The organism is Rhodococcus sp. NPDC127593 (assembly GCF_042671975.1).
Taxonomy (GTDB): domain Bacteria; phylum Actinomycetota; class Actinomycetes; order Mycobacteriales; family Mycobacteriaceae; genus Rhodococcus_F.
On the sequence record NZ_JBHXWI010000003.1, the window covers coordinates 1 to 57,124 of the forward strand.

The 57,124-nt window shown below is 67.7% G+C and carries 53 protein-coding genes and 2 pseudogenes (1 of these 55 cut by a window edge); 30 read left to right on the forward strand and 25 right to left on the reverse strand.

Going from position 1 to position 57,124, the window contains the following annotated elements; all coding sequences use genetic code 11:
* Positions 1-121 precede the first annotated feature (121 nt).
* Together ACFVJ3_RS02950 and ACFVJ3_RS02955 are read right to left on the reverse strand one after the other, a co-directional pair.
* Positions 122-1,592: pseudogene (locus tag ACFVJ3_RS02950) on the reverse strand (catalase).
* A gap of 53 nt (positions 1,593-1,645) precedes the next feature.
* The gene (locus ACFVJ3_RS02955) at positions 1,646-2,104 is read right to left on the reverse strand and encodes a Fur family transcriptional regulator (RefSeq protein WP_378450641.1); all 459 of its coding nucleotides are present in this window, start codon (positions 2,102-2,104) and stop codon (positions 1,646-1,648) included.
* A gap of 93 nt (positions 2,105-2,197) precedes the next feature.
* On the opposite strand from ACFVJ3_RS02955, the gene ACFVJ3_RS02960 reads away from it, so the two are divergent.
* Positions 2,198-2,509, forward strand: a complete 312-nt coding sequence (locus tag ACFVJ3_RS02960; RefSeq protein ID WP_378450642.1) for an ArsR/SmtB family transcription factor — start codon at positions 2,198-2,200, stop codon at positions 2,507-2,509.
* Positions 2,506-2,916 (forward strand): SRPBCC domain-containing protein, encoded by a 411-nt coding sequence (locus tag ACFVJ3_RS02965; protein WP_378450643.1) that lies wholly within the window; start codon positions 2,506-2,508, stop codon positions 2,914-2,916. Before ACFVJ3_RS02960 ends, ACFVJ3_RS02965 begins: the two co-directional genes overlap by 4 nt.
* Positions 2,917-2,933: 17 nt before the next feature.
* On the opposite strand, the gene ACFVJ3_RS02970 is transcribed toward ACFVJ3_RS02965, so the two are convergent.
* The 5 genes from ACFVJ3_RS02970 to ACFVJ3_RS02990 all read right to left on the reverse strand — a co-directional run bounded on the left by ACFVJ3_RS02970 (position 2,934) and on the right by ACFVJ3_RS02990 (position 9,275).
* Complete coding sequence (locus tag ACFVJ3_RS02970) at positions 2,934-3,584, reverse strand: hypothetical protein (protein WP_378450644.1); 651 nt, start codon at positions 3,582-3,584, stop codon at positions 2,934-2,936.
* Positions 3,568-5,280 (reverse strand): FAD-dependent oxidoreductase, encoded by a 1,713-nt coding sequence (locus ACFVJ3_RS02975; RefSeq protein WP_378450645.1) that lies wholly within the window; start codon positions 5,278-5,280, stop codon positions 3,568-3,570. The genes ACFVJ3_RS02970 and ACFVJ3_RS02975 overlap by 17 nt, the downstream gene beginning before the upstream one ends.
* Positions 5,277-6,767 (reverse strand): flavin-containing monooxygenase, encoded by a 1,491-nt coding sequence (locus tag ACFVJ3_RS02980; RefSeq protein WP_378450646.1) that lies wholly within the window; start codon positions 6,765-6,767, stop codon positions 5,277-5,279. The genes ACFVJ3_RS02975 and ACFVJ3_RS02980 overlap by 4 nt, the downstream gene beginning before the upstream one ends.
* The gene (locus ACFVJ3_RS02985) at positions 6,764-7,357 is read right to left on the reverse strand and encodes a TetR/AcrR family transcriptional regulator (protein ID WP_378450647.1); all 594 of its coding nucleotides are present in this window, start codon (positions 7,355-7,357) and stop codon (positions 6,764-6,766) included. Before ACFVJ3_RS02985 ends, ACFVJ3_RS02980 begins: the two co-directional genes overlap by 4 nt.
* Positions 7,358-7,457: 100 nt before the next feature.
* Positions 7,458-9,275 (reverse strand): multicopper oxidase family protein, encoded by a 1,818-nt coding sequence (locus tag ACFVJ3_RS02990; RefSeq protein ID WP_378450648.1) that lies wholly within the window; start codon positions 9,273-9,275, stop codon positions 7,458-7,460.
* A 100-nt stretch (positions 9,276-9,375) separates the two neighbouring features.
* Between ACFVJ3_RS02990 and ACFVJ3_RS02995 the strand changes: the two genes are divergently transcribed.
* Together ACFVJ3_RS02995 and ACFVJ3_RS03000 are read left to right on the forward strand one after the other, a co-directional pair.
* Complete coding sequence (locus ACFVJ3_RS02995; protein ID WP_378450649.1) at positions 9,376-10,314, forward strand: formylglycine-generating enzyme family protein; 939 nt, start codon at positions 9,376-9,378, stop codon at positions 10,312-10,314.
* An 81-nt stretch (positions 10,315-10,395) separates the two neighbouring features.
* On the forward strand, positions 10,396-11,301 hold the full coding sequence (locus ACFVJ3_RS03000; protein WP_378450864.1) for a hypothetical protein: 906 nt from the start codon (positions 10,396-10,398) through the stop codon (positions 11,299-11,301).
* Here the strand turns inward: ACFVJ3_RS03000 and ACFVJ3_RS03005 are convergent.
* From ACFVJ3_RS03005 to ACFVJ3_RS03045, 9 genes are all read right to left on the reverse strand, one after another.
* Positions 11,248-11,913: a GAP family protein gene (locus ACFVJ3_RS03005; protein WP_378450650.1), complete on the reverse strand. Its 666-nt coding sequence runs from the start codon at positions 11,911-11,913 to the stop codon at positions 11,248-11,250. The genes ACFVJ3_RS03000 and ACFVJ3_RS03005 overlap by 54 nt on opposite strands.
* Positions 11,914-12,006: 93 nt before the next feature.
* The gene (locus tag ACFVJ3_RS03010; RefSeq protein ID WP_378450651.1) at positions 12,007-13,125 is read right to left on the reverse strand and encodes an alpha/beta hydrolase family protein; all 1,119 of its coding nucleotides are present in this window, start codon (positions 13,123-13,125) and stop codon (positions 12,007-12,009) included.
* Positions 13,126-13,207: 82 nt separating this feature from the next.
* Positions 13,208-14,239 carry an aspartate-semialdehyde dehydrogenase gene (locus tag ACFVJ3_RS03015; RefSeq protein WP_378450652.1) on the reverse strand — a complete coding sequence of 344 codons (1,032 nt, stop codon included), beginning with the start codon at positions 14,237-14,239 and terminating at the stop codon, positions 13,208-13,210.
* A 2-nt stretch (positions 14,240-14,241) separates the two neighbouring features.
* Entirely contained in the window at positions 14,242-15,507 is a 1,266-nt protein-coding gene (locus ACFVJ3_RS03020) for an aspartate kinase (protein WP_378450653.1), read from the reverse strand.
* A gap of 95 nt (positions 15,508-15,602) precedes the next feature.
* The gene (locus ACFVJ3_RS03025) at positions 15,603-16,574 is read right to left on the reverse strand and encodes a hypothetical protein (protein ID WP_378450654.1); all 972 of its coding nucleotides are present in this window, start codon (positions 16,572-16,574) and stop codon (positions 15,603-15,605) included.
* Between the two features lie 505 nt (positions 16,575-17,079).
* The gene (locus tag ACFVJ3_RS03030; protein WP_378450655.1) at positions 17,080-17,736 is read right to left on the reverse strand and encodes a GAP family protein; all 657 of its coding nucleotides are present in this window, start codon (positions 17,734-17,736) and stop codon (positions 17,080-17,082) included.
* A 13-nt stretch (positions 17,737-17,749) separates the two neighbouring features.
* The gene (locus ACFVJ3_RS03035) at positions 17,750-19,105 is read right to left on the reverse strand and encodes a DUF1254 domain-containing protein (protein WP_378450656.1); all 1,356 of its coding nucleotides are present in this window, start codon (positions 19,103-19,105) and stop codon (positions 17,750-17,752) included.
* Positions 19,106-19,238: 133 nt separating this feature from the next.
* Complete coding sequence (locus ACFVJ3_RS03040) at positions 19,239-20,936, reverse strand: SulP family inorganic anion transporter (protein WP_378450657.1); 1,698 nt, start codon at positions 20,934-20,936, stop codon at positions 19,239-19,241.
* 12 nt (positions 20,937-20,948) lie between these two features.
* Positions 20,949-21,371, reverse strand: coding sequence for a hypothetical protein (locus ACFVJ3_RS03045; protein WP_378450865.1), 423 nt, complete (start codon positions 21,369-21,371; stop codon positions 20,949-20,951).
* A gap of 173 nt (positions 21,372-21,544) precedes the next feature.
* Between ACFVJ3_RS03045 and ACFVJ3_RS03050 the strand changes: the two genes are divergently transcribed.
* From ACFVJ3_RS03050 to ACFVJ3_RS03070, 5 genes are all read left to right on the forward strand, one after another.
* Positions 21,545-22,669, forward strand: coding sequence for an AI-2E family transporter (locus tag ACFVJ3_RS03050; RefSeq protein WP_378450658.1), 1,125 nt, complete (start codon positions 21,545-21,547; stop codon positions 22,667-22,669).
* Complete coding sequence (locus tag ACFVJ3_RS03055; RefSeq protein ID WP_378450659.1) at positions 22,666-24,474, forward strand: alkyl/aryl-sulfatase; 1,809 nt, start codon at positions 22,666-22,668, stop codon at positions 24,472-24,474. Before ACFVJ3_RS03050 ends, ACFVJ3_RS03055 begins: the two co-directional genes overlap by 4 nt.
* Before the next feature lie 282 nt (positions 24,475-24,756).
* On the forward strand, positions 24,757-27,309 hold the full coding sequence (locus ACFVJ3_RS03060) for a LuxR C-terminal-related transcriptional regulator (protein ID WP_378450660.1): 2,553 nt from the start codon (positions 24,757-24,759) through the stop codon (positions 27,307-27,309).
* A 90-nt stretch (positions 27,310-27,399) separates the two neighbouring features.
* Entirely contained in the window at positions 27,400-27,648 is a 249-nt protein-coding gene (locus ACFVJ3_RS03065) for a hypothetical protein (protein ID WP_005253439.1), read from the forward strand.
* A 52-nt stretch (positions 27,649-27,700) separates the two neighbouring features.
* A complete protein-coding gene (locus ACFVJ3_RS03070) occupies positions 27,701-29,503 on the forward strand; it encodes a protein kinase (RefSeq protein ID WP_378450661.1) in 1,803 nt (600 codons plus the stop codon).
* A 10-nt stretch (positions 29,504-29,513) separates the two neighbouring features.
* On the opposite strand, the gene ACFVJ3_RS03075 is transcribed toward ACFVJ3_RS03070, so the two are convergent.
* Together ACFVJ3_RS03075 and ACFVJ3_RS03080 are read right to left on the reverse strand one after the other, a co-directional pair.
* A complete protein-coding gene (locus ACFVJ3_RS03075) occupies positions 29,514-29,849 on the reverse strand; it encodes a WhiB family transcriptional regulator (RefSeq protein WP_005253437.1) in 336 nt (111 codons plus the stop codon).
* Positions 29,834-30,838, reverse strand: a complete 1,005-nt coding sequence (locus ACFVJ3_RS03080; protein WP_378450662.1) for an ROK family glucokinase — start codon at positions 30,836-30,838, stop codon at positions 29,834-29,836. Before ACFVJ3_RS03080 ends, ACFVJ3_RS03075 begins: the two co-directional genes overlap by 16 nt.
* A gap of 365 nt (positions 30,839-31,203) precedes the next feature.
* Between ACFVJ3_RS03080 and ACFVJ3_RS03085 the strand changes: the two genes are divergently transcribed.
* Positions 31,204-32,286 (forward strand): ABC transporter ATP-binding protein, encoded by a 1,083-nt coding sequence (locus ACFVJ3_RS03085; RefSeq protein ID WP_378450663.1) that lies wholly within the window; start codon positions 31,204-31,206, stop codon positions 32,284-32,286.
* A 2-nt stretch (positions 32,287-32,288) separates the two neighbouring features.
* Here ACFVJ3_RS03085 and ACFVJ3_RS03090 read toward each other — a convergent pair whose 3' ends face one another.
* Positions 32,289-33,305, reverse strand: a complete 1,017-nt coding sequence (locus ACFVJ3_RS03090) for a LacI family DNA-binding transcriptional regulator (RefSeq protein ID WP_378450664.1) — start codon at positions 33,303-33,305, stop codon at positions 32,289-32,291.
* Positions 33,306-33,493: 188 nt separating this feature from the next.
* Here ACFVJ3_RS03090 and ACFVJ3_RS03095 point away from each other — a divergent pair, with 188 nt between their 5' ends.
* From ACFVJ3_RS03095 to ACFVJ3_RS03110, 4 genes are read left to right on the forward strand one after another with little or no spacing between them, the layout of a single operon-like run.
* A complete protein-coding gene (locus ACFVJ3_RS03095) occupies positions 33,494-35,179 on the forward strand; it encodes a glycoside hydrolase family 13 protein (RefSeq protein WP_378450665.1) in 1,686 nt (561 codons plus the stop codon).
* Positions 35,176-36,441 (forward strand): ABC transporter substrate-binding protein, encoded by a 1,266-nt coding sequence (locus tag ACFVJ3_RS03100; protein WP_378450666.1) that lies wholly within the window; start codon positions 35,176-35,178, stop codon positions 36,439-36,441. The genes ACFVJ3_RS03095 and ACFVJ3_RS03100 overlap by 4 nt, the downstream gene beginning before the upstream one ends.
* 12 nt (positions 36,442-36,453) lie before the next feature.
* The gene (locus ACFVJ3_RS03105; protein WP_378450667.1) at positions 36,454-37,491 is read left to right on the forward strand and encodes a carbohydrate ABC transporter permease; all 1,038 of its coding nucleotides are present in this window, start codon (positions 36,454-36,456) and stop codon (positions 37,489-37,491) included.
* A 3-nt stretch (positions 37,492-37,494) separates the two neighbouring features.
* Positions 37,495-38,382: a carbohydrate ABC transporter permease gene (locus ACFVJ3_RS03110; protein WP_378450668.1), complete on the forward strand. Its 888-nt coding sequence runs from the start codon at positions 37,495-37,497 to the stop codon at positions 38,380-38,382.
* Positions 38,383-38,434: 52 nt separating this feature from the next.
* Here ACFVJ3_RS03110 and ACFVJ3_RS03115 read toward each other — a convergent pair whose 3' ends face one another.
* Positions 38,435-39,394, reverse strand: coding sequence for an AraC family transcriptional regulator (locus ACFVJ3_RS03115; protein WP_378450866.1), 960 nt, complete (start codon positions 39,392-39,394; stop codon positions 38,435-38,437).
* Positions 39,395-39,586: 192 nt separating this feature from the next.
* Here ACFVJ3_RS03115 and ACFVJ3_RS03120 point away from each other — a divergent pair, with 192 nt between their 5' ends.
* From ACFVJ3_RS03120 to ACFVJ3_RS03130, 3 genes are read left to right on the forward strand one after another with little or no spacing between them, the layout of a single operon-like run.
* The gene (locus ACFVJ3_RS03120) at positions 39,587-41,047 is read left to right on the forward strand and encodes a flavin-containing monooxygenase (protein WP_378450669.1); all 1,461 of its coding nucleotides are present in this window, start codon (positions 39,587-39,589) and stop codon (positions 41,045-41,047) included.
* The gene (locus ACFVJ3_RS03125) at positions 41,044-41,973 is read left to right on the forward strand and encodes an alpha/beta hydrolase fold domain-containing protein (protein WP_378450670.1); all 930 of its coding nucleotides are present in this window, start codon (positions 41,044-41,046) and stop codon (positions 41,971-41,973) included. The genes ACFVJ3_RS03120 and ACFVJ3_RS03125 overlap by 4 nt, the downstream gene beginning before the upstream one ends.
* Positions 41,970-42,800: an SDR family NAD(P)-dependent oxidoreductase gene (locus ACFVJ3_RS03130; protein WP_378450671.1), complete on the forward strand. Its 831-nt coding sequence runs from the start codon at positions 41,970-41,972 to the stop codon at positions 42,798-42,800. The genes ACFVJ3_RS03125 and ACFVJ3_RS03130 overlap by 4 nt, the downstream gene beginning before the upstream one ends.
* Before the next feature lie 18 nt (positions 42,801-42,818).
* Here ACFVJ3_RS03130 and ACFVJ3_RS03135 read toward each other — a convergent pair whose 3' ends face one another.
* Together ACFVJ3_RS03135 and ACFVJ3_RS03140 are read right to left on the reverse strand one after the other, a co-directional pair.
* A complete protein-coding gene (locus ACFVJ3_RS03135) occupies positions 42,819-43,148 on the reverse strand; it encodes an SHOCT domain-containing protein (RefSeq protein WP_378450672.1) in 330 nt (109 codons plus the stop codon).
* Between the two features lie 16 nt (positions 43,149-43,164).
* Positions 43,165-43,614 (reverse strand): DUF6325 family protein, encoded by a 450-nt coding sequence (locus ACFVJ3_RS03140; RefSeq protein WP_378450673.1) that lies wholly within the window; start codon positions 43,612-43,614, stop codon positions 43,165-43,167.
* 164 nt (positions 43,615-43,778) lie between these two features.
* Here ACFVJ3_RS03140 and ACFVJ3_RS03145 point away from each other — a divergent pair, with 164 nt between their 5' ends.
* The 7 genes and pseudogenes from ACFVJ3_RS03145 (at position 43,779) to ACFVJ3_RS03175 (ending at position 48,889) form a co-directional block, all read left to right on the forward strand.
* Entirely contained in the window at positions 43,779-43,991 is a 213-nt protein-coding gene (locus ACFVJ3_RS03145) for a hypothetical protein (RefSeq protein WP_378450878.1), read from the forward strand.
* Positions 43,979-44,349: pseudogene (locus ACFVJ3_RS03150) on the forward strand (MFS transporter); the annotation flags it as partial. The gene ACFVJ3_RS03145 and the pseudogene ACFVJ3_RS03150, both read left to right, overlap by 13 nt.
* A gap of 39 nt (positions 44,350-44,388) precedes the next feature.
* Positions 44,389-45,597: a low temperature requirement protein A gene (locus tag ACFVJ3_RS03155; RefSeq protein ID WP_378450674.1), complete on the forward strand. Its 1,209-nt coding sequence runs from the start codon at positions 44,389-44,391 to the stop codon at positions 45,595-45,597.
* Between the two features lie 116 nt (positions 45,598-45,713).
* Positions 45,714-46,964 (forward strand): molybdopterin-dependent oxidoreductase, encoded by a 1,251-nt coding sequence (locus ACFVJ3_RS03160; RefSeq protein WP_378450675.1) that lies wholly within the window; start codon positions 45,714-45,716, stop codon positions 46,962-46,964.
* Between the two features lies 1 nt (position 46,965).
* Positions 46,966-47,478, forward strand: a complete 513-nt coding sequence (locus ACFVJ3_RS03165) for a hypothetical protein (RefSeq protein ID WP_378450676.1) — start codon at positions 46,966-46,968, stop codon at positions 47,476-47,478.
* Positions 47,475-48,131 (forward strand): methyltransferase domain-containing protein, encoded by a 657-nt coding sequence (locus ACFVJ3_RS03170; RefSeq protein WP_378450677.1) that lies wholly within the window; start codon positions 47,475-47,477, stop codon positions 48,129-48,131. The genes ACFVJ3_RS03165 and ACFVJ3_RS03170 overlap by 4 nt, the downstream gene beginning before the upstream one ends.
* Before the next feature lie 86 nt (positions 48,132-48,217).
* Complete coding sequence (locus ACFVJ3_RS03175; RefSeq protein WP_378450678.1) at positions 48,218-48,889, forward strand: hypothetical protein; 672 nt, start codon at positions 48,218-48,220, stop codon at positions 48,887-48,889.
* 38 nt (positions 48,890-48,927) lie between these two features.
* Here the strand turns inward: ACFVJ3_RS03175 and ACFVJ3_RS03180 are convergent, their stop codons facing one another.
* The gene (locus ACFVJ3_RS03180; RefSeq protein WP_378450679.1) at positions 48,928-50,340 is read right to left on the reverse strand and encodes a hypothetical protein; all 1,413 of its coding nucleotides are present in this window, start codon (positions 50,338-50,340) and stop codon (positions 48,928-48,930) included.
* 20 nt (positions 50,341-50,360) lie between these two features.
* Here ACFVJ3_RS03180 and ACFVJ3_RS03185 point away from each other — a divergent pair, with 20 nt between their 5' ends.
* Genes ACFVJ3_RS03185 through ACFVJ3_RS03205 form a run of 5 tightly spaced genes read left to right on the forward strand, consistent with a single transcriptional unit; the run spans position 50,361 to position 54,785 of the window.
* On the forward strand, positions 50,361-51,167 hold the full coding sequence (locus ACFVJ3_RS03185) for an S-methyl-5'-thioadenosine phosphorylase (RefSeq protein WP_378450680.1): 807 nt from the start codon (positions 50,361-50,363) through the stop codon (positions 51,165-51,167).
* Positions 51,164-52,231 (forward strand): NAD-dependent epimerase/dehydratase family protein, encoded by a 1,068-nt coding sequence (locus ACFVJ3_RS03190; protein ID WP_378450681.1) that lies wholly within the window; start codon positions 51,164-51,166, stop codon positions 52,229-52,231. The genes ACFVJ3_RS03185 and ACFVJ3_RS03190 overlap by 4 nt, the downstream gene beginning before the upstream one ends.
* Positions 52,224-52,898 (forward strand): glycosyltransferase family 2 protein, encoded by a 675-nt coding sequence (locus ACFVJ3_RS03195; RefSeq protein ID WP_378450682.1) that lies wholly within the window; start codon positions 52,224-52,226, stop codon positions 52,896-52,898. The genes ACFVJ3_RS03190 and ACFVJ3_RS03195 overlap by 8 nt, the downstream gene beginning before the upstream one ends.
* Positions 52,895-53,569, forward strand: a complete 675-nt coding sequence (locus ACFVJ3_RS03200; RefSeq protein WP_378450683.1) for a DUF2064 domain-containing protein — start codon at positions 52,895-52,897, stop codon at positions 53,567-53,569. The genes ACFVJ3_RS03195 and ACFVJ3_RS03200 overlap by 4 nt, the downstream gene beginning before the upstream one ends.
* Positions 53,570-53,627: 58 nt before the next feature.
* A complete protein-coding gene (locus tag ACFVJ3_RS03205) occupies positions 53,628-54,785 on the forward strand; it encodes an alpha/beta fold hydrolase (RefSeq protein ID WP_378450684.1) in 1,158 nt (385 codons plus the stop codon).
* On the opposite strand, the gene ACFVJ3_RS03210 is transcribed toward ACFVJ3_RS03205, so the two are convergent.
* The gene (locus ACFVJ3_RS03210) at positions 54,754-55,692 is read right to left on the reverse strand and encodes a phosphatase PAP2 family protein (RefSeq protein WP_378450867.1); all 939 of its coding nucleotides are present in this window, start codon (positions 55,690-55,692) and stop codon (positions 54,754-54,756) included. The genes ACFVJ3_RS03205 and ACFVJ3_RS03210 overlap by 32 nt on opposite strands.
* A gap of 13 nt (positions 55,693-55,705) precedes the next feature.
* Positions 55,706-56,491, reverse strand: coding sequence for a crotonase/enoyl-CoA hydratase family protein (locus ACFVJ3_RS03215; protein WP_378450685.1), 786 nt, complete (start codon positions 56,489-56,491; stop codon positions 55,706-55,708).
* 79 nt (positions 56,492-56,570) lie between these two features.
* Between ACFVJ3_RS03215 and ACFVJ3_RS03220 the strand changes: the two genes are divergently transcribed.
* Positions 56,571-57,124: the 5' portion of a TetR/AcrR family transcriptional regulator gene (locus tag ACFVJ3_RS03220; protein ID WP_378450868.1), read on the forward strand. Its footprint extends 58 nt past the window's final position; the window shows 554 of its 612 coding nt (coding positions 1-554); the start codon lies at positions 56,571-56,573; its stop codon lies beyond the right edge, outside the window.

Consider the following 57,124-nt stretch of genomic DNA (forward strand, 5'->3'; position numbering starts at 1 on the left):
CCACATCCGACAACCGCCGATCCGAGACCGGTTTCACCCATCCGCTCCGAGGCACACCTCATCGTAACGCAACCCGCACTAACTGAACGGTATTGGCTCTAAGCCTGCCCCACCGACGACATCAGTTCTGGCTCTGCCCTTCCCGGACACCGATTTCCACTCGCTTGCCCAGGTCGGGGTCGACGCTCTTCCAGTAGTCGAAGACCCGCAGCAGAACCGGTTCGCTGACGCCGCCGAGCGCGTGGCCGACGATGTTGTTCACCAGGCGGTCGCGTTCGTCGTCGCCCAGAACCTCGCGGACGAGCGTGCCCGCCTGCGTGAAGTCGCCGTCTTCGGCGTGCTCGATGTAGCCGGCTCGCACCGACTCACCGTCGAACGCCCACAGGCCCTCGTCGCCCGCGAGCGACGCGTCGGCATGGGGGCCGCCGTACGAGTTCGGCGCGTACACCGGGGTCTCGGGCGAATTGGTGGCGTACCGCATCGCACCGTCCTGCGAGTACGAGTTCACCTGGTTCTTCGGCGCGTTGACCGGCAGCTGCGCGTAGTTGGCGCCGATGCGGTACCGGTGAGCGTCGGCGTAGGAGAAGACCCCGTCCCAGCAGCATCTTGTCGGGCGAGAAGCCGATTCCCGGAACGACATTCGACGGCTCGAACGAGGCCTGCTCGATCTGCGCGAAGAAGTTGTCGGGGTTCCGGTTGAGGGTCCACTTGCCGACCTCGATCAGCGGGTAGTCCTTCTGCGACCACACCTTGGTGAGGTCGAACGGGTTGAACCGGTAGCCCTCGGCCTCGTCGACGGGCATGACCTGGACCTTCAGCGTCCAGCTGGGGAACTCGCCGTGGGCGATCGTGTCGTACAGGTCGGCGCGGTGATGATCGGGGTCGTTGCCGGCGAGGGTGTCGGCCTCGTCCTGCGTGAGGAACTCGATGCCCTGATCGGTCTTGAAGTGGTACTTGACCCAGAACCGGTCGCCGTCGGCGTTGACCCACTGGTACGTGTGCGAGCCGAAACCGTCCATGTGACGCCACGTCTTCGGGATTCCACGGTCGCCCATCAGCCAGGTCACCTGGTGCGCGGACTCGGGCCGCAGCGTCCAGAAGTCCCACTGCATGTTGTGGTCGCGCAGACCGGATCCCGGCAGTCGCTTCTGCGAGTGGATGAAGTCGGGGAACTTGATCGGGTCCTTGATGAAGAAGACGGGCGTGTTGTTGCCGACGAGGTCGTAGTTGCCGTCCTCGGTGTAGAACTTCACGGCGAATCCGCGCGGGTCACGCCAGGTGTCGGGGCTGCCCTGCTCGCCGGCGACGGTGGAGAAGCGCACCAGCGACTCGGTCTTCGCGCCGGGCTGGAACAGCGTGGCCTTCGTGTAGCGGCTCACGTCGTGGGTGACGACCAGTTCGCCGAATGCACCGCCGCCCTTCGCGTGGACGACACGCTCCGGGACGCGCTCGCGGTTGAAGTGGGCGAGCTTCTCGATCAGGTAGTGGTCGTGCAGCAGGATGGGGCCCTGCGTGCCCGCAGTGAGGGATTCGTTGTCGCTGGCGACGGGAATTCCGAAGTTGTTGGTGGTGGCGCGCTGTGTTTCAGGCATGGCAAAGCCTCCAGGTTGCATCGGGTGAGGGTGTAGCGGTGGGGACGGACGGGTCAGGACAGGGCTGCTGCCGACCCGGTTCCGGTCTGCGCGCCGGTCTGGCACTGCGAGCAGAGCCCCCAGAAGACGACCTCGGCCTCGTCGATCTCGAAACCGTGGGCCTGCGAAGGGTCGAGGCACGGAGCCTCACCGACGGCGCAGTCCACATCCACGACGGTCCCGCAGCTGCGGCACACGAGGTGGTGGTGGTTGTCTCCGGTACGGGTTTCGAACCGTGCGGGCGATCCCGCGGGCTCGATACGTCTGAGCAGGCCGGCGGCGGTGCACGCCTTGAGAACGTCGTATACCGCCTGGGTGGAGACCGATCCCAGCTCTTCACGAACTACGGCCGCAATGTCGTCGACGTCGGAATGCGGCCGTACGGCAACCGCATTCAACACTGCAACGCGTGGTGCAGTGACACGCAGGCCTACCCCGCGCAGCTGCGCTTTGGGGTCCGTGTCGTGTCGCATGTGTTCAAGTATCGCGCTTTTTTGGAATTAGTCAAGAAAAGGATGTGTCGGAAAATCTTGACATGTCGGAGATCTCCGACATAAAGTCGCGGTGTGCCCGACGACGACGTCTTCCTCGCCCTCGCGAACCCCGTGCGACGGCGCCTGCTGGAAATCCTGATGGACGGACCACTCACCGCCGGGGACCTCGCCGGCCGGTTCGACCTCAGCCGACCCGCGGTGGCAGAGCACCTGCAGGTGCTGCGCCGGGCCGGGCTCGTCCGCGACGAACCGTCGGGACGGCAACGGCACTACCACCTGACCGCCGACCCGCTCGCCGACGTCGGCGACTGGCTGCACCCGTTCGAGCGGTTCTGGCGTGGCCGCTTGCGCACACTCGCCGACTTCCTCGAGGAGGACTCGTGACCGACCGCACCACCACCAAGATCTCCGTCGACCAGTTCATCGCCGCGCCGCCCGCCAAGGTGTGGCGCGCCCTCACCGAGCCGGAACTGCTCGCCCACTGGTGGGCCGCGGGCGATATCGCCGCCACGGTCGGGCATCGGTTCCACCTCGACATGCCCGGCTGGGGTGCCGTTCCCTGCGAAGTGATCGAGGTCGAACCCGAACGACGCTTCGTCTACACGTTCACCGAGAACTGGACGCTGGTCTGGCGCCTCGCCCCCGAGGGTGCGGGCACTCGCCTGTTCCTCGATCATTCGGGCTTCGACCTCGACGACAAACGCAGCCGCGACGCGTTCGAGCGGATGGGCCCGGGCTGGCGCGACACCGTGATGCCACGTCTCGCCGGCGTAGTCGCGGACATCGAATAGCGACCCGCCTGAGCGGGTCAGCGTAGCTGCGCGGGTCCGGTGGTCATCCGGCCGTCCGTGATCACGATGCCGTGGTGCGTGCCGGGCGTCAGCCAGTCACCGAGAGTGGGACCTTCGGCCGCCACGTCCACGCGGGCATATCGGAAATGGCCCCGAAGTCGGGCGGATGCCGTCACGAGGCCGTGGCCGCCCTCGCCCGGTTGCGCGAACCCCAGCGCTCCGGCGATGGGCAGTCGCGGTCCACGCGGCCGAGTGCTCGTGGTGACGCGCCACGCGTCGGACGACGCCTCGAAGTCGCCGTGCACGTCGCCGTCGAACTCGGCCGGCACCTTCGGCAGACTCCAGTGCACGCGTCCGCCGTGTACGGAGGGTTCCGAATCCACGGCGATGAACGGGACCGCCATGCGCGGCAGGACGCCGATCCGACGGCCGGGCGCGCGGAGCACCGGACTGGCGAGAATTTCCCGATAGGCGCCGACCGGCGAGTCGAGGTAGTCGACCATCATCGCGAGGGTCAATGGCACGGTGGCGCCGTCGGGTCCGAGCGCGCGAGCGGCCGTGGTGCTGCGATGCCACCACAGTGTCGCGCGCACCCCCGCCGGCCACGGGGGCGGCGAGCTCTCGGGCCAGTCGGTGCGCTGGGTGGTCGATTCAGGCACGCTCCACATCGACTGTCTCCCTTCGGGTCGCGACCGTCAGTGGAAGCCGCAACGCACCCGGCGCGTCCGCGGGTACCACCGGATTCCGGGGCGGCGACGGTTCGATACGTACGTATGGCTTGCCCGGTTCGGGCCGGGCATCGACCTCACCCTTGTTGGGCCACAGCGCGAACGCACGCTCGGCCTGGGCGGCGATGGTGAGCGACGGGTTGACGCCGAGATTCGCGCTCACCACGGAACCGTCGGCCACGTGCAGACCGTCGTGTCCGTACGCCCGCAGGTAGGGGTCGACGACACCCGTGTCCGGCGAGTCCCCGATGGTGCAACCCCCGAGGAAATGCGCGGTCATCGGAATGTTCACGACGTCGGCGAACGAGCCGCCGGGATCTCCCCCGATCCGTTCGGCCACCTTGCGGATGGCCGCGTGACCCTGCGGGATCCATTCGGGCGGTGGATCTCCGGGTCCGCGACGGCTGGTCACCGCGCGACCGAGGCGGCCCTTTCCCTTGGCCAGTTCGAGCGAATTGTCGCCGGTCTGCATGACGAGCGCGATCACGGTACGTTCCGACCAGTGCCGCACCGACAGGCTGCGCACGAACGCCCCGGGGCGACGCAACGCCACGCCGACCGTTTTCAGCAGCCGCGGCGTCCTGCCGCCGCCGTCGCTGAGGACGGTCTGCAACAGTCCGATCGCGTTGCTGCCCTTGCCGTACCGCACGGGTTCGATGTGGGTGTGATCGTCCGGGTGAAACGAAGACGTGATGGCCACGCCCTTCGTGAAGTCGGTGCCGCGGTTCTTCGCCGTGGCCGCGAGGACCGCCTCCGAGTTGGTGCGCACCACCGATCCCAGCCGCGGCGACAACCGCGGCAGGGCACCGGATTCCTTCATCGCCAGCAGCAGCCGGGCGGTGCCGTACGTGCCTGCGGCGACGACCACCTGGTCGGCGGTGAACGTGCGCTCCCGCTTGCGGATCCCGTCGGTGCGGCGGGTCCGCAACTCGTAGCCGCCGCCCGCCCGGGGCCGTAACTCCTTCACCGTCGTCAGCGGATGTACCCAGGCGCCCGCCTTCTCGGCGAGGTGGAGGTAATTCTTGACGAGCGTGTTCTTCGCGCCCACACGGCAACCCGTCATGCAACTGCCGCACTCGGTGCACCCCGTGCGCTCGGGCCCCTCACCTCCGAAAAACGGATCGGCCACCCGCGATCCCGGTTCGCCGAAGAAGACGCCCACCGGCGTGGACGTGAACGTCTCACCGGCGCCCATCTCCTCGGCCACCTCGCGCATGACGGCGTCTGCGGGAGTGAACGACGGATTGGTCGTCACGCCCAGCATCCGTTTCGCCTGGTCGTAGTACGGGGACAGCTCCGACTGCCAGTCGGTGATATGCGACCACTGCTTGTCCTCGAAGAATCGGCGCGGCGGCTGATACAGGGTGTTCGCGTAGTTCAGCGACCCGCCCCCGACGCCCGCCCCGGCCATGACCAGGACGTCGGGGAGGAGGTGGATCCGTTGCACGCCGTAGCAGCCCAGCCAGGGTGCCCACAGGTAGCGCCGCAGCCGCCAGCTCGTCTCGGGCAGCTCGTCGTCGGCGAAGCGCCTGCCCGCTTCGAGAACGCCGACCCGGTACCCCTTCTCGGTGAGCCTGAGCGCCGCGACGCTGCCGCCGAAACCGGAGCCGACCACGATCACGTCGTAGTGCGTCACGCGACGGTCTCCTTCGCGGCCCTGCGTCGTGAGACGTAGTTCTCCTGGTCGAAACGCTGCAGCTGGGAGCGGAACTTCCAGGTGAAGGTCGGCCACTGGACGGAGTTCCGCCCCTCGGAGTCGTAGTACCAGCTCGAGCAGCCGCCCTTGTTCCAGACGGTGGTCTGCAGTTCGGACTGGATGCGGGTGTTGTACCGACGCAGCGCCTCCTCGGTGACATCGAAGGCGGCGATCCCGCTGTGGTGCATCACCTTCAACGCGTCGGCGATGTACGCGGACTGCGATTCGAGCATGTAGACGATGGAGCTGTGCCCGAGGTTGGTGTTGGGACCGTACATCAGGAACAGGTTGGGGAAACCGGCCACGGTGGTCCCCTTGTACGCACTCGGGCTCCCGTCCCAGTGCTCGGCGAGGGTCCGGCCGTTCGCCCCGCGCAACGCGTGCGCCACAGGCGGTTCCGTCGGCGTGAAGCCCGTCGCGAAGATGATGGTGTCGACCTTGTGCACGCCCCCCACCGCGTCGACGACGCCGTCCGGCGTGACCCCGGCGAGTCCCGCGTCGACGAGCGTGACGTCGGGACGGTCGAGGGTCCGGAGCCAATCGTTCGACAGCAGCATCCGCTTGCAGCCGATCGTGAAGTTCGGCGTGAGCTTCCGGCGCAGTTCGGGATCCCGCACCTGCCGGCGCAGGTGCACCTTGGCCACCATTTCGAATATCGGCAGCAGCCCGGTGGCGTGCGCGAGCACACCACCCAGGGCTTCGCGGAAGCTGTACACGGACCCACGGACGGCCTTCTGCACCAACGGCAGTCGCCGGTAGAGGCCCTTCTCGGAGCCGGACAGTTCGCGGTCGAGGCGCGGGATCACCCAGGCGGGCGTGCGCTGGAACACGGTGAGATGCTCGGCCACGGGGGCGATCTCCGGCACGAACTGCACCGCGGACGCACCCGTGCCGATGACGGCCACACGCTCACCGGTGAGGTCGTGGTCGTGGTTCCACGTGGCCGAATGGAACGTGGTGCCGCCGAACGTCTCCAACCCGGGCATGTCCGGGACGCTGGGCGTCGACAGCGCACCGGTCGCGGCCACCACGACGTCCGCCGTCAACGCTCCGCGACTCGTCCGGACGGTCCACACGGCCGCGTCGTCGTCCCAGTGCGCTTCCTGCAGTTCGCAATCGGTCACCACCCGGGACTGCACCCCGGTGTCGGCCGCGACCTTCTTCAGGTAACGGTGGATCTCGGGTTGGCGGGCGAACGTGTGACTCCAGTCGGCGCTCGGCGCGAACGAATACGAGTACAGCGACGTCGGGACGTCGCACGCACACCCCGGGTACGTGTTGTCTCGCCACGTGCCGCCGACGTCGTCGCCGCGCTCGATGATCAGGACGTCGGCCTGCGGCTGCGACTGCAGGATGCGCGCCGCCAGTCCCATCCCCGCGAAACCTGCCCCCACGATGAGGGTGTGTACGTGCTGCGGAAGATTCACGACTTCTCCACCTTCGATTCCCACACGGGCAACAGCCGCGCGCGTAGTGACTGTTCGGCCTCGGGGGTGCGGAACAGTGCCGACACCGCCAGACCGCGAACCAATTCGATACTGAGCTCGATGGCGTCGGCGTCGAACCGATCGCCGAACACCTCCACCGACCCGCGGCGCAGAGCGTCGTTGACCTTCCGCTCGAGGGGAACCGTCGCCTCGTACAGCGCCGGGTCGGTACGGGCGGCCACCCACAACTCGAGGGCCGCGTAGAACAGCGGGCCGGAGAAGGCGTCGGCGAGCACCTCGACGCCGCGGCCGGCATCCACTTCGGCGGCGAGGATCTCCTCCATCCGCTTGTCCACGAGATGTTCCACGGCAGCCACCACCAGCGACTCCTTGGTCGGGAAATGGTGCAGCTGCGCGCCGCGCGACACCCCCGCCCGCCGCGCGATTCCCTGTGTGGTGGTGCGGGCGTATCCGAGCTCGACCAGGGAGTCGACGGCCGCGTCGAGCAGCTTCGTGCGCATCGCCGCGGTCCGCTCGGCCTGCGTGCGGGTCGGTTTGACCACTTCTGTGTCAGGTGTCACACCCAGCACTGTAGGCGGAAAAAAGAAAACAGTCCAGACTGCTTTTAAGTTTGCGCTCCGCGCCTGTGAGTACTTATTAACCGCCGGACGTTAATAAGTACTCACGGGCCTAGGGCACCAGGCGGTACCGCAGCATCATGTCGTGGTCCTCGTGGTCGAGCATGTGGCAGTGCCACACGTAACCCTGCAGGGGATGCGACCCCTGCTCCATGTGTCCGCCGGAGTGATCCATCGTGTGCGCGGACATCCCGAACGTGGCGTCCGGGTCGAAGCCGAGTTCGTCCGCCGTCGGGAACCGGACGATGATCCGGGTGATCGAGTTCGCGTCCGCGATCACGGTGTCCTTGAACCCAGACTCCCACACCTGCGGCGCCAGGTTCGGCCCGAGAACGAACGGGTCCGCCGACGGCGTCCACCGCACCCCGACCGCGGGCACCGGAACAGCCTGCATCAACGCGTTCGTGTCGATGGCCTGCCGTCCGATCACCCGGAACGACACGAGATGCAGGTGGATCGGATGCGGTTCGGGCGTGACGTTGACGATGTTCCACTGCTCGACGGTGCCCTGCCGGGGCATCTCGATGTCGTCGGTGGTGTAGCGCAGGTTGTTCAGCGACATCAGCGGAGACGGCTGACCCAGACCCTGCGCGAGCTGCATCACCGACACGTTGCGCACCACCGACGGCTGCGGGACGGGCGGGAGGACGGCGAGACCACGGCTTCCGCCCCGCAGAGTCTCCGGCACGCCACCGGTGAACCCGGCGGCGGTCCCGACCCGGAACCGGCAGAACCGCGGCATGATCTGCACCCCGCGCTGCGCGACCTGCGCGGGTATCGGCTCGTCGTTACGCAGTTCCACGGTCGTGCCGGGTGCGAGGGTCCCGAAGTCGACGAGGAGGTCCACCCGCTCGCCGGGTCCGAGCCGGACGTGGTCGGTGGCGACCGGCGCGTCGAGCAGCCCGCTCTCGGCGCCGATCACCCAGAACCTCATCCGGTTCTCGAAGAACAGATTCCACACGCTGAATGATGCGGCGTTCACCATCCGCAGGCGGTACAGGCCCCGCGCCACCGACATCTCCGGCCACACCTTGCCGTTCACCACCCCCACGTCACCGGGTGTGGCGGCCTCCCAGCTGCCCTGCGGATTCAGCGGGTTGGAGCGGACACTCTGCCGTCCGTCATCGGTGAAGTTCTTGTCCTGCAACACCAACGGTAGTTCGAATTCGCCCGAGGGCAGACCGAGCGGGTTGCCGCTCAGACCGGTGTCGTGCTCGTCGCGCAGCAGGTACATGCCCGCCAGCCCGGCGTAGATGTTGAGCCGAGTGACGCCCATCGCGTGGTCGTGATACCAGAGCGTGCAGGCCTCCTGCCGATTCGGGAACTCGTGCACCATCCCCTGCCCGGGCCGCATCGTGTCCTCGGGATGTCCGTCGAACTCGGGGGGCGTCCGACCGCCGTGCAGGTGCAGCGACGTCGGCACCTGGGTACGGTCCTGCTCGCTCACGCCGTGGATCCGCGTGTCGACGTCGGCGGCGAGGGGGTTGCTCGCGATGTCGTTGCGGTAGGTCAGCGAGGTCCGTTCGCCGACGTGCGCCTCGATCGTCGGGCCCAGGTAGTCCATGCCGCCATAACCGAGGGCCGGGGACGCCGGCAGATCGGGGTGGAACACGTGCGTCGTGCTGCTCGCGTGCACCTCGACGGCGCTCCCACCCACCATCGGCAACGGCGGCAACTGTTCCCGGAACGGCTGGAGCGGCGGCGACGAGAAGACGAACGGCCGCAGCGGATCGATCCCGAACGGGTAGGCGCTCGCCGACCCCACCCCGACGGCACCGAGCCCGGCCGTCAGCGCCAGTCCACGAACGAACGACCTACGCGGAATCCGTCCATCCATTCGGAGGAGCCCCCTGCACGGTGAGAACAGCATTGCGAATCGAGTAGCCGACGGTACCGCAACCGTTGCCCCTCTCACCGGGTTTACGGGGCGTCCCTTCGCGCGGCGGCCGTCGTCGTGCCAGTCTGGCCCCATGACCGGTGCAGCTCCGAAGAACATGGCGTGGATCCCCGGGGGCACCTTCTGGATGGGTTCGGAGGACTTCTACCCCGAGGAACGCCCCGTCCACCAGGTGACCGTCGACGGATTCTGGATGGACTCGCACCAGGTCACCGTGGCCGAGTTCCGGCGATTCGTGAAGGACACCGGTCACGTCACGACCGCCGAGATCGCCCCCGACCCAGCGCAGTACCCGGGCGCGGGTCCGGCTCTGCTCGTGCCCGGTTCGCTCGTGTTCACCCCGACACCGGGACCCGTCCCGCTCGACGACTACACCCGCTGGTGGTCGTTCACACCGGGAGCGGATTGGCGGCACCCGGAGGGTCAGGGCAGCAACGTCGGCGGACGCGAACGCCATCCCGTCACGCACGTGTCGTGGTTCGACGCCCGCGCATACGCGGAGTGGGCGGGCAAGGACCTGCCGACCGAGGCCGAATGGGAGTTCGCGGCCCGTGGCGGGCTGGACCGGAAGCCGTTCGTGTGGGGCGAGGAGCACGAGCCGGGCGGCAGGCCCGGCGGGAACGTCTGGCAGGGACGGTTCCCCTGGGAGAACCTCCTCGAGGACGGGTTCGCCGGGACGTCGCCGGTCGGCCATTTCCGGCCCAACGGTTACGAACTCAGCGACATGGCCGGCAACGTGTGGGAATGGACCACCGACTACTTCACGGCGGATCACTCCGAGAGCGGGAAGAATGTCGCTCCCACCAGTTCCTGCTGCATTCCCACCAACCCGCGAGTCGAGACGGCACGAGTCGAGAACCCCGACGAGCCCTACGCACGCCGCGTGATCAAGGGCGGCTCGCACCTCTGCGCGCCGAACTACTGCCTCCGCTACCGACCCTCCGCCCGGCAGGGTGACACCGAGGAGACGTCGACGTGCCACATCGGGTTCCGGTGCATCATCCGACCGTGACAGGCGTTCTCACCTGACGCGGATGATGACAAGCGGACCCGATCGGTGTTCGCTCGAGGTGTGCGGTCGACGAAACTGTCTGTGGCGCTGGCCAGGGAAGCTCTGGCCGCGCGCACCGAAACGGCCAACGGCTGGTTGCAGGGCACACCTCCCGGCCGCACGGTTCGCCGTGTCATCGACGGGCTGATCGCGATCGAACTCGTCGACCGGTCGATGACGCTCGCCGCCAGGATCTTCACGTCGGTGCTCCCCGTGATGATTGCAACTTCGACGCTGAGCAGTTGGAACGTGACCGCCCGCACCATCAAGACCCAGTTCGGCTTCGACCCCGCAGAGTTGTCGTCCACGTCCGGCGCCGTGGACACCACCACCCCATCCTTCGCTGCGTTCGGTGTGGTGGGTCTGCTGATGATCGCGATCAGCGGCACGTCGTTCGCCCGGGCCCTCGCCCGCATCTACGGAAAGATCTGGAACGTCCCGTCGATCAACCTCCGAGACGCCTGGCGGTGGCTCGTCGTCCTGTTCGCCGTTGCGCTGTCGGGGACGGCGATCGGCCTGGCCAGCGAACTCACGAACGTCCGGTTCATCGGTCCACCTCTCGCAGTCGCCGGGGAGTTCGCGGTGTGGATGGCCGTGTGGACCCTCAGCCCGTACCTGTTGACGATGGGCACCCTCAAGGGTCGCGTGCTCTGGGCGACAGGGGCGCTGACGGCCGCCGCGCTCACCGCTCTCCACGTCGGCGGACGTCTCGTCCTGCCCCGGATCACCGCCGCCGCGCAACACCAGTTCGGGCCGCTCGGCCTGGTGTTCACCGCGATCAGCTGGCTGTTCGTCCTGTCCGTCGTGATCGTGGGGTCCGCGGTGATCGTCAAGGCGGTCGCGCTCGACGAGGGCTACGTCGGGCGCTACCTCCGCGGACCGGACGCGGTCGCATCAGAACAAGCCGCCGAATCCCTTGCCCAGGACGACGGCCCCCATCACGAGTAGCAGCACGCTCATCACCGCGGCGTTGTTGGCCTGGAGCCAAACCTTGAGACTGTCGAGGGTCCCGCGCATCTTGCCGGCTGCGACGGCGTAGGCGATGACCGGGACGAGCACGGTCGATCCGGCCAGCACCGTGTACACGATCAGCGCCACCACCTGCTCGCCGCCGCTGACCCCGGCCGTGCCGATCCCGACGCCCGCGGACACGCACAGCAGCAGGTTCTTGGGATTGATTGCCGCCAGCGCAAATCCGAGGCCCGTGGATTTCACGAAGTTCAGGTCGTCGATGGCCTGCATCCACTTCGGCGGCTCGGCGTTGGCATCGCGGCTTCTCCACTGCCGTCCCGCGAGCAGGAGCAGCAGCACACCGAGAACCACCTTCACCCACGATGCCGTCGCCGACGGACCCTCGGAGTCGGACGTGTCGATGCTGCCGGCGAGGAGCATGAAGATGCCCGTCGCGACGAGGATTCCCAGGATCCAGCCGACACCGAAGCCCGCGCTCGCACCGCCCGCACGCTTCGACAGCAGCATCAGGATGACGGCGATGATCGGTATCGGCGAGATCGCGACACCCACGGCGAGCGGTAACAGTTCTCCGATGACTGAGCCCATGTCCGAACCGTAGGGTCGGGGCGCCGTTTCCGCCTCGCACGTGCCGGGTGAACCCAGGTGAGTGGCAAAGCGTGCTCGGGGACGCTTTGCCACTCACCTGGGGGACAGCACGCGCGCCGCGAACGCGAGGGACTCCGGCATGGAGGCCATCAGTGATTCGCGGTGATCCTCGGCGGCAAGTTGCTGGTATTCGACGTTCACCCCGTGCTGCTGCATCTCGGCGAGCTGCGCCCACGTCAACGGAATCGGCACCGACGTGTCGGACAGACTGTGCACCACCCGCAAGGGGCGGTCGAAGCCGTCGACGGGCACCTGCTGCATCTCCCGGAACAGCGCCCGGAACTGCTCGTTCCACAGGGGCGCCGCGAACAGGTCACCGACCGAAGTGGGATGGGCGAGCAGGTACCGGCCGAGTTCCCGGCTGCACGTCACCTTCGCCAGCTCCATCAATTCGATTCCCTTCGGCGACAGATACCGCCGAATGCCGACCTCTGGGCGCTGGTCGTCGATGCCGGCCAGGGTCAGCAACGCGTAGTTCACGATTCCGGATGTCGGCAGAGCCGGAATCGCGGGACCCGCGGCCGGGAAGAGCTGTTCGAGGTGCGTCGGCGCGGCCACGGCGACGGCGCCGCGAAAGTCGAGCGCCGGTGCCCGGGTGGTGGCCTCGCGGGCGGCGAAGTAGGTCGCGTGCCCGCCCTGCGACAGTCCCGTGACGATCCACCGGTCGCTGAGCACGTCGCCGTAGATGTCGTGTGCGGCCAGGACGATGTCGACGGCGTTCGCGGCGGCCGCAGGGCCGTCGAGGTAGGCATTGACACCGGGCGTGCCGATTCCCGCGTAATCCGTTGCCGCGACGGCATATCCGGCGGCGAGCCACTGTTCGATCGCGGGCAGTTCGACGTAGTTGAACCCGGCGACGGACGGTGCGCACTGGTCGGCGACCCCGACCGTGCCGTGTGCGTAGGACACCACCGGCCAGCCGCCGTCGGGTGGATCGCCACGGGGAAGGAAGATCGATCCGGTCGACTCACCGGTCGCGGTCGCGGTGCGCAGCGTCGAATAGCGAACCCGGACGCTGTCGCCTGCCTGCGCGGGGACTGCGGCGGGTGGAAGTTCGTCCTGTGACAGCAGGATCCTCGGCTGCGCGGACGCCTCGCTCGCACCGGTGAGCAGCAACAGAACCGCCGCAACCGCAGCCCCGACCACCCACATCGGCCCAGTATTCACCCGCACAAACACACGTGAGTGGCAAAGCGTGCGGAAGCACACCTTGCCACTCACGTGGGAGGGAAGATCAGACCAGCAGTTCGGCGATCTGAATGGTGTTGAGGGCGGCACCCTTACGCAGGTTGTCGCCGGACACGAACAGCGCCAGACCGCGCCCCTCGGGGACACCCGGATCCTGACGGATGCGCCCGACCAGCGACGGGTCGCTGCCCGCTGCCTGGAGCGGGGTGGGGACGTCCACGAGCTGCACACCGGGAGCCTTCGACAGGAGCTCCTTCGCACGCTCCACCGACAGCGGACGCTCGAATTCGGCGTTGATCGACAGCGAGTGGCCCGTGATCACGGGGACGCGGACGCACGTGCCCGACACCAGCAGGTCGGGCAGGCCAAGGATCTTGCGGCTCTCGTTGCGGAGCTTCTGGTCCTCGTCCGTCTCACCGCTGCCATCGTCGACGATCGAGCCGGCCAGCGGCAGGACGTTGAACGCGATGGGTGCGACGTACTTGTTCGGGGCCGGGAAGTCGACGGCGCTGCCGTCGTGCACCAGCTTCTCCGCGTCGTCGATGACGGCGCGGGCCTGGCCCACCAGCTCCTCGACACCGGCGATGCCACTGCCCGACACCGCCTGGTAGCTCGACACGATGAGACGCTGCAGACCGGCCTCGTCGTGCAGAACCTTCAGCACCGGCATCGCGGCCATCGTGGTGCAGTTCGGGTTGGCGATGATGCCCTTCGGCGGGTTCTTCGCCTGCTCCGGGTTGACCTCACTGACGACCAGCGGGACGTCGGGGTCCTTGCGGAACGCGGACGAGTTGTCGACGACCGTGGCGCCTGCCGCCGCGAACCGCGGGGCCTGCTCACGAGAGAGCGTCGCACCGGCCGAGAACAGGGCGATGTCGATGCCCTTCAGGTCCTCGTCGGACGTCGCGGACGCGTCCTCGACGACGATCTCCTCGCCGCGGAACGGCAGCTTCTTGCCCGCCGACCGCGCGGAGGCGAAGAACCGCACCTTGTCTGCGGGGAAGTTTCGTTCCTCGAGGAGGGTGCGCATGACGATGCCGACCTGTCCGGTCGCACCAACGACAGCGATGGTGGTCATGGTTACCGTCCCGTTCCTGCGTGCACGACGGCTTCTTCGTCGCCGCCGAGCTCGAATGCATCGTGGATCGACTTCACTGCCTTGTCCAGTTCGGTGTCCTTCACGAGCACCGAGATGCGGATCTCCGACGTGGAGATGAGGTCGATGTTGACACCGGCCTTCGCGAGAGCCTCACAGAACGTGGCCGTGACGCCCGGGTGGCTCTTCATACCCGCTCCGACGAGGGACACCTTGCCGATGTGGTCGTCGAACAGGACCTGCGTGAAGCCGATCGCGCCCTGCAGCTTGGTCAACTTCTCGACGGCGTGCGGGCCGTCGGCGGTCGGCAGGGTGAACGTGATGTCGGTCTTGCCGGTCTCGATCTTGGAGACATTCTGCAACACCATGTCGATGTTGATCTCCGCATCGGCCACCGCGCGGAAGACCTGCGCGGCGTAACCCGGGGTGTCGGGCAGCCCGACGACGGTGATCTTGGACTCGCCGCGATCGTGCGCGACTCCGGTGATGATTGCCTCTTCCACGGGGATGTCCTCCATCGATCCGGACACGATGGTGCCCGGCTTGGTCGTGTATGACGAACGGACGTGCACAGGCACGTTGTATCGGCGGGCGTACTCGACGCAGCGGAGCATGAGCACCTTCGCGCCGCACGCCGCGAGCTCGAGCATCTCCTCGAACGACACGGTCTCGAGACGCTGCGCGTCGGGAACGATGCGCGGGTCGGCAGTGAAGATGCCGTCGACGTCGGTGTAGATCTCGCAGACGTCGGCGTCGAGGGCCGCTGCGAGGGCCACCGCGGTGGTGTCCGAACCGCCGCGTCCGAGGGTCGTCACGTCCTTGCTGTCCTGGCTGACGCCCTGGAACCCGGCGACGAGGACGATCGAGCCCTCGTCGAGCGCATCCCGGACGCGGCCCGGCGTGACGTCGATGATCTTGGCGTTGCCGTGAGCACCGGTGGTGATGACGCCCGCCTGCGAGCCCGTAAACGAACGGGCCTCCGCACCGAGCGAGTGAATTGCCATCGCGACGAGAGAATTGGAGATGCGCTCACCGGAGGTCAGCAGCATGTCCATTTCGCGGGCGGGTGGGGCTGGGCACACCTGCTGAGCCAGATCGAGCAGCTCATCGGTGGTGTCCCCCATCGCTGAAACCACGACGACGACATCGTTGCCGGCCTTCTTGGTCTCGACGATCCGTTCAGCCACTCGTCGGATTCTCTCGGCGGTTGCCACCGAGGATCCGCCGTACTTCTGGACGACGAGAGCCACGCGTTTCTACCTCCAGGTCGATGAATCTGTACTGGTCCAGCTGTCGAGCTTACCGGCGGAGTCCAATCTGATCCCGGGTGAGTCCGGTCGGACGCCTATCCGAACGCCGTGTTCGCGGCGTCCGCGACCCTCGCCACGGCCGCGCAGTTCGGCCCGTGAACAGTGACGACTGCACCCGCGTGACCGAGCCTGCGGGTGAACTCGTCGACGCCCGCTCCGGGCCGTGTGATGTCGATCGGCTCGCCCATCGGGCTCGTCCACCGGCATCGGTCGCCGATCGTCTCCGGCTCGGCCGGAACGGATGGTCGGTTTTCCTTGACCGGCGACAGTGTGAACGACACGGTCACCTCACTCCCGGGCACCCGATTCGGGTTCGGAAACAGGACGCAGTCGAACGGGGTGGGCGGCGATTCCGGACCGACGACGCGCCCGCCCGCCGTGGTCCCCAGCAGGTCGAGCACTTCGCACGGGTCGTGGACCGCGAGCGCCACCTGAGGCGCCGACGAGACATCGCGAGCGGGCAGTCCCGACCGCATCCTGTCGATCGCCGAGCCGAGCACCGCGTCGGCGAGCGGGCAGGCGTCCTGGCCGGCGACGGTTCCGGCGCGGACGGTCGCCAACTGCCGTTCCACCTCTTCCCGGCCGGTTCCGAGGTTCAGCCGGAAAACGCGCTCGCACGTCCCGCGGGTCAGGTCGGCGCCCGCACCGCGATAGACGGTCACCCCGTCGACCGTGTCCGGCCGGGTCAGCGCCGCGTCGGGCAGCATCGACGGCAGCAGGGACAACTCCACGTAGGTGGTCGCGCCGCCGGGCCGGGCCATCAGTGCCGAACACACCGGCAGTTGGACGGCGGACCCGTACTGCTGGACTGTCCCGGCGCCCCGCACCACAGCCTCGTCGAGAAGCCCGCACGGATCGGCGTTGCGGAGCGCGTCCTCGACGTGGATGTGCCGTTGCTGTCCTGGGCTCAGTTCCTGCAGCGGAGAAGCCCCCGCAGTCCCCGACACACTGTGCGCGCACCCGGATGTGATCACGGCGCACAGGAGCGCCGCGGCAACTTTCTTCACTCGATCCCCCTCGAATCGGCACGAACACTACCGCCGATTCGGGATCATCGGAGAGAGGAAGGGACGCCGTGAACTGAGCAGCCGAGTTCCCCCGGTCCAGATCGGATCGCGACCGATTCTGTGCGCACTGCGCCGCCGCCCGCCGTTGCGGCTGGGACTCGTCCAGGTCGGCTATCTGTTCGCCGGTTTCCTCCTCGGCCTCGCGCTCCCCACCCCCGACATCGGTCCGCGGACGAGCGGCACCAGCGTGGCCGCCCTGCTGTTCACGCTCGCCGGCGCCGTCATCACGCTGGCGAGCGTGGTGTTCTCGCGCCCTGCTCCTTCCCGACTGGGACAACTACGTGTCGGCGGCGTTCGGCGCTGGAACGACGCAGCGCCTGGATCCGCGCCCACTGCGACGTGCCGCCGACGTTCAGGTCGTGACCGGTGGTGTCTTGTCGGGCAGCGACGTTCTACGACCGTCACCAGAACTGACGCGCGCCCCGGGCCGAAGCTCATCACGCTCTCAGATCAGGGCGAGCAGTCCCCGTAGCGCGAACAGCGTGCCGAAGCCGAAGAACACCGCGACCCCGAGCGCCCGATTGTGACGGACCATCCAGGTCTTGGCGGCGCTCAGACCCTTCCGGGCACGATCACCCAGGACTGTGTAGATCCCGATCGGGACGAGGAAGTCGAGCATTGCCGCGACGAGCAGCAGAGCGGTCCCGACGAGCGCACCCCCGATCCCGACGTGCGAACTGGAGATGATGGTCATCCCGGACAGCAGGATGAACACGTTGGGGTTGATCGTGGCGAGGGCGAGTCCGGCCACGAAGCCCGTACGAGGTGTGGCCGATTCGAGTGCGGTCATCCATTTCGGTGTCTCGCCCGCCGCCTTCGGTTTCTGCGCGAGCATGACGACGCCGACGAGGAGGAACAGCACACCGACGATCAGTCCCACCCAATTGCTCACCGTCTTCGACGTCGCCGACGGATCACCCGCCCCGCCGAGAAGAGCCGCGACGGCGATCTGCGAATAGACGAGCAGGAACGCCGAGCCGAACGAGACAGCATTCCGCACCGCGTTCGCCGACTCGAGCAGCAGCACACATCCGACTACGGCGGCGGGCGTGATGACAAGACCGATCATCTCGGGAACGAGCAGCCAGATCAGATCGCTCACCTGCGCCCCCTGATCAATTAATCTTCACGAAGGGCGGGATCTCGAATGTTCCGTCGAACGCCGCCGGCTTCGGGCTGTACATCCGCAGCAGCGGCCGGAACCCGACTGCCGGTGTCGGCAACCAGTTGGCGCGGGCCACCGGATCGGTCGGTGCGGCGGCGCTGAGCGTGATGGTCAGCGAACCGTCGTCCGCGAACACCAGTCCCGGCGTGCGGTCACCGATCGAGTAGCGGCCGATGGGATTGTCGACGAGGTAGAACTCCGGAAGGTCGTACATGGTGATCGACCAGAACGCGTCGACCGGCGGGGTCGGCGCGAACGTGAGCGTGTAGTCGTGTTCTCCGGACAGGTCGTTGCCTTCGCTGTCGTGGTAGATCGGCGCGTACGCGGCCTCGTAGCCGTGGTTTCCCCACAGTCCCGCCATCGCGGCGCCGGCCCGCAGTCCCAGCGCCTTCGAGCGGTCCTCGATCCGCCACTCGGGTGAGTCGAGGGTGCCGATCTCGAAGAAGTCGTCGTTGTAGTCGAACGCGTGGTACATCAACTGCCAGCCGTTGACCACCGCTCCGCCTGCCCCCGATTTCAGTGCGGTGACGAGCGATTGATGCCCGGCCGCGGCTCCGGCCGTGAGCACGGACGCGAGGTCCGGCGGCGCCTCGAGGTCCGGCGGCGCCTCGAGGTACGGCGACGGCCCGGTCTCGAGCAACCCGAGCGGCGCGAACGCCTGCTGCGCGACGAGGTCCTGTGCGGCGGGCGGGTACGCCTGCGAGTACACCCGCAGCTTCTCCCAGAACTGCAGTTCCTCGGGGACGTTCGGGTCGGGTACCGGCGGGCCCTCTGCCGGTTCCTGGTCGCCGACAGGTTCCAACGTGAGGGCAGATTGCAATCTCTTCACCCGCTGCAGGTCGGCCTCGCCGTCGCAGGCCCAGCGTCCGACGATGGTGCCCACCGCGGTGGGGAACGCGATCTGCGTCGCGCCGTCGGGGACCTCACCGGACCACCCGGGGCCGGTCAGCAGAAAACGGCCGGCCGCCGTTCCCGTCGCGCGTTTGCCGACGTACGCGAAGTTGTCGGTCCACGCATCGACGAACTGCAGCACGTAGTACGCCCCACCGGCGTCCGGGACTCGCAGCAACTGCGGTCCGTGGCCGAGGTCGATTTGGGCGATCGAGTAGATGGTGTCGTTGTTGACCGAGACGAACGTGTCCTGCGGCCCGGCGAGCGTGCGGGCGTGGCTGAACGTGTTGAAGGGTCCCGCGTCGAGGCTCCCCATCCCCTCCGACACGAAGCGGTTCACCTGTTCGAGGTCGAACACCAGCGGGAAACCATACACCCACGCCTTCGCGGCGAGTTCCTGCAATCCTGCGCTCACGACTGTCTCCTGTCCCGCGGTCTCCGATCCATGCGACCACGGCGAGGCGGGTCACGGCTTCACCCGGCGAGTGTGAGCATCGGCGGCTCCGCCGCCCGTGCGTGGTCTGCGAGTCCAGCGACTCGTCAACCACTCACGGGCGCGCAGCGCCACCCTCGAGAGCCTCTCGCACGGTCGGGTAGAGGCCGACGGGGGTCGCGTCCGAACCCGAGTGTCGGATCGTGTCCCGGAACTGCCCGATGTCCCGCGCCACCCGTAGCTCGATTCCCCGGCGCGCGAGCACATCCCGCAACTGCGCGAGCATCTGCGCGGCACTGACGTCGACGAAGGGCGACGTCTCGGCGTCGAGAACCACCACTCGTGTGTCGTCGGCGCACAGGTCCTCGATGCGGTCCTTGACGTGATCGGCGTTCGCGAAGAACAGTCCCGCCTCGACGCGCACCACGACCACGTGCGGTGTGGTCGGGAGGTCGGGGTGACGCTCGGCGTCCACCCACAGCGACCCTTCCTTCGCGAGCGTCGCGACGTGGGGACGCGACGCCCGGTAGAGCAGCAGCAGCATGGACACGCCGATGCCGATGACGAGTCCCGGCAGGGTGTCGAACAGGAGCACGCCCACCATTGCGGCGAGGGCGGCCGCGAAATCGGCGCGCGCGGCATATCCGTAGATGCTGCCGAGCCTTTCGGTCCACACCCCGTAGAGCCGGCGCAGCGCGGAGATGTCGACGAGTTCGATGACGGCGGCGATGACCACCGCGGCAAGCGTCGCCTCGGGCAGCTTCTCGAACAGTCCGGTGAGGAACAGCAGGGTCACCACGGTGAGGACCGCGACGACGAGCCCGCTGACCTGCGATTTGGCGCCCGCCCCGCCGTTGACTGCCGTCTTGGAGAGGCTGCCGTTCACCACCATTCCCGAGCACAATCCGGAGCCGAGATTGGCGGTGCCGAGGCCGAGGAGCTCCCGGTTGGCGTCCACCTCGTAGCCCTCTTTCGCGGCATACGTCTTCGCGGCACCGAGCCCTTCCGCGAACCCGATGAGCAGCACGCCGACCGCAGGCCCGAGAAGGTCGACGTAGTCGTCGAACCCGACACCGCCCGGCAGTCCCACCGACGGCAGACCCGAGTCGATGTGCCCGACGATGTCGACACCTCGACCGTCCAAACCGAACACGGCGACCGCGGCGATACCGAGGAGGACGGCCAGCAGCGAGCCCGGTACGAGCGGCAGCCACCTCTTGAATCCGAGAACCACGACGAGACTGAGCACACCGACGACCAGTGTGCCCCAAGCGACGTCGCCGAGGTGGGTGATGACTCCCCAGGCCTGTTCGAAGAAGTTGCCGTGTTCCTTCTCCACTCCGAGGAGGGCAGGCACCTGCCCGATGATGATGGTCAGAGCCAGCCCGACGATGAAACCCTTCAGCACCGGCTCCGAGATGAACGACGCGATGAAGCCCAGTCGGAGGAGCCCCGCGAGCAGCCCGGCGACGCCGGTGGCAATCGCCAGCACGGCTGTCAGGGCCGCGTATTTGCCGCCGTCCGCCCCGGCGAGCGGCGCGACGATGGCAGCCGACAGGGCCGCCGTCGCCGACATCGGCCCGACCACCAGATGCCGGGAACTGCCGGCCGCCGCGTAGAGGACCAGGGCGGGTATCGCCGCGTACAGACCGACGACAGGGGGAACTCCCGCGATGGTCGCGTAGGCAAGGGCCTCCGGGACCAGCACGGCCCACACGGTCAGGCCCGCGATGACGTCGGGCCTGACCCATCCTTTCCGATACTCCTGCAGCGAGCCGAATACCGGCCAGGTGCCGGTCGCGGAGCTCACCACGTCGTCATCGTCCTAGTCCCTGGCGGTGTCCCAGGTGGTGACCGCCCAGATCACGACGACGTCGAGCGCGATGATCAGGATCGACCACAGCGGGTAGTAGGGCAGCCAGAGGAAGTTCGCGAGGATCGACAGCGCGGCGATGCAGACTGCCACGACACGGGCCCAGGTGGCGCCCGTCATGAGGCCGATCGCGCTGATGACCAGGATGACGCCCAGAAGGATGTGGATCCATCCCCACGCGGTGGTGTCGAACTGGTAGGTGTACTCGACGCCGATGACCAGCAGGTTGTCGGAGGCGACCGCGGCGATGCCCTGGAAGAAGGAGATCACGCCGACGGTCAGCAGCAATATCGCCGCTGCCAGCGACGTTCCTGCGGCAAAACCCTGTTTGACAGGGCTGGTGGTCCTGGACTCCGGAGTTGTCGTCATGTCCATGCCCTTCTCGAAAGGATGTACTCGAACAGTGGAATCGTGCGGCTTCTCGGGGCGTGTCGGCATCATCCGCGCCGGGTGATCCTCATCTGCAACGGATGATGTGTCGTCGTCGGCCGGGTGCGACAGTCGATTCGGGGCATCCCGGTTGGCCGATTGTTGCGAAGGGACACGCGATGACCGATCCGCAGGACGTATCCGGCGCGGCGCCGGATTCTCGGTGGTCGATGCCTCGGGGCCTGATCGTGATTCTCGGCCTGGCCGCGCTGGTCGTCACCGTCGCGGGGATCCAGGTGGCCGCGTCGATAGTCGGCCCGATCTTCCTCGCTCTCATGCTCACCGTCGCGGTTCACCCGCTGCCCGAATGGCTTCACCGGAAGGGTGTCCCGGCCTGGCTCGCGACGATCGCGGCGATCCTGGTCGTCAACAGCATCATTCTCGTCCTCGTGCTGTCGCTGGCCCTGTCGGTCGCCCAGCTCGCCACGCTTCTACCGGAGTACGCGGACGACTTCACCGCCCTCATCGACAGCGCCCAGAGTTTCCTGAACAGCAACGGTGTGAATTCCACCGACGCCCAGACCCTGCTCTCCCAGGTGGATTACAGCAAGGTGTTCGGTCTCGTGGAGGGGATCCTGCAGGCGATGCTGGGTGTCTTCTCGAATCTGCTGTTCGTCCTCGCCCTTCTGCTGTTCATGGCCGTCGACGGAAGCTCCTACGGTTCGCGGATGCGGATCGTCACTCAGATGCGCCCCGACATCGCCACCGCTCTCTCCGCCTTTTCCGTCGGCACCCGCAAGTACCTGATCGTGTCCACGGTCTTCGGACTGATCGTCGCCGTCATCGACACCGGGGCACTGTGGGCGCTGGGGATTCCGCTGCCGATCCTGTGGGGACTGCTGTCGTTCATCACCAACTACATCCCGAACGTCGGCTTCGTCCTCGGGCTCGTTCCGCCCGCCCTGCTCGCGCTGCTCCAGGGTGGTCCGGGACTGATGCTGACGGTCATCGTCGTGTACAGCGTCATCAACGTCATCATCCAGTCCGTGATCCAGCCGAAGTTCGTCGGTGACGCGGTGGGCCTGTCCGTGACGTTCACGTTCCTGTCGCTGGTGTTCTGGACGTGGATCCTCGGGCCCCTCGGCGCGATCCTGGCCATCCCGCTGACCCTGATGGCGAAGGCGCTGCTGATCGACATCGACCCGTCCACGCGGTGGGTGAACACGATCCTCAGCAGCGCTCCCCCTCCTCCTCCACCGGTCACTGCCCCTGCCCCACCGAGACACGAAAAGGAAGAATCATGACACCCGATTTCTCGGACACCACCGATTTCGAGGACGCCGACCGCGGTTTCGTCGATCGCCTCGACCCCTGCACCGTCACGGACGGGGACGGTCGCGTGGTGTGGGACATGCAGGAGTATTCGTTCCTGAACGGTGACTGTCCGGACACCGCCCACCCGAGCCTCTGGCGTCAGTCGCAACTGTGCGCGAAGGACGGTCTGTACGAGGTCACCGAGGGCATCTACCAGCTACGCGGTATCGACCTGTCCAACATGACGATCGTCGAGGGCGAGACGGGTGTCCTGGTCATCGACCCGCTGATTTCGCAGGACACCGCGGCCGCCGCGCTCGCGCTGTACCGGAAGAACCGTGGCGATCGGCCCGTCACCGGAGTGATCTACACGCACTCCCACATCGATCACTTCGGCGGTGTCGTCGGCGTACTCCCGGACGGTCGCGGCGACGTCCCGATCCTCGCCCCCGAGGGGTTCCTCGAACACGCGGTCTCCGAAAACATCTATGCCGGAACTGCAATGGGCCGGCGCGCCACCTACATGTACGGACCGCTGCTCCCCAAGGGTCCGCGCGGGCACCTCGGGGCGGGGCTCGGAACGAACACCTCGACGGGTCGGCCCGGACTGATCCCACCGACCGTCGACATCACCCACACCGGTCAGGAGGAGACCGTCGACGGTATCCGGATCATCTTCCAGGTGACGCCGGGAACCGAGGCCCCCGCCGAGATGAACTTCCTGTTCCCGGACCACCGGGCACTGTGCATGGCCGAGAACGCCACCCACAATCTGCACAATCTCCTCACGTTGCGGGGCGCGCTGGTCCGGAATCCCCGCGCCTGGTCGCGATATCTCGATCAGGCGATCGAGATGTTCGACGGCGACTACGACGTCGCGTTCGCCTCCCATCACTGGCCGACGTGGGGTCGCGACCGGGTGGTGACATTCCTGTCGCAGCAGCGCGACCTGTACCAGTACCTGCACGACCAGACGCTGCGAATGCTCAACGCGGGGATGACGGGAATCGAGATCGCCGAGGACTTCCCGCTGCCACCCGCGCTCGAAAGCGCCTGGCACGCACGCGGCTACTACGGATCCGTCAGCCACAACGTGAAGGCGATCTACCAGCGGTACATGGGCTGGTTCGACGGCAACCCGACGTCGCTGTGGCAGCATCCGCCCGAGAACGCGGCCACACGCTACGTCCAGTGCATGGGCGGCCAGGAACAGGTCCGGTCGAAGGCGACGCAATACCTCGAGCGAGGCGATCTGCGGTTCGCCGCCGAACTGCTCAAGCACGCCGTTTTCGCCGACCCCTCCGACGGTGCAGCCAAGGACCTACTGGCCCGCACGTATGAGCAACTCGGGTTCGGTGCCGAGAACGCGACGTGGCGTAACTTCTACCTCACCGGGGCCCTCGAACTGCGCGGCGGAATCACCGCACCGCCACTCAGCGACCTCGGCGCAGACATGCTGAGCGCCCTGACGATCGAGCAAATATTCGACTCCGTCGCCCTCCGAATCAACGGCCCACGAGCCTGGGACAAGTCCCTCGTCGCGGAGTGGCACTTCACCGAACCCGAAGCGCACTACCGGACCACGCTGTCCAACGGTGCGCTCATCCAGACGCTCGCGCCGAAGACCACGACGCAACCGGACGTCTCGCTGACCCTCACGAAGATGCAATTGCTCGGACTGTTCGCCGGCAAGGGACTGGAGGGCATCGACGTGACGGGCGACCCGTCGAAGCTGCTGGTCCTCACCGAACTGCTCGACGCACCGGACAACACGTTCCCGATCGTCACGCCGTAGGCACTCCGCGCCCGTGCGCCGTTTTGGTAGCTGGGACAACCAGAACGGCGCACGGGCGCCGCAGCCGGAAAATACGTTCACCCACACAAGACAACGCATTCTCGCTAAAATACTCCCACCGGCCGACGGCGTCGGGGATTGGCGTTTGTCGAAGATCGTTTCTCGGTGCAGCGAGAATTGGGGGTCGGCGTGACGGCAGCACCTCTCGGGGAATTTCATCTGAGTACTCGAATACCTTCGAGTGCAGGGGGTCGGACGGTTACCCGGACCCGCCTGCACACCATGCTCACCGAAGCACTCACCGACGACGCCCACCCATGCCCAGTGGCGCTCGTCTGCGCACCGGCCGGGTCGGGTAAGACGCGCGCCGTGGCCGACTGGGCACGGGAGGTGCTCGCCGCCGACGACGCTCCGACCATTGCCTGGCTCACGATCGAGGAGCGGCACAACGACCTCGACGTCGTCCACCGGGCGATCCTCCGCTCACTCACCGACACCGGAAATCCTCGCCTGCAGAAGACATGCGCCGGGCTCGATTCCGAGTCACCGGACCTCGGCGCGCACTTGTCGGCCGCGTTGCACGAACTCGGCGAAAACATCTGGATGGTCATCGACGACGCCCACCTCCTCCGCGACACCGACGTCCTCACCGACCTCGAGTCGTTCATGCGCTGGCAACCTCCGATGCTGCGGACAGTCATCATCGGGCGGTTCGAGCCGCCCCTCGCGCTGCAGCGACTTCGCCTGGACGGCAAGCTGTTCACGCTCACGGCAAAGGATCTCGCGTTCACGTCCGACGAGGCGGCCGAGATGCTCGACGAGCACGACGTCGTACTGAGTCCGGACGATCTCGACGCGCTGATGGATCGCACGGAGGGCTGGGCGGCCGGAATTCGCCTGGCGGGAATGTCTTTGGAAGGCCACCCGGACCCGAGCCGATTGATCGCCGAGTTCACGGGCGACCGCCGGGCCGTCGCCGACTATCTCATCGAGGAGGTCCTCGCCGGCCAGACCGACGAGATGCGCGAGTTCCTGCTGCGCACGTCCGTACCTGTCTCGTTCACAGTCGAACTCGCGGAGAAGCTCACCGGCTGCACGGATGCGCACGGCAACATCGACTGGCTCGAGCACCACAATTTCCTGATCAGCCGAATCACCGACAGCCCCACGCACTATCGCTACCACCCGCTTCTGCGGAGTTATCTGCGGGCGGAGATCAGCCGGATCGGACACGTCGAAGTCGAGCATCTCGAATTGACGGCCGCCCATTGGCACGACGAATTCGGGGACGGGCTGCTCGCACTCGAACACGCGGTGAACTCCGGTGATCACGACGAGATCGTGGCGCTGCTCGCCCGGACTTCGTTGGCCCTGATCGTCGGAGGTCATGGGGAGGCCGTCGACCGGCTTCTCACGCGAGCACCTCGCTCTTCGCAGGACCACCCGTCTGCGCGGCTCATCCGCGCCGCCGCGGCGCTCGCATCGGGCAACATCCCGGTGGCCACGTCCACCCTCGAACTTCTCGACCGCAGGCGGTCGGGGTTGCTGGTGGACGGCGCCGCCGAGTCCCGGTTACACCTGCTGCTCCGCGAATCGCTCCGGGTGCAGACCGCGATCGGCACCGGCGGCATCGAGACCGCCCTGAACCGGCTGCGCAGCGTGGGTGTCGGATCGAGCGGAGATCCCGACCTCGACGCGTTCGTCCTGCTCCAGGAAGGGCGCGCGCTGCTGTTCCTGGGGCGGAACGACGAGTCGGAGGTCGTGCTCGGGAAGTCGCTGGCTCACGCTCGACTCGGCGATGCGTCGCTGGGCGTCATGTACTGCCTCGGGACTCTCGGCGGCATCGCGATGTCGCGGGGGGACGTGGTGCGGGCATCCGCACTGGCGGACGAGGCACTCACGATCGGCCGGACGCATTCGGCAACGAGCGATCCGACATTCCAGTTGACGAAGCTCATCGACTCCTGGTGCCGCTACATCCGGATGGACCCCGATGCCGCCCGTCTCGCCGCCGAGTCCGCCGAGGCGCTCCGGCGCGCGAACACCGGGACGGCGAGTTTCGCCGACGGCGCCGCCACGCTGTTCGGTCTCGACGAGTCCGGACACCGGCACAGTTCGGTGACGACGCTGCACGCGGAGAGCCCCGTGTCGTCCTCGTTGCCGGTACCACCCGGGATCCGGGCGGTGTTGCTGCCCGCCATCCAGTACGCGTATCTGTCCGCCGGTGAGACCGGGTGGGCGCACGAGCTGGCGACCGAGACGCATGCCCTCCTCGGACCCACCGGCGACACAGCGCTCGTCGAGGCGATCGTCCATCTGCACCTTCATCGCCTCGACCTGGCCCGTAAGACACTCCAACCCGTCCTGGACGGTGAACTGGAGTGCGCGGCGGGAACCAACCTGATCGCGGTGTGGCTCGTGGACGCATCGATCGCGCTTGCCCGCAAACATGATTCACGTGCCCACAGCGCGCTCACCGAGGCGTTGCGTCTCGCGGAGCCACAGTCGGTGTTGCGCCCGTTCCACGACTGCGGACCACAGATCCGAGAACTGCTCGTGCGGAGCACCGGCCGGTTCGGTGTCCTCGAACCCTTCGCGGAGAGGCTCCGGGCGTCGTTCCCGCGGTCGGAGAGCGCCGCGTCCGACATGTTGACTCCCCGCGAACTGGAACTCCTCGTGGAGCTTCCGTCGTGGCGGACCGCCGAGCAGATCGCGGCAGATCTGTGCGTGTCGGTGAACACCGTGAAGACCCATTTGCGCGGGATCTACCGCAAACTCGGCGTCACGTCCCGCCGCGACGCCATCGCCGCCGCGCAACACAACGGCTTGCTCTGAGCCGGTTCACCACTTGCGGGTGAGGCGCGTTGCCGTTCCGTCGGTCACCCTGAAATCTACGGCTGACCGAGTTCTGGAACGACGATGCGAATGAAGGAGCCCGCCGTGGTGCGTCCTGAATCGAACTGGCCCGGCAAGGTCAGGTACGCCTTCCTGATCAGCGGCGCCCTGTCCGATCGCGTGCTGGCCGCGTTCCCCGAGTTGGACGTCTCGGACGTCACGACCGGTGACACCACGCTCTACGGCCCGGTCGACAGCCCGACGGATCTCCGGGGCATGTTGGCGCGCTTCGACGCGCTGGGACTGACGGTCATCGAGATGCGGCGGCTACCGGACTGACCTGACGGCGGGGTTCAATGGTTGGAGGGTCCCGGGAGGCGGTGAAGCCGATGTGAGCGGCGAGTTCGAACCGGGAACGGTGTTTGCCGGCTATGTGATCGAACGGGTTCTGGGACGAGGCGGCATGGGCACCGTCTACCTCGCCCAGCATCCCAACCTGCCGCGCAAGATCGCCCTCAAGCTGCTCGACACGTCGTGGACGAACGACGACTACGTCCGGTCACGATTCGAGTCGGAAGCAGACCACGCCGCACATCTCGACCATCCCAACATCGTCACTGTCCACGACCGCGGACGCGAAGGCGGCAGATTGTGGATCGCGATGCAGTACGTTCCCGGCACCGACGCCAGGAAAGCGCTCGGATCCGGTGCGCTGGATGTCGAGCGCGCCGTGCACATCGTGAACGAGACGGGGAAGGCACTCGACCACGCCCACGAGGCCGGGATTCTGCACCGTGACGTGAAGCCGGCGAACATCCTGCTCGCGCCGGGCGACCCCGAACGGGTGCTGCTCACCGATTTCGGCACCGCCAAGGCACTGGACGAAACGCATCAGCTGACCCGCACCGGGATGTTGGTGGCGACCCTGCACTACGCCGCGCCCGAGCAGATCGAGGGCGAGAAACTCGACCATCGCGTCGACATCTACGCGTTGGGCTGCACCTTCTTCCACCTGCTCACCAACGAACCACCGTATCCCGGTAACACGGCGTCCTCGGTGATGCACGGGCATCTGAACGGACCGATCCCCCGGCCGAGCGTGGTGCGCCCCGGGCTGCCCGCCGGTTTCGATGCGGTCGTCGCGCGCGCCATGGCCAAGAACCGCGAGGGGCGCTACTCGACCTGTCGTGAGTTCAGCGATGCCGTCCGCGCGATCGAGTGGACCGAGCCCGGCTACGTGACCCGGCCTGCTGCCCTGGCCGACCCCGCCTCGACCACCCGCGCGAGTAGTCCGGACGTGACCCGTCCCGACACCGAGGCGGGGGCGGCGCCCACCAAACCGACGACGGTTGCGGGGCGGCGGACGCGCTGGTTGCTCGTCGTTCTGCTGGCGGGCGTCCTCGTTGCCGCCGCCGTCGCCTATGTCGCCTGGCCGGGCGAGGAGTCGACGAGCGCGCAGGTCGTGCTCCCGCTGACCGGTCTACAGGGTCCGGCCGGGCTCGCGGTCTCGGGCACCGGGGACCTGTACATCGCGGACAGCGCGGCCAAACAGGTCCTGAAAGTGAGCGCCGGGACGTACGAGCAGACAGTTCTTCCCTTCACCGGACTCGAGGTTCCGCAGGGAGTCGCGGTCGGTGCGTCCGGCGACGTGTACGTCTCCGATCTCGTGACCGACACCGTGACGATGCTGCACGGCAGCACCCAGGTACCGATGCCGTTCGGCGGCCTCGACCAGCCGTTCGGAATCGCACTCGGACCGGACGCCACGCTGTATGTCGCCGACACGCTGAACAATCGGGTGATGGCCCTGCACGACGTCACCGCGGCGCCCGTCGCGGTGCCGCTGACGGTGATCGGCCCGTTCGCCGTCGCCGTCAGTGAACACGGGGATCTCTACGTCGGCACGCCCAACAAGGTTCTCGCGTGGAACGCCGCCACCCACGCCCAGAGCTTTCTGCCGTTCACCGACCTCCAGAGCGTCGGTGGTGTCGCGGTCGACGACGAGGGAACCGTGTACGCCATCGATCAGAACCACAATCGCATTCTGCGGCTGGCCGCCGGTTCGGACGAGCAGCAGGTTCTCCCGTTCTCCGGGCTGGACCAGCCGGAGGGGATCGCCGTGTCGAGCCGAGGCGACGTGTACGTCGCGGACACCGACAACAGCCGAGTGGTCATGCTGCCTGCCGGAAGCTGACCGCTCGCGCTCAGGCCTGGCGCGCCAGATCGAATCCGAAGGATTCCGCGACGGCCTCGTCCACCCGGCCGTGGTGATTGGCGAGCAGCTCTTCGCGCTCGTTCGCGGAGAGCCCGCCCCAGATGCCGTACGGTTCACCGACACTGAGCGCGTGCTCCCGGCACTGTACTAGCACGGGGCATCCGCGGCAGATCATCTTGGCGCGGAAGTCCCGCATCTCGCGTGCCCGGCCACGTTCGCGGTCGGGGTGGAAGAACGTGGACGACTCGTAGCCGCGGCACGCGGCGTCCCTCTGCCAGTCCCACACCTCGGCGACCGGAATGGGAAGACTCAACCGATTGGACATTGCACTCCTCCAGATACTCGTGAGCCGTTGTGTGCGAGCCCGAGAACTCGTTCCCGGGCCAGATCGGCGGCGCCGACGATGCCGACGTTCGCGCCGAGTTCAGCCAGTCGCACCTCGGCGACCGGTCGGTGTCCGCGTCCGGTGAGACGGTTCTCGAACGCGGCGGCGGCGGGACCGCGCAGCAGTTCGCCCGCCTCGCAGACTCCCCCGCCGATGATGAACAGGTCGGGGTCGAAGAACGCCGCGATGTCCGCCATGCCGTGACCCAGCCAAGAACCGATCACCCGGAAACACTCGAGCGCGGCGGGGTCACCGTCCTGCGCCGCCGCGGTGATGTGCAGACCCGTGATGGCGTCCGCCCGTCCGCCGGCGCGGGCGAGAAGGTCGGCGGCGAAACCGGGCGACACGTTCGCGAGATCCTGCGCTTCGCGGACGAGTGCCCGCCCACTGGCGTAACGCTCCCAGCAGCCGTGGTTGCCGCAACCGCAGCGGCGGCCGTGCGGTTCGACGTTGAGATGCCCGAATTCCGCGGCCACACCGAACTTGCCGCGATGGAGGACGCCGTCGATGACGATGCCGCCGCCGATCCCGGTTCCCACGGTGAGCACGACGACGGTCTGCCCTGTCCGCCCGGCCCCGAAGCGTGCCTCGCCCCACGCCGCGGCGTTGGCGTCGTTCTCCACCACCGTCGGCAGTCCGCACGCCGCTTCGACCACCGCGCCCAGAGGCTCGTTACGCCAGGCCAGATTGGGGGCGAAGAGCACGGTGCTGAGGTCCGCGGCGACGAAGCCGGCCGCGCCGATGCCGACTGCCTGCACCGCGTGGGTATCCGCCAGCTCGCGGACGAGTTCGGCGATGACATTCTCGACACGGCGCGCATCGTGGGACGGGGTGTCACGACGCACCATCCGGTGGATGACTCCGTCGGTGTCGACCACGCCGGCTGCGATCTTCGTGCCACCCACGTCGATGCCAATTGTCAGAGCCATGTCTCGTGTCCTCTTCAAATCTCCGAGTGAGCGGTGTCACGCTGACACTAGAGGACCTTTAGCTCGTTATCAATACGTACTTTGGTTTTTCTGAGAACAAAGTGGTGGGTATGTCAGCCCCCGATCGGCCGCTTCGCGATCGGACGAACGGGACGCTCGTTCGATCTGACGCAACGAGCGTCCCGTTCGTCCGGAGTGGCAGTGGGGCGACGGCGACGCGGTGACGGAAACCCGCCGGCCGCCGCACGCCCGAGTGGACAAGCCCTGTGATCTGCGCCATAGTTCTCTCCCGTCGGCACAAGCCGACTCGCCCCTGACACTCGGATCGTCCGGCACGTTCCTGCCGGTGGAGGGATTCATTTCTCATGGCAACAATCACCTTTGACCGCGCGACCAGGCTCTTCCCGGGCTCGGACGTCCCGGCGGTCGATCAACTCGACCTGCACATCGAGGACGGCGAATTCCTCGTCCTCGTCGGCCCGTCCGGCTGCGGGAAATCCACGTCCCTGCGGATGCTCGCGGGACTCGAGGACGTCGACGGCGGCCAGATCCTGATCGGCGGCCGCGACGTCACGCACGCCGAACCCAAGGACCGCGACATCGCGATGGTCTTCCAGAACTACGCGCTCTACCCGCACATGACCGTCGCCGAGAACATGGGTTTCGCCCTCAAACTCGCCGGCAACGACAAAGCCGAGATCCGCAAGCGTGTGGGGGACGCCGCCGACATGCTCGACCTCGGCGCCTATCTCGACCGCAAACCCAAGGCCCTCTCCGGCGGCCAGCGGCAACGTGTGGCGATGGGCCGCGCCATCGTCCGGCAACCACAGGTGTTCCTGATGGACGAGCCGCTGTCGAACCTCGACGCGAAACTCCGTGTGCAGACCCGCACCCAGATCGCCCAGCTCCAGCGCCGCCTCGGCACCACCACCGTCTACGTCACCCACGACCAGGTCGAGGCCATGACGATGGGCGACCGGGTCGCCGTCCTCAAGGGCGGGGTGCTGCAGCAGTGCGCGTCCCCGCGCGAGCTCTACCGCCGGCCCGCGAACGTCTTCGTCGCCGGATTCATGGGTTCGCCGTCGATGAACCTGTTCACCGTGCCCGTCACCGACGGCGGGGTGCAGATCGGTGACCAGCTGGTTCCCGTCCCCCGCGAGGCCCTCACCGCGGCGGGCGGGCGTGAAGTGATCTTCGGGATCCGTCCCGAGCACGTCGAGATCGCCGACTCCGGCGGACTGAAACTCGAGATCGACGTCGTCGAGGAACTCGGCTCCGAGGCGTTCGTGTTCGGCCGCACCACCGTCAACGGCCGGACCGAGAACCTGGTCGCACGAGTCGACTGGCGCAACCCACCCGAGAAGGGCCAGGTCGTGCACGTCCGCGTCGACGAGGCCCACTCGCACATCTTCGCCACCGACGCGGCGGGCGAGCGTCTCGTGCGCTGACGTCAGAGTTCCGCAGGGCGGGCGGTCGAGCCCCGAACCACCAGGTGGGTCGGGAGCACGACCGCCCGTTCTGCCGGTTCCCGTCCACTGAGCAGTTCCACGACCACCCGGCCGGCAGCCGCCCCCTGCTCGCCGACCGGCTGCCGCACCGTGGTCAGATCTGCCAGCTCGGCCGTCGGGTGATCATCGATCCCGATCACCGACATCCCGGCCGGAACGGGAATCCCCGCACGTCGCAGCGTGCGCAACGCTCCGACGGCGACCTCGTCGGAATGACAGAACACCGCGGTGGGCACCTCGGCACGGCTGAGCAGCAGCTCCATGCCGCGCTCGCCGCCCTCGATTCCCCAGGGAACGGTCACGGTGCAGTCGTCGCCGAGTCCGGCGTCGGCGAGCGCGGCGTGGAAACCCGCCACCCGGGCGATGTCGCCCTCCCAGGACAGACCTTCCGGGTCCACGGTGCGGATCATTCCGATCCGGCTGTGGCCGATCCTGATCAGGTGCCCGACGGCCTGTCGCGCGGCCAGTTCGTCGTCGATCCGGACGGACGGGAACCCACCGGCGTGCGCGCCGATGACGACCACGGTCACATCCATCTCCTCGAGCCGCGCCCGCTCCGGCCCGGTCAGCGGAAACGCCACGGCGATGACGGCATCGACCTTGCGGCGCAAGGGAAGCCGTTCGAAGAACGATTCGCGCTGGGACGACTCCTCGAGGCAGTACAGCATCACGTCCAGGTCGGCGGCGCGGAGTTCGTGTTCGATTCCGGCGAGAATCCGCGAATAGAACCAGGCGTCGATCCACGGCACCACGACGGCCACCCGGCCCGTCGCGCCGCCCGACAGCTTCGACGCCTCGGGTGAGATGACGTACGCCAACTCGTCGGCGACCCGCTGAATTCGCAGTCGCGTCGCTTCGGAGACGCCGCGTTCGCCGCGCAGCGCGCGCGAGACGGTGGCGATCGAGACTCCGGTGCGACGCGCGACGTCGGCCATGTTGACGGACTGCTTGGGGATCACGTTCTTACAGTAAGCGAGCAACGCAAATATTTGCGTAGATTCCTCACAGAATCCCTGGCGCTGTAGTGCGGAAAAGAAATCACCCTGTTCGAGTTGACAGCCCCCTGTGACGTGCCTCACGCTATTTACGCAAACGTTTACGCATCACATTCACCCATCCCATCCCATCCCCGCACCGAGGAGATTCGATGACCCAGTCCGTGGAGTCGACCGCAACCACCGTCGCGAGCCGGCACCCCGAAGCCTGGTGGAAGACGGCCGTCGTCTACCAGGTCTACATCCGCAGCTTCGCCGACGGGAACGGCGACGGCATCGGCGACCTCGCCGGCTTGCGTTCCAAGCTGCCCTACCTCGCCGACCTCGGCGTCGACGCCGTGTGGATCAATCCCTGGTACCCGTCGCCGATGGCGGACGCCGGCTACGACGTGGCCGACTTCCGCGACATCGAGCCGTCGTACGGCACGCTCGCGGAGGGTGAGGCGTTCATCGCCGAGGCCCATGAGCTGGGGATCCGCGTGATTCTCGACATCGTGCCCAACCACACGTCCAGCGAGCACCGCTGGTTCGAGGCCGCCCTCCGCGACGAGCCCGGGGCACGCGACCGCTACATCTTCCGCCCGGGCCGCGGCCGTGCAGGCGACGAGCCGCCCAACGACTGGCAGAGCGCGTTCGGTGGTCCCGCGTGGAGCCGCCTGGACACGGGCGAGTGGTACCTGCACCTGTTCGCTCCCGCCCAGCCCGACCTCAACTGGGAGCATCCCGAGGTCCGTGCGGAGTTCGAGGACATCCTGCGCTTCTGGTTCGACAAGGGCGTCGACGGCTTCCGGATCGACGTCGCCCACGGCCTGGCCAAGGATCCCGCACTCCCCGATGCCGGTGAGCGCCTTCCCGGTTCGCAGCACACGGACCCCCACCCCGCCTGGGATCAGGATGCCGTCCACGAGGTGTACCGGGGCTGGCGGGCCGTTGCCAACGCCTACGCCGACCGCGTCTTCGTCGCCGAGGCCTGGGTACCCGGCAACGACCGGCTGGCCCGCTACCTGCGCCCCGACGAGCTGCACACCGCGTTCCAGTTCGACTTCCTGCGCGCCCCTTGGCGTTCCACGAGCATCCGCGCCGTGATCGACGACGCACTCGAGCAGGCGGCCACCGTCGGCGCACCCGCCACGTGGGTGCTCTCCAACCACGACGTTCCCCGCACCGTCACCCGCTACTCCCGCTCACAGCCCGACCACCTGGTCGAAACCGATTGGGAGCGCGCCCGCTGGGCGCTCGAGGAACCGAACCACGAACTGGGCAGGCGTCGCGCCCGTGCGGCCGCGCTGCTGCAGCTGGCGTTGCCGGGCACCGCATACATCTACCAGGGCGAGGAACTCGGACTGGAAGAGGTCGAGGACCTTCCCGACGACGTCCGCCAGGATCCGACGTGGTTCCAGACCGGTTTCACCGACTGCGGCCGGGACGGCTGCCGGGTCCCGATCCCGTGGTCGAACGACGCAGTGCCGTACGGCTTCTCCCCGTTCGACGCGGAGGAAGACACGTGGCTTCCGCAGCCGGGGCACTGGGCCCCGCACACCGCGGAAGCGCAGGCCGGCCACCCCGAGTCCTTCCTCACGCTGTACCGCGAGGCGCTGAAACTGCGACGCGAGTTCTTCGACACCCCGCATGCCGTCGAGTGGCTCGACACTCCCCCGGATGTGCTCGCGTTCGCGCGCGGCGCAGTGCAGTGCTGGGTGAACACCGGCACCGAGCCGGTCGCACTTCCCACGGGGTCGACCGTGGTGCTCGGTTCGGTCGCCGGCATCACCGGCGGAGCGCTCCCGTCCGACGCCGCGGTGTGGCTGTCGGAACCGGGAACGGGTGAATCGCGATGAAGCGCGTCGCCGCCGCGGCGGTGGCCGTCGGTGTCCTGTTCGCGGCGACGTCCTGCGCCGATCAGGGCATCGACGCCGCCGCGCAGGCGGAGAAGCAGAACCTGGACGGCCGCGGGCCCATCACCTACGTGCAGGGCAAGGACAACTCGAACGTCGTCCGGCCGCTGATCGACGAGTGGAACGCCACCCATCCCGGTGAGGAGGTGACGTTCAAGGAGCAGTCCGACCAGGCCGACCAGCAGCACGAGGACCTGGTGCAGCACTTCCAGTCCCGCGACTCCGGGTACGACGTCGCTGTCGTCGACGTCGTGTGGACCGCCGAGTTCGCGGCCCGCGGATGGCTGCAACCGCTCGAGGGCCCGATGGCGATCGACACATCCGGCCTGCTTCCCGCGACGGTCGCGGGGGCCACGTACGGGGACGTCCTGTACGCGGCTCCGCAGACCAGCGACGGCGCCCTGCTCTACTACCGCACCGACCTGGTGGATCATCCACCCGCGACCTGGGACGAGCTCCTCGGCGCGTGCGGGACGGCGCAGCAGGCCGGAATCGGCTGCTACGCCGGGCAGTACGCCAAGTACGAGGGGCTCACCGTCAACGCGTCCGAGGCCATCAACACCGCGGGCGGGTCGATTCTCGGACCGGACGGCGTGACCCCGACGATGAACACCCCGGAAGCCAAGGCGGGGCTCCAATCGCTCGTCGACGCCTACCGTTCGGGTGCCATCCCCCGCGAGTCCGTCACGTTCCAGGAAGAGCAGGCACGGCAGGCGTTCCAGAGCGGCGACCTGCTGTTCATGCGCAACTGGCCGTATGCGTACAGCCTGATGGACGGTCAGGGCAGTTCCGCCGTGTCGGGCAAGTTCGCGGTGGCGCCGCTGCCGGGGAAGAGCGGACCCGGTCACTCGACACTCGGCGGGCACAGCGCCGCGATCAACGTGTACTCCGAGCACAAGGCGACCGCCTCGGACTTCCTGAAGTTCTTCCTGGAGAAGAAGTCACAGGCATTTTTCCTCTCGCAGGGATCGCTCGCCCCCGTTCGCGCCGACGTCTACGACGACCCGGAACTGATCGAGCAGTACCCGTACCTCCCCACGTTGAAGACGTCGATCGAGAACGCCGTGACCCGTCCGGTCACCCCGTTCTATCCCGCGGTCACCCGGGCCGTGCAGAACAACGCCTACGCCGCGATCAAAGGCGAGAAGACGGTGGACCAGGCCGCCGCCGACATCCAGTCCGCGATCGCCGCGGCCGGGTCCTAGAGGAGACAGCCGATGACCGTTCACGAACTCTCACTCGAGAAGACGCCCGCTCCCCCACGTCGGGACGGCGCGAGGTCCGGCGCACCGGAGCCCGCGCAACCGCGGAAGGGGCCCAGCAAGGCGGCGATGTTCCTGATCCTGCCGACCATGATCCTGCTGGGCATCGTCGTTCTGTACCCGGTGGTCAGCGCCATGGTGATGTCGCTGTTCAAGGACCCGACGATCGACCCCGCCACCGGCAAGTTCGTCGACCAGGGCTTCGCGGGTCTGTCGAACTACACGCACTGGCTGTTCCAGCGGTGCACCGACACGACCGGAGCGTCCGTGTCCTGCCCCGGCGGTACGCTGGGATCGCTGTTCTGGCAGTCGATGTGGGTCACCGTGTTCTTCACCGTCGCCACGGTCGCCGTCGAGGTCGCGCTGGGACTGTGGTTCGCCACCATCATGAACCGGGCGTTCCGCGGTCGGGCACTGCTGCGCACCAGCATCCTCGTCGCGTGGGCCATCCCGACCGCCGTCACCGCGAAGCTGTGGTACTTCGTCTTCGCGTACGACGGCATCGCCAACAAACTGCTCGGCACGGAGATCCTGTGGACCGGTGACACGTGGCCGGCCCGGTTCGCCGTCGTGATCGCCGACGCCTGGAAGACCACACCGTTCGTGGCGTTGCTGATCCTCGCCGGACTGCAGATGGTGCCCGCCGAGGTGTACGAGGCGGCGCGGATGGACGGCGCCAATGCGTGGCAGCGGTTCCGGTCGATCACGTTGCCGCTCATCAAGCCGGCCGTTCTGGTGGCGGTCCTCTTCCGGGTGCTCGACGTCCTGCGGATCTACGACCTCCCGGCGATCCTCACCGGCGGCGGTGGCGGTGACGGCACGGCCACCACCACACTGTCGATCCTGGTGATCGACCAGATGCGCCAGGGTTTCAACAGCGCGTCCGCCCTCTCCACGATCACGTTCCTGTTCATCTTCGCCGTCGCCTACGTACTGGTGAAGGTGATGGGAGTCAACGTGATCGACACCCAAGAGCAGCAGCGAAAGGCCTGATCCATGTCCACAGCAGTCGTCACACCGGGGATTCCCCGGGCCACGGTGGCACGCCGGCGCCGGGGACCGTCGCTCGCCTCCATCCGCACCTACCTGGGCCTGGCGGTGATCGTCGTCTGGGGTCTGGCCCCCGTCTACTGGATGGTGGTCACCGCCTTCCGCCACTCCGACTACACGTTCGACACCACCCCGTGGCCCACCCACGTCACGCTGGAGAATTTCGCGAGCGTGTTCTCGACGGAGGCGGGCAACCACTTCGCCAGGGCACTCGTCAACAGCACGATCATCGGCGCCGTCACCACCGCGATCGGTCTGGTCGTCGGTGTCGGCACCGCGTACGCGCTGGCGCGACTGCAGTTCCGGGGAAAGCACGTCGTTCTCGGAATCATCCTGGCCGCGTCGATGTTCCCGGGCGTCGCCGTCCTGACACCCCTGTTCCAGCTGTTCACGTCGATGGGCTGGTTCGGCACGTACCAGGCGCTGATCATCCCGAACATCTCGTTCGTGCTGCCCCTCACCATCTACACCCTCACCGCGTTCTTCAAGGAACTGCCGTGGGAACTCGAGGAGGCGGCCCGGATCGACGGGGCCAGCAGGCGGCAGGCGTTCCGAATGGTGTTGCTGCCCTTGGCCGCACCGGGACTGTTCACCACCGCGATCCTCGCGTTCATCGCGTCGTGGAACGAATACCTGATCTCCAGCCAGCTGTCGAACGACGTGACCCAGCCGGCCACCGTCGCGATCGCACAGTTCGCGGGAAGCAAGCCGCACGAGGAGCCGTTCACGTCCGTGATGGCAGCGGGAACGGTCGTGACCATCCCGCTCGTCATCATCGTGCTGCTGCTGCAGCGCCGCATCGTGTCCGGCCTGACCGCTGGTGGCGTCAAGTAGTGCGGCTTCGCCACCCGTGAGTACTTGTTAACCGCCCGCGGTTAACAAGTACTCACGGGTGCAGGTCGGCCCGGTACTGCCTCGGCGTCTTCCCGAACCACCGCCGGCACGAACGGTTGAGGGTGCTCTGCTCGGTGTACCCGAGCAGTCCGGCGATCTGGCTGAGATGAAATCTCGGTTCGGCGAGGTATCTCGCCGCCTGGTCGCGACGCTCCCGTTCGATGAGGTCCTGGCATCGCACACCTTCCTCGGCCAGGCGTCGTTGCAGCGTGCGCGGATGCATCGACAGTTGGTCGGCGATGGCCTCGGCGCTGCAGTGACCGGTGGGCAGTAGACGTCGGGCCAGCTCGGCCACCCGTTCGGACAGCGCCGCGGTGCTCGGCAGGTAGTGGGATTCCAGATATTTCGTGGCAATGCGCCGGGTCTCCGGATCTGCGCTGTCGATCCGGCGGTCGGCCAGGGCGCGGGGCATTTCGAACCCGCACCACGATTGTCCGAACAGGACAGGGCAGTCCAGCGCATCCCGGTAGGCGGCGTCCGACCCGAGTTGGTCGTGCACGAACGAGATCATCGAGGGACGTGCGTCCGGTCCGCCCAGCAGCCGCAGGATGCGGACGCCGTTGGCCATTGCCAGCTCATACCCCTGAGGCAGATAGGGCATGGACGGTTCCGTCATCTCGTAGACGAACCGGACGTCGCCCCCTGCAGTGCGCGGCCCGACGGTCAGCTTCAGGGCGGGCGAATGCACGTAGAAGTAGCTGGCGATCGCCTCGAATGCACCGTGCACAGTCTGCGCGTTCCGCGCGATCACGGCGATGGGCCCGAGGATGTCCAAGCCCTGCCAGTGCGAGAGCCGGAGCCCGAAGTCCGGGCACCCCAGGTCGGCGGCGCTCGCGTCCAGCACGTGCACGACCGACTCGAACGACACGAACGCGTCCTCCTCGTGCTCGACTCCCGGTGGGATGTGGAAGCGCGCGAGGAACGACTCCGGGTCGGCGCCCAGCTCGCGCATCAGGTCGCCGTATCCCCAGAGGTTCGTGGCCCGGATCAGACTTCCCACGGGGTCAACTCCCCTCTCGCCGGGAAAGCGGTGTCGGGAAATGCTAAAAGCATGTCCGGAAGTGTCAAGACCTGTGACGTGGCCCACAGTCATTCTGTTTGTACCCCATCCTGCGAATCCAGCAGGCAGAAGCGCGAGGAAGCCATGACCACGACACATTTCGACGTTCTGATCATCGGTGCCGGACTGTCCGGCATCGGAACGGCCTGCCAGGTGACGGCCGAGTTCCCCCACAAGACCATCGCCGTGCTGGAGCGCCGCGAACGGCTGGGCGGGACATGGGATCTGTTCCGCTACCCCGGTATTCGTTCGGACTCCGACATGTTCACGTTCGGCTACAAGTTCCGGCCGTGGCACGACTCGAAGGTGCTCGCGGACGGTGCGTCGATCCGCCAGTACATCGCCGACACCGCGCGGGAGTTCGGCGTCGAGGACAAGATTCGTTACGGCCTGAAGATCGTCGGGGCGGACTGGTCGACCGCCGAGGAACGCTGGACCGTGACGGCCGAGCACGAGGCGACCGGCGATATTCGCACCTACACCTGCGGGTTCCTGGTCAGCTGCACCGGCTACTACGACTACGACGCCGGCCACCTGCCGGACTTCCCGGGCACGGACCGGTTCCAGGGCCGGTGCGTCCACCCACAGCAGTGGCCCGAGGACCTCGACTACACCGGGAAGAGGGTCGTCGTGATCGGAAGCGGCGCCACCGCCGTCACCCTCGTTCCGTCGATGGCCGGCGATGCAGAGCACGTGACCATGCTGCAGCGCTCGCCGTCGTACATCTTCTCGATACCCGCCCTCGACAAGATCTCCGAGGTGCTGAGCCGATTCCTCCCCGCCAAGTGGGTGTACTCGTTCGGCCGCAAGCGCAACATCGCCCTCCAGCGCGGGCTCTACCTGGCATGCCGACGGTGGCCCCGGCAGATGCGCCGATTCCTGCTCTGGCAGGTACGACGACGCCTCGGCCCGGGATTCGACATGAGCCATTTCACGCCGAACTACATGCCGTGGGACGAGCGCCTCTGCGCGGTGCCGGACGCGGACCTCTTCACCGCGCTGTCGTCCGGCGACGCGTCGATCGTCACCGACCACATCGACACGTTCACCGAGAAGGGCATCCTGCTGAAGTCCGGACAGGAACTGGAGGCGGACGTCGTCGTCACCGCCACCGGCCTGAAGATCCAGATGCTCGGCGGAATGGAACTGTCCGTGGACGGGCAGCCCCGACCGCTGCACGGGCAGATGACCTACAAGGGCGTGCTCGTCGAGGGAATCCCGAACCTGGCATGGGTTTTCGGCTACACCAACGCGCCGTGGACCCTGAAGTCCGACATCGCAGGCGCCTACCTGTGCCGGCTGCTCCGGTACATGGACGAGGGCGGCCACACCGTCGCGACGCCCCGCGACGTCGAGAACTCCGCGATGGACATCGGCATGCTCGACCAGTTGCAGTCCGGGTACGTGCAGCGCGGCAAGGACGCCATGCCCCGCCAGGGGTCCAAGGAGCCGTGGAAGGTTCTCATGCACTACGAGAAGGACTCCACGATGCTCCTCGACGACCCCGTGCACGACGGGCTGCTGCAGTTCGGGGCGCCGGCATGAGGAACATCGACCGAGGTGTCATCCGGGCCTGTCTGCGCAGTTCACGACCCCTGCTTGCGTCCCACCGCGTGTCCGTCGGGGCGAAGCGCCTCATGGTCGAGATGGTGACGGCCGCCGCTCGCCCGCCCCGGGGCACCCGGTTCGAGCGCGACACGGTCGCCGGTGTCCCCGTCGTCCGGGTGCAGCCGGCGCACACCACCGGCGGGACGCTGATCTACCTCCACGGCGGCGGATACGCCCTCGGGAGCGCGAAGGGGTACCGCGGCCTGGTCGCGCACCTCGCCGCAGCCGCCGGGACGACCGCAGTGATCCCCGACTACTCACGCTCGCCGGAAGCCCGCTACCCGATTGCGCTCGAGGAGATGGTCGCGGTCTACTCCCGGCTACTCGACGACGGACTCGACCCGAACACCACTGTCGTCGCAGGTGATTCCGCCGGCGGCGGACTGACGCTGGCGCTCGCGACGGCACTGCGTGATCGTGGCCTCCCCGCCCCGGCTGCGCTCGGCCTGATCTGCCCGTGGGCCGACCTCGCGATCGACGTCGACAGGACGCGACCGGTGCTGCGCGATCCCCTCATCCTGCCGGCCATGACGGCGGAGTGGGCCCCGCGCTATGCCGGACACCACGACCCGAGATCGCCCGGGATCTCTCCGGTGTACGGCTACATGACGGGTCTGCCGCCGATCGTCATGCACACCGCCGGCGACGATCCCATCTCTGTCGACGCGGACAAGATCGAAGCAGCCGTCGCCGCCGCGGCGGGCGTCCTCGACCACCGCCGGTTCGACGCCCTCTGGCACGACTTCCACCTCCAGGTCAGCATTCTCGCCGAGGCATGCGAGGCGGTCACCGACCTCGGCGCGGCACTGCGCCGGCACATCCTGAACGTTCACCCCGACACAGACAGGGTTGCATCCACATGAGCACGTTCGAAGGCAAAGTCGCCGTCATCACGGGAGCAGGATCCGGCATCGGCCGGGCCCTCGCCCTCGATCTCGCGAAGAAGGGCGCCAGGCTCGCGCTCTCCGACGTCGACACCGTGGGACTCGCCGACACCGTCCGCCGGACCGAAGCCCTCGGCGCGGAAGTCAAGTCCGATCGGCTCGACGTCGCCGAACGGGAAGCCGTGCTGGCCTACGCGGACGACGTCGTCGCGCTCTTCGGCACGGTCCACCAGATCTACAACAACGCCGGCATCGCCTACAACGGCACCGTCGAGAAGTCCGAGTTCAAGGACATCGAGCGGATCATGGACATCGACTTCTGGGGCGTCGTCAACGGCACCAAAGCCTTTCTGCCGCATCTGATCGCGTCGGGCGACGGACACGTCGTCAACATCTCCAGCGTGTTCGGGCTGATCGCCGTTCCGGGCCAGAGCGCGTACAACGCAGCGAAGTTCGCCGTGCGCGGTTTCACCGAGGCGCTGCGTCAGGAGATGCTGATCGCCGAGCACCCCGTCGAGGTGACGTGTGTGCATCCCGGTGGCATCAAGACCGCCGTTGCCCGGAACGCCACTGTCGCCGAGGACGAGGACGCGCAGACCTTTGCCGAATTCTTCGACAAGAGGCTGGCCCTCCACTCGCCGGAGATGGCCGCGAAGACGATCCTCGACGGAGTTCGCAAGGGTAGAGCCCGGGTGGTGATCGGCTGGGAGGCGAAGGCCCTCGACGTACTGGCCCGCATCATCGGGTCGTCGTATCAGCGGGTGGTCGCCACCGGTTTCGCGACCTTCATGCCGTGGATGAAGTAGGCGACTGCCGGGGTCGTCCTAGGACGCCAGGATCTTCGCCTTTTCGGCGACGAATTCGTCCTCGGTGAGCACACCTTGCGCTCTGAGTTCTCCGAGATCCTTCAGCGCGGCGATCCGGTCGACGCTCCCTCCTCCCTGGGAGGGGGCGGGAGCGGCCTGCGGCGGGGGTGCCTGAGCGTAGGCCGGGGCCTCGTTCTGTGGTCCTTGCGGTTGCTGTTGTGGTTGCTCTTGTGGTTGCTCTTTCGCCGCCCACCGCTGGCCCTGACGTCGAGACACTCGATTCGACACGGAGGTAGCGGTTCCGGCGATGACGGCGGTGCGGGCGATTCCGCGGAGGAGTCCGGGCATGATGTTGTCCTCGGTTTCAGTTTCTGGCTTCGAGCGCGTCGAGTGACGCCAGGATGCCCTGCACAGGGATGCGGCCCGAGGCCACGAGTTGCGCCCCGCTACGGCGCAGGGCGGTTGCGAACGGTGCGGCCCAACTGTTCTCGTAGACCAGTAACGCAGCCGAGGAACCCGGTTCGAGTACTGATCCGGCGTCTGCGATGTCCGCCAGGTCGAGCAGGCCGGTCGAGGCCTCGGCGAAGAGCGACGAATCGATACCGCCCTCGAGTCCGACGTCGACGATGTCGATCGCCACGACCGAACCGTCCGCTTCCTTGCGAAGGAAGACCAGGTCGAGCACTCGCACGGTGCCCTGCTCGACGAGGTCACGGAGGATCGTCAACGCTGATCCGTCCGGTCGTCGGTCGGCAGGGAACTCCACCACGAGATAATCGATGGGTCCGCTATCCTCCGGGTCGATTTCGTTCACCGGAAAACCTCTCTTCATGCATGCCGACCAGGTCCGCGGATATCACCCCGGATCAGGGCTCGGTCACAGTGATCCGGGATCTCCCACGAGATTCCGGCCATCTTTCGAGCATAATCCGGTTCGAGACCCTCTCACGGGCTTTCACCCTGTTCGGATGATTTTCGGTGACGCGCCTGCATGCGACGCTGAGGAAGATTGCCCCGGCGGCGGTCGCGTCGGATCTGGGCACCACGATCACCGGCATCCAGCCGGCCATCACGCTGTACACGCTCGTCATGGCGACGCTGATGATCACCGGCGGCAAGATCGGCACCATCATCGGTCGTCGCAGGGCGTTCGCCCTCGGCCTGGTCGTCTACGGTGCGGGACGGCGCTGATCGGATCGGTACTCGTCGCGACCCTGAGCACCTCGATCGTCGCGGGATCCAAGCCGATCCCGACGTTCCGCAGTCGGTACAACAGCGGGCGACCACCGAACTGGCGAGCGGTGTCCCGTTTCTCTCCGACACACAACTGGCGGCGGCGTTGGACGACGCGTCGGTCCCCGAAGCCACCGCCAAGGACATCCTCGACATCAATTCCGACGCGCGCCTCGAGGCACTCCAGGTGGCGTACGCCGTCACCGCGCTGCTCGCCATCACGGCGTTGTTCTCCACCGGGCGGATCCCCCGCACCCCCGTCCTCACCCCCGAGCGACAGGCTGCGCCCGACCCCGCGGATCGTCGCAGTTCGTAGGACTTTCCCGCGTCGCCGTCCGGTGGCAGCATTCTCCCCGTGACCTTCGCCCATCGTTTGCGTCCCCGTCTCGTCGAAGAGCGAGCGTCGGTGTCGCCGCTCGAGCTGTTCTTCGACCTCGTCTTCGTGTTCGCCCTCACCCGCGTCACCGATCTGATGGCCGAGGACCCCACCGGGGTGAATCTGCTGCGCGGCGCACTGGTGATGGCCGTCCTGTGGTGGAGCTGGGTGGGGTACGCCTGGCTCTGCAACCTCGTGCGCGCCGACGAGGGCATCGTGCGGGTGGTGATGTTCGGCGCGATGGGCGCCATGTTCATCACCGCCCTGACGATCCCCGAGGCGTTCGACGATCTGGCCGGCGGACTCGACGGCCCCGTCATCTTCGCCCTCGGTTACTTCGTCGTCCGCCTACTGCACCTGGTGATGTTCTGGGTCATCAGCCGCACCGACCCCCAACTGCGCGGTCAGGTGCTGCGCTTCGCGCCGAGCATGGTCACCGGCACCGTGTTCCTGCTCATCGCGTCGCAGCTCACCGGCACGGCGCAGACCGTGATGTGGATCCTCGCCCTCGCGGGCGACTACATCGGCACACTGATCGGCGGCACCGACTGGCGACTGCGGTCGGTGAGCCACTTCGCCGAACGACACGGCCTCATCATCATCGTCGCGCTCGGCGAGTCGATCGTGTCGATCGGCATCGGCGTCGCGAGCCTGCCGATCTCCTGGGCGATCATCGTCGCCTCGCTGCTGGGGCTCGCGGTGTCGGGACTGCTGTGGTGGTCGTACTTCGACGTCACGTCGCTGGCCGTCGAGCACGCCTTCGAGGAGGCGGCCGGTGCGCGTCAGATCAGGATCGCCAGGAACTGCTACAGCTTCCTGCACCTGCCGATGGTGATCGGGGTCGTGATGCTGTCGCTCGGCCTGAAGAAGATCCTGTCGTACGTCGGCGACGGCAACCATCACCGGCTCACCGACCCGCTGTACGGCTGGCCGCTGATCGCACTGTTCGGCGGCGCGGCGCTGTACCTCCTCGCGCTGGTCGCGTTCAAGGCGTACGCGACGAGGTCGGTCACCGTGCCGCGCCTCGCGACGGCGGTCGTGCTGATCGCGCTGATTCCCGTCGTCTGGCACATCCCGGCCCTCGCCACCCTCGGCGTGCTCACCGCGGTCCTGCTCGCGATGATCGGATACGAGATGGTCCGGTACGACCAGCCTCGCGACGAGATCCGCCACGGCGCCCACCCGTGAGTACTTGTTAACGTCCCGCGGTTAATAAGTACTCACGGGCGAAGCAGTCCGGCCCCGCGGCGGCACCGAATTACCTCAGAGGCTCGAGATGATCGAGCCGGAGGGATTGATACACCATGACCGACCACTCTCGCGGCCCCCGATTACGCAGTCCACTGCGCGGACCGTGGCTGACCTCCGTATTCGGCGTCGTCCTGCTGATCGGACTTCCGGTCGTCATCGTCACGGGACTGCTCTCGTACATCGCGTACGGTCCGCAGTTCGGGCAGGCTCGTCCCGGCGACGTCGGGTGGCTGCACCTTCCGTACTTCGCGTGGCCCACCCGGCCGTCGTGGTTGTACCGGCTCACGCAGGGGCTGCACGTCGGGCTCGGACTGATCCTGGTGCCGATCGTGCTCGCCAAGCTGTGGTCGGTGATCCCGAAACTGTTCGCGTTTCCGCCGGTGCGGTCGCCGGCGCAGGCGCTCGAACGTCTGTCGCTGATCGCCCTGGTCGGCGGTGCGCTGTTCGAGATCATCACCGGGGTCCTGAACATCCAGTACGACTACATCTTCGGCTTCGACTTCTACACGGCGCACTACTGGGGCGCGTGGGTCTTCATCGCCGGGTTCGTGACGCACACGATCCTGAAGGTGCCGTTGATGGTGAGGTCGCTGCGTTCGCGGTCGTTCCGGGACGTGCTGCGCACCTCCCGTGCGGACACGCGCCCCGAGCCTGCGGACGAGAACGGCCTCGTGGCCGAAGACCCCACCCCTCCCACGATCAGCCGCCGCGGCGCCCTCGCCCTCGTCGGTGGCGGCGCCGCGCTGGTCGCCGTCCTGTCGGTCGGGCAGACCACCGGCGGATTCCTGCGCAGCGCCGCGCTGCTCCTCCCGCGCGGTCGCTCGTACGGCGACGGTCCCAACGACTTTCAGATCAACCGCACCGCCGCGGCCGCGCAGATCACTCCGGAGCAGACCGGCGACACCTGGCGGCTTTCGGTGACGGGTGGCGCGGAACCCGTGCAGCTGAGCCGAAGTCAACTGCGCGCGATGCCGTCGCACACCGCGTCCCTCCCGATCGCGTGCGTCGAGGGGTGGTCCACCACCGAGACGTGGACGGGCGTGCGACTGCGTGACCTCGCGGACGCCGCCGGGGTCACGGACTTCGCGTCGGCGAAGGTGGCGTCGCTGGAACGGTCCGGGGCGTTCAACCAGGCGGTGCTCACCTCGGATCAGGTGCGCGACGCCGACGCCCTGCTCGCCCTCGACGTCAACGGCACGGACCTGTCCCTCGACCACGGCTACCCCGCCCGGATCATCGTTCCCGCCCTGCCCGGCGTCCACAACACCAAATGGGTGCAGGCCATCGAATTCCGGGAGACGTGAGATGCGCCGATTCGCCCGCTTCTACGGAGCCAACCCGCTGCATCTACTGGCCGTCCTGTTCAGCTTCGCCCTCGCCGGATATGCGGTGGCGGTGGTCGGTCCGCAGAATCTGTGGAATCAGGACGTGTGGTGGAAGTCCATCGCCGTGTGGTTCCTCGGCGCGGTGATCGCCCACGACCTCGTGCTGTTCCCGCTGTATGCGCTCGCGGACCGGTCCCTGACGTCCGGGCTGAAGGCCATGCGAGGCAGGATAACTCCACGACCCCGGTCGGTTTCGGCGCTCAACTACATCCGCGTGCCGGCACTCGCGTCGGGGCTGACGCTGCTACTGTTCCTGCCCGGGATCATCGAGCAGGGCGCCGACGCGTATCTCGCTGCGACGGGGCTGACGCAGGAACCATTCCTCGACCGCTGGCTACTGCTCACCGCGGCGTTCTTCGCGGTGTCCGCCGTCGCCTACGCCGTCCGACTCGCACTGTCCCTCAAGGCTGGTGACACGATGAGCAGTTCATGAGGACCGACGTCTCCACGGACCTCCTGATGCGACGCGCGTCGGTGGGACTCCCGTGCTGGGTGCGCGACGCACGGGGAACGCGCCGCCCCTTGCCGGTGGGCCGGTGGATGGGCGGTGACGCATCCTCCCTCTCCGATCGAATCGCGGACCGGGTGATGCTCACCGGCTGTCACGGCGCCACCGTGGACCTCGGGTGCGGTCCGGGCCGCCTCACCGCGGCGCTCGTCTCGGCCGGCGTCGCGGCGCTGGGTGTCGACTCGTCTTTCACAGCAGTGCAACTCACGATCCGTCGCGGTGGTCTCGCGCTCCACCGGGACATCTTCGCGCCGCTTCCGCGGTCCGGACACTGGGACAGGGTACTGCTCGCCGATGGCAACATCGGCATCGGCGGGGAACCGGTGCGGATCCTGCGCCGCGCGCGAGAATTGTTGCAACCACGGGGAATTGTGATCGCCGAGGTGGATCCGCCGACCACGACAGGAGTTCGTCACGAACTACTGCGCTGGGAGACGGAGCATCTCGCCGGAGAGTGGTTCGCATGGGCGAGTGTGGGTGTCGCGGCGATGTCCGGGGTCGCGCGCGCTGCCGGACTGAGCGTGATCGATGTTCTGCAGCACGCCAATCGGTATTTCGTGCGGATGGAATGGGCGTAAGAGCTCCCATCCGCCGGCTGAGTCGCACCGAATACCTAGTGAACATCCACCCACCCCCCTTCCTCCGGAAAGGTTGTTTGATCATCATGTCGAACTATCGAAAAGCACTCGTAGCAGCGGCCATCGGCACCCTTGCCCTGACCCCGCTGGCGGCGTGCTCGAGCAACGATTCGAGCACGTCGTCGAATGTGAGCGCAGCAGCAGTATCCACGCAACCCGCACCCGTCGCCCAGGTCGACAACCTGACCGGGGTGAGTACCGCCGTCGCACTGGATCCCGGTTTCACCGGAGCCCTGACGACGCTCGGCCTCACCCCCGGAGTGGTCGGTACGGCGGCCCTCGCCGACGGATCGGTCAGCTTCCCGATCACCGGCGGCAACGTGAAGTACTGGGAGCCGGGCACGGTCGACCCCTATGTCCAGGGCGAGATCATGCACGACGGCAGCGGATTGTCGCTGGCGGCGCCCGGCACGGTCGTCGAACTCACCGATTTCACGATCGATCCGGGCACGTCGCTACTCACCGGCGACGTGAGCGTCAACGGTGCGTCCGCGGCCACCGATGCGGTGCTGTTCGATCTCAACGGCCGCACGTTGAAGCCGCTGCAGACAGGACCGAACGACACCGCGATCCTGCAGGGTACCGAGGTCAAGATCTCGGCGGACGCGGCCGGACTGCTGAACCAGACGTTCAAGACCGACGCCGTGAAGCCGGGGCTGCTGGTCGGAATCGCCACCATCACGATCGCGACCAAGTGACCGTCTGCCCCCGAACGGCAACTCGGCTGCGCCGGCCGTCACCAATTCGTGACCAGCACATGGTTGACGGCCAGCGCACCGGCGGCCTGCACCGCGAGCCAGAACCGATGGCTTCCGCGCGGCAGGAGTGCGGGGGCGGCGAGAAGCCACATCTCGAACGGCAACCAGATCCGTTCGGTCTCCGCCTTGCTCAACGCGCTCAGATCGGCGATCACCACCGCCAGCAGCGCGGAGAGTACGAGGACGGGAACCGGCGACAGCGCCCGCACCCGCGACCAGGCGAACGCCCGGGGCAGCGCGGCGGGCACCGCCAACCCCACCGCGCAGACGAGCGACGCGAAGTTGGCCCAGCCCCAGTAGGCGAAGGGACGATCCGACGCGATGCCCTGGTAATACCGTTCCTGCACCAGCTGGTAGCCGTCGAACCACCAGAATCCGTACAGCGTGAACACGGCCGCCACCGCGAGCGCGCCGACCAGAGCGCCCACCAGCGGGCGGGCAGTGCGAGCGATCACCAGGACGGCGACCGCCGGAATCGCCATCAACGTGAGCCCGTAGCTGAGGTAGACACCGAAGCCGAGCAACACGCCCGCGCCCACCGCGACGAGCGCGGGAACCGGGACGGAACGCGTCGCCGACAATGCCAGCAGGGCGATCCCCCACGCGACCACGCCGGCAAACAGCGCGTCCGCCGACACCGCCACCCAGATCGCGGCGGGTGCGAGGACGAGGAACGGGGCCGCGCGACGAGCCTTGGCCTCGTCACCGAGCGCACGGACGGCGACGATCACGGCGGCACCGGCGCTCGACCCGACCGCGACGCACAACGCGGACGCCCAGGCACCGCCGTCGAGACCGATCCGGTCGAGCCAGAAGAACGTCAGGAGCGCGCCGGGCGGATGCCCGGACACGTGGGTGGTCCACGAATCGGGCTGCAGGTCCAGGATCCGGTCCGCGAAACCGCGCAGCGTCGCCGGGATGTCCGTGACACGAGGGACCTCGTGGAGATACTCGTCGGTGGAGGTCAGGCGCCCGGCGAATCCACGCTGCCAGCCGTCGACCAGCGCGAGCGCCATCGCCCACAGGGCGGACCCGAGCCACACTCCCACCGTGAGGCGGCGCCACGCGAGCGCCTGCGCAAGGCCCGGCCCCCACATCACGACCGCCGCCGCGACGGCGACGGCGACCGGCGTCCCCCACCCGAAGTGCACGTCGCGGAACCCGAACAGCGGCGCGGCGTCCGCGAAATCCCGCACACTCTCCGCGGTGCGGTTGACGATGGGGGTGATCGTCTCGTTTCCCAGGTGCGGGACGACGAACGCGACCACCACCAGGATCAGGGCGAGTGCGGCGCCCACGACGTCGCGGTACGGAAAATTCCGCTCCTCGGCGCGCTGCGGGGATCCGATGACGTCATCTCCTTCGGCGAAAGTCGCACTCGCGCCCAGCATAACGACGGAGGATTGACTGCATGACCGCAATGAGTGCACGCGAACCGGCCCGCGCGGACGTTGCCGTGATCGGTGGAAGCGGCTTCTACTCGTTCTTCGACGAGGACGCCGCGGAAGTCACGATCGACACTCCGTACGGCAGCCCCAGCGCCCCGATCACCGTCGGCGACGTGGAGGGCAGGCGGGTGGCGTTCCTCCCCCGCCACGGCGCCCGGCACGAATTCGCGCCCCACACCATCCCGTACCGCGCGAACCTGTGGGCGCTGCGCACGCTGGGCGTGCGGCAGGTGTTCGCACCCTGCGCCGCCGGCAGCCTCACCCCCGACCTGGGACCGGGCTCGATGGTCGTGCCGGACCAGTTGGTCGATCGAACCAGCGGCCGCACACAGACGTACTTCGACGGAGGCGGCGTCCACGTCCAGTTCGCCGACCCGTACTGCGCCGACCTGCGCAAGGCTGCCGCGCGACCGGGCACCGTGGAGGGCGGTGTACTGGTGGTGGTCGAGGGGCCACGTTTCTCGACGAGGGCGGAAAGCCTGTGGTTCGCCCGACAGGGCTGGACGCTCGTCAATATGACGGGCCACCCCGAGGCGGTCCTCGCCCGGGAACTCGAGATGTGCTACGCCACCATCGCTTTGGTCACCGATCTCGATGCGGGGATCGAGTCCGGCGACGGAGTACGCGCCGTGGACGTGTTCGCCGAGTTCCAGCGCAATCTCGGATCCCTGAAGACGCTCGTGCGGTCCGCGATCGCCGCCGCCCCCGAGGGCCCCTGCGAAGCCTGCCGCGTCCACGAGGGTGTGACACTGCCAATCGAGCTTCCATGACGGGAACACGCGTACTGCTCACGGGTGCAGCCGGATTCATCGGTAGCCACGTCCGCGCCGCGCTGATCGATGCCGGCCACGACGTCGTGGCCATGGATGCACTGCTCCCGTCCGCGCACGGTGCCGACGTCGAGTCGCCGGACGGTGTGCGACGCGCCGACGTCCGCGACCTTCCCGCCCTGACAAAGCTGCTGCGGGGTGTGGACGTCGTGTGCCATCAGGCCGCCGTCGTCGGTGCCGGTGTAAATGTGAGCGACGCCCCGGCCTACGCCAGCCACAACGATCTCGGCACGGCGACGTTGCTCGCCGCGATGCACGAGTCGGGTTGCGAGAAGCTGATACTCGCGTCGTCGATGGTCGTCTACGGGGAAGGCCGGTATCGCAATGGGCGGGGCGAGTTCGTGGAACCGGTCGCTCGCCGGGCCGACGACCTGGCGGCGGGGTTCTTCGACGAGACGGACCCCGACACCGGCGATCCCCTGGAGTGTGCACTCGTGGAGGAAAACTCGCCGCTGCGGCCGCGGAGTCTCTACGCCGCCGGCAAGGTCGCCCAGGAGAACTACGCGCTCGCCTGGGCACTGGCCACCGGCGGTTCCGTGACGGCTCTGCGCTATCACAACGTGTACGGCGATCGCATGCCGCGTAACACCCCGTACTCGGGGGTGGCCGCGATGTTCCGCTCCGCGCTCGAGAACGGCGACCCACCGCGCGTGTTCGAGGACGGCAGGCAGACGCGGGACTTCGTGCACGTCCACGACGTCGCGGCAGCGAACGTAACCGCAGTCGAGGCGGCGCTGCCGGGATTCTCGGCATTCAATGTGTGCTCGGGACAACCGATCACGATCGGCGACGTCGCCGCGACGCTCGCCCGTTCCTACGGCGGCCCCGAACCAGTCGTCACCGGCGAGTACCGTCCCGGCGACGTGCGGCACATCGTCGCCGACCCCAGGCTGGCCCGGGAGCGGCTGGGCTTCCGGGCGCAGATCATGCCTGCCGAGGGGATCGCGGCGTTCGCGCACGCACCCCTGAGGAACGCCGCGCCGGCGGGACCTCCCCGTGTCTGAGCGCGCACCGATCTCTCCGCGGGACGTCACCGTCGTGATCCCGTGCATGAACGAGGCCGGTTCCCTGCCCGGAGTGCTGGCCGCGGTGCCACCCGATTACCGGACGGTGGTGGTGGACAACAACTCCACCGACGACACTGCCGCAGTCGCGGGCGCGCACGGTGCGTCGGTGGTGCGGGAGCACGTCCCGGGATACGGTTCGGCCGTGCACGCCGGGGTGCTGGCGGCGCAGACTCAGGTGGTCTGCGTGCTGGACGGCGACGGCTCGATGGACCCGGGTGAACTCCCCCGACTGGTTGCCGCGCTGGACTCGGGCGCCGACCTCGCCGTGGGGCGGCGCCGGGCCGATCGGCGTGGAACGTGGCCACTGCACAGCAGGATCGGCAACGCAGTCCTCGCCGCACGTCTCCGGCGCCGGTACGGGTTGCCGATCCACGACCTCGGGGCGATGCGAGCCGTCCGCAGGCAGGACCTTCTCGCGCTGGGCGTCGACGACCGCAGGTCGGGCTACCCGCTGCAACTTCTCGTGCTCGCCGGCCGCGCCCACTGGCGGGTCGTGGAGCAGGACATCACCTACCGTCCGCGCACCGCGGGCACGTCGAAGGTGTCGGGTTCGCTGAAGGGCACCGTCGTCGCCGTCCACGACTTCTGGAAGGTGATCGGGTGACCCTCGACGTCGCAGTACTCGTGGTCGCGAAGGCACCGGTGCCCGGGTTCGCGAAGACCCGGCTCGCACGGGAGGTCGGCGACGCCCGGGCCGCCGACCTCGCCGCCGCCTCGCTGCTGGACACTCTGGACGCCGTCACCGGTGCCCGCGTCGCGCGGCGGGTGGTGGCAATGACCGGCGACCTGGGCCGGGCGGTCCGGGGCACCGACATCGCGGCGGCGCTGGACTGCTTCACGGTGCTGCCGCAACGAGGTGTGGGCTTCGCGGAGCGATTGGTGAACGCCCACGCCGACACGTTCGACGCGTTCGGCCTGCCGATTCTCCAGATCGGAATGGACACACCGCAGGTGACGGCGGGACTGCTCGCGGAATCGGCGGACCTGCTCACCGAGCGGAAGGGCCGATGCGTCCTCGGACTCGCGGAGGACGGCGGGTGGTGGATCCTCGGCGTGCCCGACGCGGTCGCGGCGGAGGCGATCCGCCCGGTTCCCACGTCGAGTCCCGACACCGGACGCCTCACCCGGGAGGCCCTCCTCGCGGCCGGCACCGAGGTGCTGTCGCTGCCGACGCTCCGCGACGTCGACTACGCGGCCGACGTCGCGCCCGTCGCCGCCCTCTGCCCGGAGTCCAGCCACTTCCGCCGTGAGTACTTATTAACCACGGGCGGTTAACAAGTACTCACGGGCCCCTCTGCTCCCGCGCGTACCATCGGAGTGGATGTCGGAGAGAATGACACGCCATCCGTCCACCGTGGCCGACTGGAGCAACGATCGCCGCAAGGCGCGTCTGCACGCGACACGGCTCGGGCACCAGTGGCAGAAATTCGGTCGCACCCGGCGCTTCCTCGCAGCGGTCGCGCTCGGGACCGTCCCCCTGCTCCTGACCGGAGGCCAGTACTGGGTTCACGACGTGCAACCCGAACGCGAGCGACTCGCGCTGACCCAGCCACAGATCCACGAGGTGTACGACGCGCAGTCGCCCGCCGACCACGACACCGCCGTCGTCGACCTGGTCGGGCTGGGCAACAAGGATGCCACCGACACCGCCCGCACACTGTCCTCGTACGACCGCATCGGGCGGGTATGGGCGGTCCAGTACGACAACGGCGGTATCGACACCAAGGTGATCAGCGAACTGATCGCCACCCGCGCGGCCGACGAGGGCATCGACAACATCGTCCTGTCCGGGCACAGCATGGGCGGCGTCGTCGCGCTGGAGGTCGCGCAGCACATCTACGAGGACACGGACGCCAACCTCATCGGAGTGGTACTCGATTGCACCCCGGTGGACCTGCACGCCGTCCGGGCCGGGAGCCGGGACAGCGGCGAGGACATGCTGCGGTGGATCGGCTGGCTCCCCGGTGCGCGGGAGAGCCGGACGATGCGCCTGCTGGTGGAGACCGCGGCCCGGCAGAGCAGGTTTCTCGACACGAAGTCGGACTGGTATCCGCACGTCGACGTCGACGAGTTCCGCGACGTCGTCGACGAGGTCCTCACCGAGAAGGTCCTGTCGGAGGACGTGGCGAGCAACGGGCTGATCGAATCGCAGTTCAAGACCATCGTCGCGTCCGGTGCGATCGACAACCTGAAGTCGCTGGCGGTGGAGACGGACGACAAGCCGCGGCCCGGGATCGTCTTCGTGCGACCCCGCGCGGGATGGAAGGACCCGGTGGTCGACGTCGACTACACGCAGAAGATCCTCGTCGAACAATCCGGCGGGACCGACGGCGCGCTGCTGGTGGCGAAGCTCGACGGGACCGGCCACGCGAATCCGAACCAGCAACCGGTCGCCTACAACGAGGCGATCGTCAATCGCGTCCTGCCGTTCCTCCAGCCCATTTTCGACGAGGTGTCGGTCACCAGCGACGTCGCGGGCGGCCGGCGGTGACGGCGCGGCCGGGCCACGCCGTCGTGCGGGACTCCCACGCCCGTGCCAGCAGGGTCGCCAAGCCCACGTACGCCCATCCCGCCAGCACGTCCACCACGTAGTGCTCGCCGCCGTAGACCAGCACGAACGCCATGGCGAGCGGGTAGGCGACCAGCAGCGCCCGCGACAACAGGTTCTGCGCGAACGGCCAGAGAGCGACGGCCACGAGCAGGGCGAATGCCGCATGCAGGGACGGCAGCGCGGCGACGGGGTTGCTCTGCGCCTCCAGCCACCGGGTGCCGACATCCGTGGGGACCACACCGAATCCGAAACCGGCGACGCGACCCACGCTGCCGGAGATCACGTCCCCCTCGGCGGCCAGCCACGGCGGAACGGACGGCAGCAGGATGTAGGTGACCAGGCCGAGATAGGACAACAGCAGCACCCGCCGCATGTACCCCGACCACAGGTCGCGGGAGTACACGTAGAAGACGGCCGCGACCACCCACGGAACGAAGAAGTGGCTGGTGTACACGATTCCCGTGAGCAGAGTCCACCACGGCAGCTCACCCGTCGGGGGCAGGAGAGTCTCCTGCAACCAGACCGTGGGGATCGTGCCGCCGAAGAGCCAGCTCTCCGCGGACACCAGTTCCTCCGCCCGCACCGGCATCCCGAGTTCGTGAGCGAAGCCCCGGCTGAGGTCGTAGACGACGAGAGCGGCGATGAGCGGCAACCAGTCCCACACGACGCGCAGATGGTCCTGCCACGGCCGATCGATCGTGAAGGCGACGACGCCGGCGACGATCCACGTCGCCTGGTAGATACGGTCGGTGGGGAGCCCCAGCGTGTAGATCGTGATGGCCAGCGCCAGCAGGTACGCACACCAGACCGCCCGCCGGAGATGCTGCCGCCCCCCGTGAGTACTTATTAACGGCGGGCGGTTAATAAGTACTCACGGGCGCAGCATCCCCGTGCCTGCCTGCCCCGGCGGCGAAGCGCGCGGCGCCCTCGATCATTCCGTCAGCCAGAGAGATTGCGCCGTGCCGGAATTCGTTCAGCAGGGCCTGATCCTCGGTGAGCCCCGACTGCTCCAGCAGCGACAACCGGTCCTGCCGCATACACACCTGGGGCAGGGCGGCGATCTCGGCGGCCAACTGCCGGGCCGCGGTGAGTGCCTCCCCCGCCGCGACCTTCCGGTTGATCAGCCCCATACTCAGGGCCTCGTCGACGTCGACGGGACGCCCGGTGAGGACGAGGTCCATCGCGCGACTCTCCCCGATGAGCCTCGGCAGGCGGACGGTCCCGCCGTCGATGAGCGGAACGCCCCAGCGGCGGCAGAACACTCCGAGGACGGCGTCCGCACCGGCGACCCGCAGGTCGGCCCACAGCGCCAGTTCGAGCCCGCCTGCCACCGCGTGCCCGTCGATCGCGGCGATCACCGGTTTGGACAACCGCATCCGGGAGATACCCATCGGTGCGTCACCGTCGGGCGCCACCCGGTTCCCGGTCTCGGAACTGATCGCCTTGAGATCCGCTCCGGCGCAGAATGTTCCACCCTCGCCGTGGAGTACCGCGACGGACGCGTCCTCGTCCGCGTCGAATGCACGGAAGGCGTCGGCGAGCGCCTCGGCGGTGGGCCGGTCGACGGCATTGCGGACTGCGGGCCGGTTCAGGCTGATCGTCGTGACCGGGCCGTCCTTGCGGACGAGTACCACGTCGGAAGTCATCGAGTGCGCCTTTCCTCGCTGGTGTAGCCGACGCTAGCACCCTTGACGGAAGAACGGAACGGGTGTTCACTCCTTGAATATGGCCTACCGCCGCACACCCGCCGTCCAGGAACGCCTGGACGCTCTCCGCACCACCCTCATCGATTCCGCGATCGGGCTGATCGCCCGCCACGGGTACGCCGGGTGCTCGATCTCCGCTGTCGCGGCCGAGGCGGGGGTCGGCACCGGCACCGTCTACCGGCACTTCGCGAACAAGGGCGAACTGTTCGCGGAAGTCTTCCGCATCGTCTGCAGTCGCGAGGTGAGCGCCGCCGTCGAATCCGGCAACGCCGCCCGCGGCGCCGAGGGTCGCTGCGTCGCCGCCGTATCCGCCTCCGTCCGCACGTTCGCCGAACGCGCGCTGCGCGCACCCACCCTGGCGTACGCGCTGCTCGTCGAGCCCGTCGACCCGCAGGTCGACACCGAGCGCCTCCTGTTCCGCGAATCGTTCCGCGACGCCCTCGCGGTCGCGATCGCCGCCGCCGTCGAGTCCGGGGAGATCCCGGAACAGGACGCGTCGGTGACCGCAGCGTGCATCGTCGGCGCCATCGGCGAGGCGCTGATTCTTCCCCTCGCCCGCGGTGCCGCCGACGG

Excerpts from the sequence above, each read along its gene's own strand:
- ACFVJ3_RS02955 (WP_378450641.1), bottom strand. The coding sequence starts at position 2,104 with ATGCGACACGACACGGACCCCAAAGCGCAGCTGCGCGGGGTAGGCCTG.
- ACFVJ3_RS02970 (WP_378450644.1), bottom strand. The coding sequence starts at position 3,584 with ATGTGGAGCGTGCCTGAATCGACCACCCAGCGCACCGACTGGCCCGAG.
- ACFVJ3_RS02990 (WP_378450648.1), bottom strand. The coding sequence starts at position 9,275 with ATGCTGTTCTCACCGTGCAGGGGGCTCCTCCGAATGGATGGACGGATT.
- ACFVJ3_RS02995 (WP_378450649.1), top strand. The coding sequence starts at position 9,376 with ATGACCGGTGCAGCTCCGAAGAACATGGCGTGGATCCCCGGGGGCACC.
- ACFVJ3_RS03005 (WP_378450650.1), bottom strand. The coding sequence starts at position 11,913 with ATGGGCTCAGTCATCGGAGAACTGTTACCGCTCGCCGTGGGTGTCGCG.
- ACFVJ3_RS03010 (WP_378450651.1), bottom strand. The coding sequence starts at position 13,125 with ATGTGGGTGGTCGGGGCTGCGGTTGCGGCGGTTCTGTTGCTGCTCACC.
- ACFVJ3_RS03015 (WP_378450652.1), bottom strand. The coding sequence starts at position 14,239 with ATGACCACCATCGCTGTCGTTGGTGCGACCGGACAGGTCGGCATCGTC.
- ACFVJ3_RS03045 (WP_378450865.1), bottom strand. The coding sequence starts at position 21,371 with ATGGACATGACGACAACTCCGGAGTCCAGGACCACCAGCCCTGTCAAA.
- ACFVJ3_RS03050 (WP_378450658.1), top strand. The coding sequence starts at position 21,545 with ATGACCGATCCGCAGGACGTATCCGGCGCGGCGCCGGATTCTCGGTGG.
- ACFVJ3_RS03055 (WP_378450659.1), top strand. The coding sequence starts at position 22,666 with ATGACACCCGATTTCTCGGACACCACCGATTTCGAGGACGCCGACCGC.
- ACFVJ3_RS03060 (WP_378450660.1), top strand. The coding sequence starts at position 24,757 with ATGCTCACCGAAGCACTCACCGACGACGCCCACCCATGCCCAGTGGCG.
- ACFVJ3_RS03065 (WP_005253439.1), top strand. The coding sequence starts at position 27,400 with ATGAAGGAGCCCGCCGTGGTGCGTCCTGAATCGAACTGGCCCGGCAAG.
- ACFVJ3_RS03075 (WP_005253437.1), bottom strand. The coding sequence starts at position 29,849 with ATGTCCAATCGGTTGAGTCTTCCCATTCCGGTCGCCGAGGTGTGGGAC.
- ACFVJ3_RS03080 (WP_378450662.1), bottom strand. The coding sequence starts at position 30,838 with ATGGCTCTGACAATTGGCATCGACGTGGGTGGCACGAAGATCGCAGCC.
- ACFVJ3_RS03085 (WP_378450663.1), top strand. The coding sequence starts at position 31,204 with ATGGCAACAATCACCTTTGACCGCGCGACCAGGCTCTTCCCGGGCTCG.
- ACFVJ3_RS03095 (WP_378450665.1), top strand. The coding sequence starts at position 33,494 with ATGACCCAGTCCGTGGAGTCGACCGCAACCACCGTCGCGAGCCGGCAC.
- ACFVJ3_RS03100 (WP_378450666.1), top strand. The coding sequence starts at position 35,176 with ATGAAGCGCGTCGCCGCCGCGGCGGTGGCCGTCGGTGTCCTGTTCGCG.
- ACFVJ3_RS03105 (WP_378450667.1), top strand. The coding sequence starts at position 36,454 with ATGACCGTTCACGAACTCTCACTCGAGAAGACGCCCGCTCCCCCACGT.
- ACFVJ3_RS03110 (WP_378450668.1), top strand. The coding sequence starts at position 37,495 with ATGTCCACAGCAGTCGTCACACCGGGGATTCCCCGGGCCACGGTGGCA.
- ACFVJ3_RS03115 (WP_378450866.1), bottom strand. The coding sequence starts at position 39,394 with ATGCGCGAGCTGGGCGCCGACCCGGAGTCGTTCCTCGCGCGCTTCCAC.
- ACFVJ3_RS03120 (WP_378450669.1), top strand. The coding sequence starts at position 39,587 with ATGACCACGACACATTTCGACGTTCTGATCATCGGTGCCGGACTGTCC.
- ACFVJ3_RS03125 (WP_378450670.1), top strand. The coding sequence starts at position 41,044 with ATGAGGAACATCGACCGAGGTGTCATCCGGGCCTGTCTGCGCAGTTCA.
- ACFVJ3_RS03130 (WP_378450671.1), top strand. The coding sequence starts at position 41,970 with ATGAGCACGTTCGAAGGCAAAGTCGCCGTCATCACGGGAGCAGGATCC.
- ACFVJ3_RS03135 (WP_378450672.1), bottom strand. The coding sequence starts at position 43,148 with ATGCCCGGACTCCTCCGCGGAATCGCCCGCACCGCCGTCATCGCCGGA.
- ACFVJ3_RS03160 (WP_378450675.1), top strand. The coding sequence starts at position 45,714 with ATGACCGACCACTCTCGCGGCCCCCGATTACGCAGTCCACTGCGCGGA.
- ACFVJ3_RS03165 (WP_378450676.1), top strand. The coding sequence starts at position 46,966 with ATGCGCCGATTCGCCCGCTTCTACGGAGCCAACCCGCTGCATCTACTG.
- ACFVJ3_RS03170 (WP_378450677.1), top strand. The coding sequence starts at position 47,475 with ATGAGGACCGACGTCTCCACGGACCTCCTGATGCGACGCGCGTCGGTG.
- ACFVJ3_RS03175 (WP_378450678.1), top strand. The coding sequence starts at position 48,218 with ATGTCGAACTATCGAAAAGCACTCGTAGCAGCGGCCATCGGCACCCTT.
- ACFVJ3_RS03180 (WP_378450679.1), bottom strand. The coding sequence starts at position 50,340 with ATGCTGGGCGCGAGTGCGACTTTCGCCGAAGGAGATGACGTCATCGGA.
- ACFVJ3_RS03185 (WP_378450680.1), top strand. The coding sequence starts at position 50,361 with ATGACCGCAATGAGTGCACGCGAACCGGCCCGCGCGGACGTTGCCGTG.
- ACFVJ3_RS03190 (WP_378450681.1), top strand. The coding sequence starts at position 51,164 with ATGACGGGAACACGCGTACTGCTCACGGGTGCAGCCGGATTCATCGGT.
- ACFVJ3_RS03205 (WP_378450684.1), top strand. The coding sequence starts at position 53,628 with ATGACACGCCATCCGTCCACCGTGGCCGACTGGAGCAACGATCGCCGC.
- ACFVJ3_RS03215 (WP_378450685.1), bottom strand. The coding sequence starts at position 56,491 with ATGACTTCCGACGTGGTACTCGTCCGCAAGGACGGCCCGGTCACGACG.